Here is a 56,439-nt window from a genome sequence, read left to right on the forward strand (position 1 = left end):
ACGACCGCTGGTGGAACCCCGCCGTCGAGGAACAGGCCACCGACCGCGCCTACCGCATCGGCCAGACCCAGCCCGTCCAGGTCCACCGCATCATCACCGAAGGCACCGTCGAGGACCGGATCGCCGAACTCCTCGAACGCAAAAGGGCCCTGGCCGACGCCGTCCTTGCGGGAGGCGAGGCCGCGCTGACCGAACTGAGCGATGCGGAGCTGGCCGAACTGGTCGCGCTCCGCCCGACCGCCTCCGGGGAGTGACACGGATGAACGCGAAGGACCCGTACGCGAAGGACCGGTACGCGAAGGACCCGTACGAGAAGACCTTCCCGCCCCTGCCTCCCGCCCCGGGCCGCGCCTTCGCCGGCACCTGGTGGGGCCACGCCTGGCTGCGCGCCCTGGAGGACAGCGCACTCGACGGCCGGCAGGTCAAGCAGGGTCGGCGGTACGCGCGTTCGGGCGCCGTCGGGGCCGTGTCCGTACGGCCGGGCGGGCTGACGGCCGTGGTGCGCGATCCGGACGGGACGGCGCACCGGACGGACGTGCTGGTGCAGGAGTTCACGGAAGCGCAATGGGACCGGCTGCTCGGCATGGCGGCCGCCGAGTCCGGCCACATCGCGGCGCTGCTCGACCGGGAGGTGCCGCCGGAGCTCGTGGAGGACGCGGCGGCGGCCGGGGTGGAGCTGCTGCCCGGGATCGGCGACCTCGACCCGCGCTGCGACTGCGAGGAGTGGGACCACTGCCCGCACACGGCGGCGCTCTGCTACCAGGTGGCGCGGCTGCTGGACCAGGACCCCTTCGTGCTGTTGCTGCTGCGCGGGCGGGCGGAGGCCGGTCTGGTGGCCGAGCTGGAGGAGCGCAGCACGGCGGAGGCGGAGACGGGATCCCCGGATTCCGCGGGCGGGGCCGACGACTCGGGTGTCCCCGGAGTCCTCGCCTCCGAGGCGTACGCCGCTGCGTCCGCCCTGCCCCCGCTGCCCCCGCCCGCGGCGCTGCCGGAGGCGCCGGGCCAGCCTCCGACGCTGGACACGGAGTCGGGGACGCAGCCGCCGGGCCTGGACGTGGACGGGGTGGAGTTCCTGGCGCAGGCGGCCGCGACGGAGGCCTACCGGCTGCTCGCGGAAGCACTCGCTCCGGCCCACGCGGAGCGCGCCCCGCAGCCCGGTCCCACGCCCGGGCACGACGCCGTACGGCTCACGGCACAGGCCCACGACCTTCGGGTCCGCTCCCGCCTGTCGGCGGCTTCCGACAGGGACCGGGCCGCCATGGACCGGGCCGTACTCGCCTGGGGCTTCGGCGGGGCACAGGCCGTCGAGGTGCTGGAGGAGGACTGGACTCCGGACCGGGCGTCGCTCGCCCGGGCCCGGGCCGCCCTCGCGTGGGCCTGGCCCGACGGGGCGGACGGGGTGGACGCGGACGCCGGCGCCCCCGCCCCGGTGCTCCGCCGGATCCGGTCCCGCTGGACGGAGCCGGGCGGTGACCGCCAGCTCCGGCTGGGCCGCGAGGGCCGCTGGTGGCCGTACCGCCGGGTCGCGGACCAGTGGCTCCCGGCGGGCCCGCCGTCCACGGACCCGGCGGCGGCGCTGGCCGCGCTGGACCCGGAGGACCCGGAGGCCTAGGGGGACCAGGAGGACCCGGCGCCGGGGAGGAGGCCCGGGGCGCACCGGCGGGGACCGGCCGACCCGGTCCCCGCACTGGCCGACGTACCGCTTGCCGGGGCGTCGGGCCGGTACGACGATGGGGCGCTCCGGGTACCAAGGCACCGCGAGAGGGCGACATGGACGATCCTTCGGTGGCTCTGCCGGGCGGGGCCGACCCCGTCGAGCGGACGCGGGAACTGCGGCGGGCGCACGCCGCGTTCACCCAGGACGGGCGGCTCGAGGCCCCGGTGCGGGCGGTCATCGCGAGGTCCTGGCACCGCTGCGCCCGGGCCCGGGTCAGCCCGGAGTGCACGCCCCGGGTGGAGCTGGCCGGGGCGGAACTGCGGTCGTACCGGGAGCAGCACCCCCTGGCCAGGGTGCTCCCGCTGTTCCGGGACCTGGTGGGCGCCTTCGCCTCGGACGGGGCCCATCTGCTGGCGGTGTGCGATGCGCGGGGCAGCCTGCTCTGGGTGGAGGGCGAACCCGCCACGATGCGGCGCGCGGAGGGCCTCGGCTTCGTGCCGGGCGCCCATTGGGCGGAGACGGCGATGGGCACCAACGCCCCCGGCACGGCGGTGGCGGTCGGGGAGCCGGTCCAGGTCTTCGGCGCCGAGCACTTCAGCCGCCGGGTGCACCCGTGGACCTGTGCGGCGGCTCCGGTCCGCGATCCGCGCACCGGAAGGCTGCTCGGCGCCGTCGACGTCACCGGGGGCGACTGGCTGGCCCATCCGCACTCCCTCGCCTTCGTGCGGGCGGTGGCGTGCGCGGCGGAGGCCCGGCTCGCGCTGCTCGATCCGGCGCCGCTGCCCTCCGGCGGCTTCCTCGCCGCGCTCGGCCGCGACGAGGCGCTGCTGACCGGCCCGGGCGGCCGTGAGGTCCGGCTCGGGCGGCGGCACAGCGAGATCATGGCGCTGCTCGCGCACCACCCGGAGGGCTTGTCGGGGGAGGAACTGGCGATCGCCCTGTACGAGGACGAGTCGGTGTCACCGGTCACCCTGCGCGCCGAAATGTCGCGGCTGCGCGGTCTGTTGGGGCCCCGTACCCTGCTCTCCCGCCCCTACCGCACGGCCGCACCGCTGGAGGCCGACTTCACCGCCGTCACCCGCCACCTGGCCTCCGGCGCCGTATCGGCGGCGCTGGCCCGCTGCCCGGGGCCGCTGCTGCCCGCGTCCACGGCGCCCGGAATCGTCCGGCTCCGGCGCCGCATCGAGGAGCAGGCCCGGGCCGCCGTGATCGCGCGGGCCGACCCGGGGCTGCTGACCGACTGGGTGTCCAGCCCGTGGGGCGCGGAGGACGCCGACGTCTGGCGGGCCCTGGCCGCCGTACTCCCGGCTGCGGGCCGGACGGCCGCACTGGCCCGCGTACGGGCCATCGACGCGGAACTCGGCGTACCCCCGCAGGACGTGCCGGGCGAGCGGCGGGGCCGCGCCGCGCCGGAACGGACGGCCACCGCACCGCCGTCCGCGGCCCGTACCCCGCGCGGCCGTGCAACGTACCGGCAACCTGCCCGCCCCTAGCCTCACGGCGAGCACCGGCCGACGGCGGCCGGCGCCCGGCAAGGGGAGGTCCTTCCATGGCCCGTTACGCTGCGCCCGGTACCGAAGGCGCGCTCATGTCGTACGCGTCGCGCTACGGCCACTTCATCGGCGGCGAGTACGTCGAGCCGGCCCGCGGGCGGTACTTCGCCAACCCCTCCCCCGTGACCGGTGAGACGTTCACCGAGGTCGCGCGCGGTACGGCCGAGGACGTCGAGCGCGCCCTGGACGCGGCGCACGCCGCGGCGCCCGCGTGGGGGCGTACCTCGATCACCGAGCGGTCCACGATCCTCCTGCGCATCGCCGACCGGATGGAGCAGAACCTGGAAGCGCTCGCGGTCGCGGAGACCTGGGAGAACGGCAAGCCGATCCGCGAGACCCTGGCCGCCGACCTGCCGCTCGCCGTCGACCAGTTCCGCTACTTCGCGGGCGCGCTGCGCGCCCAGGAGGGGACCCTCAGCCAGATCGACGAGGACACGGTGGCCTATCACTTCCACGAGCCGCTGGGGGTGGTCGCCCAGATCATCCCGTGGAACTTCCCCATCCTGATGGCGGTGTGGAAGCTGGCGCCGGCCCTGGCCGCGGGCAACACGGTGGTGCTGAAACCGGCCGAGCAGACCCCGGTGTCGGTGCACTACCTGATGAGCCTGATCGCGGACCTGCTGCCGCCGGGCGTGGTGAACATCGTCAACGGCTTCGGCGAGGAGGCCGGCAAACCGCTCGCGTCCAGCCCGCGCGTCGCGAAGGTGGCCTTCACCGGGGAGACGTCCACCGGGCGGCTGATCCTGCAGTACGCGGCGGAGCACCTCAAGCCGGTCACCCTGGAGTTGGGCGGGAAGAGCCCCAACCTCTTCTTCGACGACATCTGGACCGCCGACGACGACCTGCGGGACAAGGCCCTCGAAGGGTTCACGATGTTCGCCCTCAACCAGGGCGAGGTGTGCACCAGCCCGTCGCGCGCCCTGATCGAGCGCGGCCGCTACGGGGACTTCCTCGACGCGGCCGTGGCCCGCACCGAACGGATCGTGCCGGGGCATCCGTTGGACACCGACACGATGATCGGCGCGCAGGCCTCGGCGGAGCAGCTGAAGAAGGTCCTGTCGTATGTGGAGATCGGCCAGCAGGAGGGCGCGAAGATCCTGACCGGCGGCGGGCGCATCGACCACGGCGGCGAACTGGCGGGCGGCTTCTACGTCCAGCCGACCATCTTCGAGGGCGACAACCGCATGCGGATCTTCCAGGAGGAGATCTTCGGCCCGGTCGTGTCGGTGACCTCGTTCCAGGACTTCGACGACGCGCTGCGCATCGCGAACGACACGGCGTACGGCCTGGGCGCCGGCGTCTGGACCCGCGACATCAACACGGCCTACCGCGCGGGCCGCGCGATCCAGGCGGGCCGCGTCTGGACGAACTGCTACCACGCCTACCCGGCGCACGCGGCCTTCGGCGGCTACAAGCAGTCGGGCATCGGCCGGGAGACCCACAAGATGATGCTGGAGCACTACCAGCAGACGAAGAACCTGCTGGTCAGCTACTCCCCCAAGAAGCTCGGCTTCTTCTAGACGGCTGAGCCCGGTGCCCGACCTGTACGGACGACAGGTCGGGCACCGGGCTGCGCGTGGCTGCTTCCGCTGCTGCTACGGCTGCAAGGGATCTTCCGGCGCGCTGATGGGCGCACCGTCCAGATCGGTCGCGTAGTCGCGGTGGACGGGCTTCTTGTCCTTCGGCCCGGGGAGGTCCGGGCATGCGATGCCGTCGCCGTCCCGGTCCAGTTCGTTGGGGTCGAGGGCGTCTGCGCGCAGCACCGCCTGGGCGTCGGCCTGGCTCGCGAACGCGTCGCAGTCGGCCACGTGCCCCTTCTTGACGTACGGGGCCACGTCGAACGTGTGCTGCATGGTGTCCCCGCCCGCGCACGCGGTGAGCGTGAGCGCCGCGATCACGCCGACCGCCGCGGCCGCGAGGCCGGCACGGCGACCCGGTCGCCGGCCCATGGTGTATGACTGCTCCGGCACGGCCCTATGCTCCCTGTCCGTCCCGGAACACCGAGACCTGGGCCGCCTCCGGGTTGACGGCGTACAGCTTCCCCGTGGTGTTGTTCACGGCCATCGAGCCGAACTGGCCGCTCGTGCCGAGCGGAGCCTGCTGGAGCAGTGTGGTGCCGTCGGTCACTCCGAGACCGCCCGGTGACAGGATTCGGCCCTTGTCGTCCTTGGTGAGGAGTTGCGCGACGAAGACCTTGTTGACGTTCTTCAGCACGGTGAGCTTGTGCGCCGGGTTCGTGGCGACACCCGAATTGGCGCAGGCCGGTGCCAGCCCCTTGAACGTCGCGCCTTCGATCCGGGTGATGCGGCCTCCGGAGGTTCCGCAGCCCGGTGTCTTCGGGCCGCCCGTGGAGAAGACGTAGACGGACGCGGCCGCCGGGTTGTAGACCACCGCAATGTGCCCGGGATTCGCCTCGGTCCCCGACAGCGGCATCTCGTCGAGCGCTGTGTAGCTGCCGTCGCCGGGGTTGACGACGACCGTCGAGGCGACCGTCTTCACACCGGTGTTGCTCGTGGGAGACTCGACGCACTTGCTGGCGAGCAGGTAGACGAGGCCACGGGTCGGATCGACGGCGGTCACACCGCGAACGGAGCCGAGCATGAAGTGCCCGGTGACACTGGTGCTGCCGCAGCCCATCTTCGTCGGGAGTTCCGCGGCGATGCGCGCCTGGTGGGTCTGCGTGGAGACGGCGAAGAGGCCGAGCCCGGAGCCTGAGGCGGCATTGGTGACCTGCTTCGCGAAGTACACCTCGTGGCGCGCGGCGTCGAAGGAGAAGTCCATACCGCTGACCGCGGCCGCGATCCCCGCGGCGGGCAGCGGGATCATCGTCGCAGCGGTGCCGCCGGCCGCGATGTAGCCGACCTTCGAGGCGCTCACCGAACCGCCGCCCACATAGACGTCGCCGTTGTCGGGAGAGACGCCCAGAGCGCTCACGGTCGCGGGGAAGTCGACGCGGGTCACCTGGTTGCCCTTGGTCGTGTCGATGATCGCGACGCCGTTGACGCCCCCGACGTAGACCTGTCCCGTGCCGGAGTTGACCGCGATCCGGGTCGGCGACGGTGCGGCGGCGGACACGTCGATCGGCGCGCCGATCGGCTTGTCGGTCTTGCCGTCGATCACGGTCACGACGCCCGTGGGGTCGTTGGACACGACGTACACGCGGTCGGCCTTCTCGTCGACCGCGAGGTCGACCGGGTTCCCGCCCACCTTGACCTGGTCACCCGTGCGCTCCATCGGCGAGTTCTCGTACACCACGTACGAAGACTGCGGGCCCTGACCGCACTTGTTCTCCTGGCCGACCGCCACCGTGTTGTAGACCGGTTCGCCGGTGATCAGCTTGGCGTCCTTGAGTTCGTCGATCGTCGCGTAGCGCCCGTTCTTGGCGCAGTAGGCCTCCTCCGCCGTGCGCAGGGTGGCCGCGTCCGCGGCGACCGCGCTCCCGCGACCCTTGTCCCCGATGCCCCTGACGGAGAACACCACGATGGCCGCGAGAACGCCGAGGATCACGATGACCACGAGCAACTCGATGAGCGTGAAGCCGTCCTGGCGTCTGGTGCGCAAGGGGAACAGGCGAGGGTCCGGTGTCATGGGAGTGGGGCTTTCCTTCAATCGATGGGTCTCGTCCGGCCCGGGCACGCGCGCGGGCCGCTGCCGCGTCACGGAGTTCCCCGTCGCACGGGCTTGACGTCCTTGGGTTCCGGCAGGTCCGGGCACGCGATGCCCTTCTTCCCGCCGTCGAGGCGGTTCGGGTCGGTCGGTGCGAAACGCAAGACGGCCTGCGCGTCCGCCTGGCTGGCGAAGTCCGCGCAGTCGTAGGCGTCGTTGCCGTAGCGCAGGAAGTAGCGGGCCTCGAAGGCCCGGTCCGGCTGCGGGCAGAGCGCGCTGCGGAAGTCACCCGGAGTGCACGTGAACTTCTGCGCGCTCTGGGGGACGGCTTCGGTGTCGCGCGGTTCAGACAGTCCGCGGCAGGCGACACCGCCGCCGTCGTCCAGTTGGTTCGGGTCGGTGGGATCGGCCCGCAACACGGCCTGGGCGTCGGCCTGGTTGGCGAAGTTGATGCAGTCGAAGGCGTCGCCGTGCGTGGCGAACTCCTTGGCGTCGAACGTCTTGCCGTTCGGGCAGAGGACGGTGCGCGGGGTGCCCGGTGTGCACCACTCGCGCTCGGGCCTCTGCGCCTGGGCTCCGCTCTCCGATCCGCCGCGTACGAACATCACCACGCCCAGTACCGCTGCGGCCACCGCGAGGACCAGGACGCCCCGCTTGATCGCGCGCGAGCGCGTGAGCCTGCTCAACACTGCCATTCCATGCCTCTGCCCATCGTGCCGCTCGTTTCTTTCCCGCGTCCTGCAGCAGTCCGAGGACACACGCGCCCACCAGGCCAGTTGCAGTTTTGATACGTGCATTACATCCACAGCACGCGCGGTTGTCAACGATTGACTACTGAGGCTCCGCATGAGCACCATCTAGGCGCGTGCGGCACGTTCATGCCGGAAACCTCGCAGATGCCCATGCGATTCCGGCATTTGCCTGATGCCACCCGTACGGCACCCGTCCGGCCGGCCGCCGCCCAGCAGATCAATGAGGAGTAGCACATGCAAATGCGATTCAGTCGCGCCCGAAACGGTCAGAGCGCTTCCAGAACCGGGATGCACCGGGTCCGGAGGGCGTTCGCGGTGGGTGCGCTCGCGACGGCCCTGATCACCGCCACGGCCCCGGCGGCGTCCGCGACGACCGACGCGGAGGTCGGTGTCGCAAACAACATGTACCCCGCCCTGAAGGACATGAAGGGCTACATCGCGACACTCAAGTCGTTCACCCCGTTCACGGCGAACGGCGCGTCGCAGGTCGGCGGCTTCTGGAACAAGCCCGCGATCGACACCTCCACGATGCGCGGCATCACCTCGGGAAGCCTGCGCCAGCAGCTGAAGAGCGCCGGTCCCTACACCACCTGCAACCCCGCCGCGTCGAACAACTGCGTCAACGGACCGCTGCACATCGACGCGTTCCTCTCTGCGGACGCAACCAACGTGGACGCGGTCATCCCGACGGCGGACGGCGGCACGTGCACGGCGAGCGGTAGCGTCGAGTGCAACGGCGACATCGACAGCAAGCACCTCGTCGCCGTCGGACGCCTGGCGCTCTACAGCTGCAGCGGCAGCTGGGCGGGCTCGACCAAGGGCGACGACCCGTCCAACGCCGGCAGCCCGCCGCTGGCATTCGGGTCGGATGTCAACGGCAGCGGCAACGGCAAGGCCCAGTCGCCCCGTTGTGACGCCACTCCGCTCTCCGGCGCTCCCACGACGATCCCGCAGGTGCTGACCTGGCTCAGCGCCGCGAGCACGAACCGCATCGCGGTCGCCGACCCGGCTTCCGCGCCGTTCGGCGCGGCGTCCAAGCAGGCGCTGGTGCAGGCGGGATTCACCTGGACCGACAGCGGTCCGGGCCAGAACGTGTTCCGGGGAAGCGCGTGCGACAGCGCGGGCACGGCGTGCAAGGTGCGTCTGGAATCGGGCATCAGCCAGGTGCGCGGCGCAGTGACGGCGAACGCCGGCGGAAACACCCAGCTGGGCCTCGTCGCGAAGTCGAACGTCATGAACGTGAGCTGGACGTCGAGCTCGCTGAACGGCACCACGACCAATGACCCCAACACGTGGACCGAGGTCAACCCGAGCGCGTACTCCGGCTACGGAGACATCGAGCAGTACGGCGTGGCACTGACCGGTGGAAACGCCGGCGCGGCGGCCGTCTGGACCGACCTGTTCAACAACGACTGGGACTTCGACTCCACCATCCAGGGGACCCTCGCCGCCTACGGCTACTAGCCGATCCGCAACACAGGGCAACGGACCGTCGGCCGGGCGCGAAAGGCGCCCGCCGGCGGTCCCGGCCCGGCGGCATCCGTCGGCGGCACCCCTGTCCACCGACGGCACGCATCTCCCTTCAGCAGACCCTTAGGAGGGTCCTCCCCCATGCACAGATCCACACGTCGGCGGCTTCGGGTTCCGACGCTCGTCTTCGCGATGGCGACCGCGGTGATGGCCACCGCCGCCCCGGCCTCGGCGGCCGGCGCCAACACGACCGGCTTCGGCACCGCGGCGAACCTCGACGACACCGGCCGCGGCAGCTCCGCCGTCGCGATCGGCGATCTCGACAACGACGGGAAGCCGGACCTCGTGACGGCGATCCGCTCCGAGGGCCTCGGGGTGTTCCTCGGTTCGGGCGGCGGCGCCTTCGGCGCCGTGACCAAGTACGCGGCGCCGCTGACCTCGACGAGCGTCTTCCTCGGCTCGGTGGAGATCCGCGACCTCGACGGCGACGGCCACAAGGACGTCATCAGCCAGGACGCGCGCGGCAACGTCGCCCTGGTCTGGCTCGGCGACGGCTCGGGCGCGCTCGGCGCCGGAGCGGCGGTGCAGCTCAACCCGACGCCCGGATGCGACACCACGGGCGACAACCCGTGCGTCGTGCGCTTCCCGACCGGCGTCACCGTGGGCGACTTCGACGAGGACGGCAAGCAGGACCTCGCCACGTCCAACTCGAACACGAACAACGCCGCGGTCGTGCTCGGCAACGGCGACGGTACGTTCGCCACCGCGGCGCAGTTCGGACTGAACGGCGGCACCGGCCCGCAGTCCATCGCCACCGCCGACCTGAACGGCGACGGCCACCTGGACCTCGTCACGGCGAACCTCACGACCGGCACCCTCTCCGTCCTGCTGGGCGACGGGAACGGCGGCTTCGGCACGGCGTCGAACGTCTCCGCCGGCACGACGCTGCCGTCGAAGGTCAAGCTCGCCGACGTCAACGAGGACGGCAAGCAGGACATCGTCGTCGTGGCACCCGGCACCCCGGGCCGCCTCGCCGTCCAGCTCGGCGACGGCACGGGCGGCTTCGCCGCCGCGAGCGTCCTGTCGGCTGGCGCGAACCTCAGCTCCGCTTCGGTGGCCGACCTGAACGGCGACGGACACGTCGACCTGGTCGCCTCCAGCGCCGGCTCGCACGAGGTCGTGGTGCTCGAGGGCGACGGTGCGGGTGCGTTCGGCAGCCCGCTGGCCTTCGGGCTGAACGGCGGCAGCAACCCGCAGGCCACGGCGGTCGCCGACCTCGACGGCGACGGGCGCCCTGATGTCGCCACGGCCAACAGCAACGGCTCGGCGACCTTCGTCAAGGACGCCTCCGTGCTGCTCAACGCGACGAACCGGACGCCGACGGCCGCGAACGACTCGTACAACCACGTCGGGGCCGACACCCCGCTCGTGGTCGGCGCTCCCGGCGTCCTCGGCAACGACACGGACCCCGACGGCAACACGCTGACGGCCGCTCTCGTGACCGGGCCGGCGCACGGCACCCTCACGCTCAACGCCGACGGTTCGTTCAGCTACCAGCCCGAGAGCGCCTACGTCGGAAGCGACAGCTTCACCTACAAGGCGACCGACGGCACCGTCGACTCGAACAACGCGACCGTGACCCTCAACGTAGCGGCCGGCTGCAACGGTCTCGCCGCCACGATCACCGGCAACGGGATCGTCAACGGCACGGGCGCCTCGGACGTGATCGTGACCGGCAACGGGAACGACGCGGTCACCGGCAACGGCGGCAACGACACCATCTGCACGTTCGGCGGCAACGACGCCGTGGCGGCCGGCAGCGGCAACGACTACGTCGACGCCGGTGACGGCAACGACGCCGTCAGCGGCGGCAGCGGCAACGACGTCGTCAAGGGCGGGGCCGGCGACGACGCGCTCTCCGGTGGCTCCGGCAACGACACCGTGGTCGGCGGCGCCGGCAGCGACACCCTCTCCGGCGGCAGCGACACGGACGTCTGCGCCGGTGACGCCAACGGCGGCGCGGCCCTCCCGGGCACGGACTCGATCGTGTCCGGCGGCTCCTGCGAGACGGTCGTCGAGGTGCCGTAGGCAGCTCTGACCCGAAAGACGTACAGGACGGGCCCGGTGATCGCGATGATGCGATCACCGGGCCCGTCCCGCTTGCGCGTGCGCATCGTGGGGGCCGTTGACGTCACCCGGTCGTGACCGCCGCCTGCACCGAGTCGACGTCGCCGTCGACGTCGACGGCGTCGAGAAAGCGGCGTGCGGCGCGGACGTGCTCCAGGCGCCAGGCGTAGATCGCACGGGGAAGGTAGTCACCCACGTGCTCCTTGGCGCGCAGGGACTCCTCGATCTCGTCGATGACGACCCGTTGGCGCTCGACCAGCTGAGAGGGGCTGGCGGCGCGGCGCTGGAGCAGCAGGAGCTTGCACGTGAGCTCGGCGCGGACGTCGAACAGCTGGGCCACGGGTTCACCGAGCCACCGGCTGACCGCGGCCTTCGCGGAGCGGGTGGCGGCGTAGATCATGCGCTGCGGTCCGCGGTTGCCCTCCTCGGAACCGACCGGCGTGATCAGTCCGCGCTCGACCAGCCGCGTGATCGACCGGTAGACCATGGGGCGCGAGATGTACCAGAACTCGCCGATTTCCGCGCCCTCGGCGGTGAGGGACGCGATGGCGAAGCCGTGGCTGGGGCGTTCGGCCATGATCGCGAGCACGATCCACTCGGCCAGCGGCAGATCAAGATCAGGTTCCTTCATGGTGACCAGCGTAGGGATTGCCGCTGGTATTTGCGATGCCGACCGCATGTCCCGTGAGCGGCGTACTCATCGCGTACGGGTCACTCGCGCTCTCGTACCAGTGGATGACGGGGGCGCCCACGAGGAGGGCCGCGATGGCTCCGGCGGCGAGGAACACGCCGAAGGGGAGGCGGGTGTGGCGGGTCGCGCGCCCGGCCGCCATGAGTCCGATGGCCAGCAGCAGGCCGGCGGCGCTGCCGGCCAGCAGCGCGAAGACGAAGTAGGACGGGCCGAGCCAGCCCAGCCCGGTGCCGAGCAGGCCCGCCAGGCGCACGTCGCCGAAGCCGAGCCAGGCCGGCCGTATCCAGTGCAGGGCGAAGAAGAGGGCGAACGCGCCCACTGCGCATGCCGCGGTCACGCCGAGCCTCTGCCACTGGCCGGTGGCCGCGGTGGCGGCGAGCAGACAGGCGGCGGTGAGCCCGAGCGTGGGGTAGACCAGCCGCCGCGGGAGCAGGAAGAGTTCGGCATCGCAGGCGGCCAGGGCCAGCAGTCCGGCGGTGAAGACGAGTGCGGCCGGGAGCGTTTCCGACCAGCCGAAGCGCAGGGCCTCGGCGGCGAACAGGAGCGCGGTGAGCGCTTCCATGAGCGGGTAGCGCGCGGGGATCGGAACCCGGCAGGCGCGGCAGCGCCGGCCCAGCAGGAGCCATGACACGACGGGGATGTTGTCCCGGGGCGCGATCGGCGTGGCGCACTGCGGGCAGGCGGAGCGGGGCCGTACGACCGAAAGGCCTGCCGGAACCCGCGAGACGGCGACGTTGAGGAACGAGCCGACTGCGAGGCCCAACAGGCCGATGATCACGACGAATATGGCTGACATGGCGGACATGGTGCCGTATCCGGCATATGAGCCGCTACCAGCACTTTCCACCCTCTCAAGGGGTGTTTCAGGCGGGAAGGGAGCCAACAGGAGGCACCGGGCCGGCCGGCGGTGGAGCCGCCGGCCGGCCCGGCGGGCGCCTCCGGGTCAGGCGGCGGGGCAGGTCGTGACGCCGTTCTTCGGGATGACCTTGAACGTCTTCTTGTCCGTCGGCAGTTCGACTTCGTGCCAGGCGGACACGGTCGAGAGGAAGCCGTCCTTCTTCAGGTCGTCCACGCTCGCGTAGTAGCCGCGGTTGCCGGTGAGGAAGTACGCCTCCTCCGCGGTCTCGATCGTGGCCTTGTCCGTCTTGCAGGCCGTCCCCTGACCCTTGTCGTTGATGCCGCTGACGGAGAACACGACGATGGCGGACAGGATGCCGAGGATCACGATGACCACGAGGAGCTCGATCAGTGTGAAGCCGGCCTCCGTCGTCTCGCTCTGCGCACGCATCCGGCGGCGCAACTTGCCTTGCAGGTATGTGGACATCGTTCTCCATCTACGGCGACCGGTTCAGCAGAACCGGGCACTAGTAACAGCCTGATTAATCAGCAGCAGACTACTGAGCGAGCCGGAGCCCCACAAGAGGAGCCATCCAGGTAAAACCGCTGATTGCGGTGGCAGATGACAGGCTGATGGCGTGCTGTAGCATGCATCCGAGTAATCAGCGGCTGACAGTTCTATGGAACGCGCTCCGGGCGAATGAGCGACCTCGGGGGGCGAGTGACCGGCCGCTGTCCTGGATGCACGAAAGGGGTGGGTTCCGTGGCGAACCGCCGGCTCTTCCGGGGCCGCTCGGCCCCAACAGACCCCGCGGACGAGGTCGGTACCCTGCCCGACGGAGCGGGGGACCCGGCGCCCTCGCCGGCCCCGCGGCAGCAAGGCCCCCGCATCGGGGAACTGCTCGTGCAGCGCGGCCTGCTCACCCCGGCGCAGGTGGAGGAAGCCCTCCTGCAGCAGGCGGCGTCGGGCAAGCGGCTCGGCGCCCTGCTGGTGGAACTCGGCATGGTCGACGAGCGCTCCCTGATCGAGGCGCTGGCGGTGCAACTCGGCGTCCCGGTCGCCGACCTGCGCCAGAGCGAACCGGATCCCGAGGCGGCCGCCCGGGTGCCGGAGGCGCTGGCCCGCTCACTGGGCGTCGTCGCGGTGCGGCGGACCGAGGGCACGCTGCTGGTCGCCGCGGGCGACCCCGCCGACCCGCGCGTGCTCGACGAGGTCGGGCGGGCCGTCGCGCCGGACCAGGTCCGGCTGGCGATCGCGGCTCCCGCGGACATCCGGCGCTCGATCGACAGCGCCTACCGGGCGCTGTCCGGGGTCAGCAGCCTGGTCGAGGCCTTCAAGGCGACCGAGACCGGCCGCGAAGCCACCTCCGGTTCCCGGGTGGTGAGCGAGGACGCGCCGGTCGTCCACCTGGTCAACCTCATGCTGACCCAGGGCCTGCGCGACCGGGCCTCGGACATCCACATCGAACCGCACGGCGACCGGGTCCGGGTCCGGTACCGCATCGACGGCGCGCTGCACGACGTCTTGAGCCTGCCGGAGAACATGGGCCCGTCCGTGGTCAGCCGGATCAAGATCATGGCCAACATGAACATCGTCGACCGGCGGCGCCCGCTCGACGGTCAGATCGCCACCGAGATCGACGGCAGGTCGGTCGACATCCGGGTCGCGACCACCCCCACCATCTGGGGCGAGAAGGCGGTACTGCGGCTGCTCGACAGCAACCGCACCCTGTTGCGGCTGGCCGAACTCGGCATGCCCGCGGCGACCTACGAACGGTTCTCCTCCCTGCTGCGCTCCCCGTACGGCATGGTCGCCTGCGGCGGACCGACGGGCAGCGGCAAGACGACCACCCTGTACGCCACGCTCGGTGAGCTGAACCAGAGCGAGCGCAACATCACCACCATCGAGGATCCGGTGGAGTACGTGGTCCCGTCGGTCAACCAGATCCAGATCAACGATCAGGCGGGCGTCTCCTTCGCGACCGGACTGCGCTCGATCCTCCGGCAGGACCCCGACGTGATCCTGGTCGGCGAGATCCGGGACGCCGAGACGGCACGGATCGCGGTCGAGTCCGCGCTCACCGGCCACTTCGTGCTGTCGTCCATCCACGCAGCGGACGCCTGCTCCGCCCTGCACCGGTTCGTGGACATGGGCATCGAGCCGTTCCTGCTCACCTCCACGGTCGCCGGGGTGGTGAGCCAGCGCCTGGTGCGCCGGATCTGCGACCAGTGCCGCGAGCCCTACCAGCCGGGCGTCGACGAACTGGCCTTCTTCGCCCAGGCCGGCGGATCGCCCGACACCGGGTTCTGGCAGGGCCGGGGCTGCAACTTCTGCTCCCGGACCGGCTACCAGGAGCGGATCGGCGTCTTCGAGCTCCTCGTGATGAGCGACACGATCAAGCGGCTGCTCGTCGAGAAGGCCCCGGTCAACAGCCTGCGCAAGGCCGCCCGCGAGGAGCACATGGACAGCCTCCTGGACGGCGGCGTCCGTCTGGTGGAGGAGGGCGTCACGACCATCGCCGAGATCATGTCCAGCGTGTACGTGGCCTAGGGGGGCCGGCGGCCCCGGCGCCCGGCCCGCCGGACGCCGGGCACCGACCCGAAGCGCACCCACCCGAAACGCACCGCACCGCACCGCCGCGGACGACGCGAACCCCTGAACACCGCACACCAGGAGACTCGGCATGGCCACCTTCAAGTACGCCGCGGTCGGCCCGGACGGGAAACAGGCCACCGGCGTGCTCACCGGCTCCAGTGTCGACGGCGTGACCGACAGCCTGACCCGGCAGGGCTACGAGGTGCGGTCGGTCAAGGCCGCGAGCCGCAGCCTGCTGCAGCTGGAAATCACGACGCAGAAGGTCGACCTGGTCGAACTGAGCAACTTCTCCCGCCAGATGGGCGCCTTCATCAAGGCCGGCGTGCCCATTCTGGACGCCTTGGAGATCATCCGTGCCGAGACCAAGGACAAGAAGCTCGGCAAGGTGCTCGTCGACGTCATGGACTCGCTGCGGTTCGGCGAGAGCTTCGCCGCCTCGATGGCCGTGCACACCGCGGCGCTCCCGCCGTTCTACATATCCGTCCTGCGATCGGCCGAGGCGACCGGTGAACTCGACGTGGTCATGGGCCAGTTGGCGCGCTACATCGAGCGCGACGTCGAGGCCCGGCGCAGCATCCGCTCCTCCCTGACCTATCCGAGCCTGGTGATGGTGCTGGCCCTCGCGGTCGTCCTCGTCCTCGTGATCTTCGTCCTGCCCCGTTTCAAGGTGTTCTTCGAGTCCTTCAACGCGGAACTGCCGCTGCCGACCCGGATCCTGCTGGGCTTCACCGACTTCGTCGCGGCCTGGTACCCGGTCATCGCCGGTGTGCTCGTCACGCTCGTCGCGGCCCTGATCGCCGGTCTGCGGACCGAGCGGGGAAGGGCGCTGCGCGACCGGTTCCTGCTGGCGATGCCCGTGGTCGGCGACGTGGTCCGCTTCATGGTCATCGAACGGTTCTGCCGGATCCTGACCTCGATGATCAAGGCCGGTGTGCCCATCCCGGACGCGCTCAGCCTGGCCGGGGCGGGCGCCAACAACCTCGTGTTCGAGCGGGCCATCGCGACGGCCCGGACGGAGATGCTCGAAGGCGGCGGCATCTCCCGGCCGATCGCCCGCACCAAGCTGTTCCCCGGGGCGGTCACCCAGATGATGCGCGTCGGCGAGGAGACCGGAACCCTCGACGACCAGCTCCAGAACGTGTCCGAGTTCTACGAGAAGGAACTGCAGCACAAGCTCAAGCGGATGACGAGCCTGTTCGAGCCGACCGTGGTGATCCTGGTCGGGGTCGTCGTGGGCTTCGTGGCCGTCGCCCTCCTCACGGCGATCTACGGCGTCTACAGCCAGGTCGAGGTCCAGTGACCGGCTCCGCACGGCGTGCACGAGGCGCGTGGCGCCGCCGCGGCGAAGAGGGCGAGACGCTGGTCGAGGTGCTCGTCGCCGTGGTGCTCATGGGCGTTGCCTTCGTGGCCATCCTCGGGGGCATGGGCACCGCGATCATCAGCTCGGCCACGCAGCAGCAGGTGACCGGCGCCGACGCGGTCGTCCGCAACGCCGCCGAGAAGGTCGTCAGCGACCCGTACGTGCCCTGCGCCCGTACGTACGAGACCCCGGCGCCGCCGGACGGGTACACCGTGACCCTCGAAATCGAGTACTGGGACGGGGTGGGTGCGTTCGCCCCGGCCTGCCCGACGGCCGATGCCGGAGTCCAGAAGGTGACGCTCACCGTGCGCTCGACCGGACCGCGCCCCGTCAGGGACGCGAGGCTCGAAGTCGTCAAGCGGGAGTCGATGCTGTCATGACGGAGCAACGCCCCACAGAGCGCTCGGAGTCGGGGTTCACGCTGACCGAGTTGCTGGTCACGATCGTCATCGTGGGCATCATCGGAACGCTGCTGCCCACCGCGATCATCCTCGGACTGCGCTTCACCGCGGGCACCGGGAAGCGGGTGGCCGCCACCAGCACGGTGGGCACGCTGGGCCGCTACTTCTACGGCGACGTGCAGAGCGCGGACGCCGTCACGACCGACCCCGCGTGCGGGGTCGCCGACGTGATCGTCCACCTGAGCCGGCCCGGCACCGACGTCGTCTACACCTACGACCGGCCCACCGGCGCCCTCACCCGGGTGAAGTGCGACGCCGGAGACGTCTTCACCACGGTGCTGGGCCGGTTCGACGACCCCGCAACGACCCATCCGGTAACTCTGAGCTGCGGTGCCGAGACCTCGTGCACCTCGCCCATGGAGGTAACGCTGACCGTGCAGAGCGACCCCGCCGCACCCCCGACGACCTTCACCGCCGTCCGCCGATCGAGCGCGTCATGACCGGCCGCCCGAGTCCGCGCCGCCTGACTCCGCGCCACCCGAGTCAGCGCCGCCTGCGCGGCGACGAGCAGGGGTCGACGCTGATTCTCGCCCTGGCCTTCATCGTCGTCTTCAGCCTGGCCACCGTAGCGATCCTCTCCTTCGCCGCCACGGGACTGAAGACCGCGAGCGTCTACGTCGACCAGGGCAAACGGGACTACAGCGCGGACGGCGCCACGCAGCTCGCGGTCAAGAACTTCTCGCAGGGCAACCCGTGCGCCGACTACACCGCCCCGCCGATCAACGGCCGCCAGATGATCGTCCACTGCGACCCGCAGAACACGTCTCCCGCCGCCACGCGCGCGACCCAGCCGCAGGACGCGCTCCGCAGCCTGGGCAGGGGGGCGACCGACGGCATCAACGTGACCACGCCCGGGCTGCGCGTCCAGGGCAGCGTGTTCTCGAACTCGACGGTCAGCACCGGCGCCGGCGCCTCGATGGTGGTGTCGGGCGACGTGTCCGCCGTCGGCGACTGCTCCCGTGCCGTGTCGCAGGCCCAGCTGGCACCGACCCAGGCGCCGTACGCGCGCGGCTGCGCCAACGACACCCCGTCGGCTCCCGCCGACCCGGTCGTGGGCGGCGACCCTGACTACGCCCCGCCCCTCACGGCCGTCCCGGCCCGGCGGACGGTGCCCGCGTGCCCCGGCCCCGGTTCCTGGCTGGTGCGCCTGCAGCCCGGCTCCTACGACGACGCCCGCGCCCTCACCCGCCTCACCGCCGGCGCGTGCCCGGGCGTGGTCGTGTGGCTGCAACCGGGCACCTACTACTTCGACTTCGACTTCACCGGCGGCTCAGCCGTCTGGACGGTCGCCGACCCCACGGTCAGCGTGATCGGCGGTACGCAGGCGGGCTGGGATCCCGGAGCCCCCGCCCGCCCTGCCCTCCCCAACCCGGGCGGCTGCGACAGCACCCGGCCCGAAGGCGTCACGGTCGTGATGGGCGGCGGCAGCCGGTTCCAGGTCGACCGCGGTCAGGCCGAACTGTGCGCCCCGGTGGTCCCGGGCGCACAGCAGGTGGCGGTGTACGGGGTCCAGCCGCCGAAGCCGTCCCACACGCTGAGGCCGACAGAGGTGGTCACGAACACCGGCTTCGCCCACCCCGGCCATGCCCTGACCGACGGCGAACGGCCGACGCTGCCCGGGTGCCCGCAGCCGGCGGGCACCGCGGGCTGCACGGCCGACGCCGTCCTCGACCCGGTGAAACGCCGCTCGGCCTCGTTGCAGTTCGCCGGTTTCACCCCGCGGGTGCCGGCCGGCTCGGTCGTCACCGGCGCGCAGCTGCGTATCGCGCACCAGGACGAGGGCGGCCTGACCGCCCCCGGCGCGCTGAAGATCACCACCGCCGTCGGCGCGGACACCTGCCGCACCGACGACCTGCCCCGGCACGCGGCGCTCGCCACGGATCCCCCGATCGACCTGCTGGGCGCGTGCGGGCTCACCGACCCGGCCCGGCTCGCCGGCCTGACCGTGACCTACGCCGCCACCCTGGACGCCGACGGCACCGCCGCCACGGAACGCCTGGACGGCATCTGGCTGGAGGTGGCCTACCGTACGCCGACCACGTTCAAGCCCACCGCCGTCACCGCGTCCACCGGGTTCACCGCCACCGGGACCGATCCCGGCAACGCCCTGGAGATCGGCGAACAGCCGACGCCGTCGACGGCCGGCGCCGCGCTGACTGGGGCCGCCCGGTCCGCGTCGATCACCCTGGCCGGGTTCGGCCTGCCGCCTCTGCCGCCGGGGTCGACGATCGGCTCCGCCGTGCTGCGGGTGGCCCATCAGGAGACCGGTGACGTGGCGGCGCCCAGGATCAACGTCACCCCCGCGGGCGGTGGCGGCAGTTGTACCAACCTGCCGCTCACCGCACGGGCCGGTCTGGGTGACGACCGCATCGACCTGAAGGCGTGCGGCATCGTCGACCCCGCACAGCTGACCGGCCTGACCGCGACCTTCGCCGCCGGGCTGAACGTGGGCGCCGCCGCGGGCTCCGTGTCCCTGGACGGCATGTGGCTCGAGATCGTGCACGACGCCCCGGCGCCCCGGCCGGCGACGAGCGCGGAGTCGACGACGTTCACCGCCGCGGCCGACGCCAAGGCGATCGACGGCGCCGACACGGCCCGCGCCGCGCTCTCGGGCACGACGCCGACGGCCACCATCGCCCTGGGCGGTTACGACGCCCCCGCGGTGGCGCCCGGCTCGGTCCTGGACGGGGCCCTGCTGCACGTCGCGCACCGCGACGATCCCGGGGCGGCCGGAGGACCGCCGCCGACGGCCTCGGTGACCCTGACCGGTCCCGGCATGCCCCGCTCCTGCACCACCCCGCAGAAGCTCCCCGCGCGCCCGGACGCCCTGGCCACCGACACCTTGGACCTGGTCGCCCTCTGCGGCCTGACCGACCCGGCCCAGCTGACCGGTCTGGTCGTGACCTACACCGCCAGCCTCGCCGCCGGCAGCGCCGCCGCCACCGATCGGCTCGACGGAGTCACCCTGGAACCGGCCTACCGGTCCCCTCTCCCGGTACGGCCCACCCAGGCCACCAGCACCGCCACGCCCAGCGCCGCGGCGTTCCTCGATCCGAAGAACGCGCAGGCGATCGACACCACCGCCTCGACCGCGACGCTTTCCACGGCCACCCCGTCGGCGTCGGTCCGGCTCGGCGCGTTCGCGATGCTGCCCCTGCCGGCGGGGGCGGTGATCGACAGGATCGTGCTGCGCGTTGCGCACCAGGGCGACGACACCACCCCGGCACCGGTACCTCCGACGACGCCACCCGCGCCCGAGGTGCCGCCCACGGCCGCGCTGGCCGTCTCCGGCACCGGTACCGCCTGCGACGCGCACCACTCCCTGACCTCCCGCGCGGGGACGCTCGGCGTCGACTCGGTCGACCTCGGGGCCTGCGGGGTGACGAAGGGCGACCAGTTGTCCGGGCTCGCCGTCGACTACACGGCGAAGCTGGGCACGGGCGGTACCGACGCCTCCGTCCGGCTCGACGGCGTCGAGCTCGACATCGTGTTCCGCGCCCCGTCCGTACGGGCCCTGTCCGGCTGCCTCACCACGGGCGGCGGTTGCGCGGTGCTCAAATCGACCGACGACGCCGACACGGCCACGCAGCACAGCCGCCTGGTGATCAACGGCACCGTCTACGCGCCGACCGCCGCCGTCGACCTGTCGATGAGCCAGGTCGGCTCGCAGGTCGTCACCCGCGGCATCATCGCCCGGACCATCGCTCTCGGCATCAGCCCGACCGCCCGTTACCTCCGACCGGTCATCGGAGTCCCGCCGGAGCCGGTGCTGTTCACGGCCTATCCGGCCGTGAGCGCGAAACCGGCGTCGGTCGCCGCGGTCACCGGGTTCACGCCCCCGGCCCCCGGCGCGCCCGTGGACATCACGGACGCCACCCTCCGCGGCGGAGGCCGGGCGTCCCTCACGCTCGGCGGCTACCCCCAGCCGGCACCTTCACCGGCCGGACCGCTCGACCATGCCGTCCTGCAGGTGGCGCACCACGAGGAAGGCGACGTGGAGTCGGTGAAGGTGTCGGTGGACTTCCCCGGCAGCACCTGCACCGGCGTCGGCAAGGCACTGGACGTTCCCGTCCACCTCGGCTCGGCCGGCCCGGTGACCGACCGGTTCGACCTGGCGCCGTGCGGCCTGACCACGGCCGCCCAGCTGACCGGGCTGACCGTGACCTACGTCGTGACCGCCGGTTCCGGCGGCGCGACCGGGCACCTCGGCGGCACCCGGATCGACCTGCTGTCCGGGCCGCTCGTCCGGGCCGCCGTGTCCTTCGACGGCCACGCCGGCACCGTCACCCAGTGGACGGTCCTGCCATGACCGCGTACCAGCACACCACCTTGGAGACCACCATGTCCGGGCCGAGTTCCGCGATCATCGACCACCTGCTCGGCGAGCTGTGGGCACGGGGCGGCAGCGACCTGCTGCTCACCAGCGGATCGGCGCCGTTCCTCCGCGTCGACGGCGCCCTGCGAGCGGCCGAGGGGGCCGCGCTGACCGAGCCGGAGGCCGACCGCCTGGTGACCGGGGTGCTGGGTCCGGAACTCACGGAACGGTTCCGCCGGGAGAAGCAGGTCGATTTCGCGTTCAGCTGGGGGGAGAAGGCCAGGTTGCGCGGGAACGCCTTCGTGCAGCGCGGCGCGTCGGCGCTGGCCCTGCGGATCATCCCGTACGACGTGCCGTCGGCCGGCCGACTCGGGCTCCCCCCGGTCGTCATGGGGTGGGCCGGCATGCCGCGCGGGCTCGTCCTGGTCACCGGGCCGACCGGGTCGGGGAAGTCGACGAGCCTGGCCGCGCTCCTCGACCACGTCAACACGCACCGGTCGGTGCACATCCTCACCATCGAGGACCCCATCGAGTACCTGCACCAGCACAAGCGGTCCGCGGTCAGCCAGCGCGAGGTCGGCACCGACACCGACTCGTTCCCGGCCGCGCTGCGTTCGGCCCTGCGCGAGGATCCCGACGTGCTGCTCCTCGGCGAGATGCGCGACCCGGAGAGCATCTCCGCGGCCCTGACCATCGCCGAGACCGGGCACCTGGTGTTCGCCACCCTGCACACCAACGACGCTTCGCAGACGCTGGACCGCATCGTCGACGTGTTCCCGGCCGAGCAACAGCCGCAGATCCGGCTGCAGTTGACGCACACCCTGGTCGGCATCCTGAACCAGACGCTCATCCCCCGGACCGGCGGGGGCCGGGTGGCCGCCTTCGAGGTGCTGGTCGGCACGTCGGCGATCCGCAATCTGATCCGCGAGGGCAAGACCCGCCAGCTCCGCAACATGGTCGCGACCGGCCACCGTGACGGCATGCAGACCCTCGAAGCCGGCATCAACGCCCTCCTCGCGGCGGGCACCATCACCTACGAGGAGGCCGTACTGCACACGGCCCACCCGGAGGAGATCCGGCGGCCCTAGGGCTCATCGCCGGTCTGCGCCGCGTCAGGGCGAGCAGCTCGGTGAACGCCGCCGTGGAGCCGCGCCGGTCGGTGTCACACCAGGTCGAGGAGCTGCTTGAACGCGCCCCCGAAGCCGCTGAACTCGTCGATCAGGCGTATCTCCAGGATCCAGTGAGCCCGCCACCCTCCCGCGGCGGTGCGGCGGAGCGGCTCGTCGTTGTCCGGACCGATGAAGGAGGAGGGCTCCGGATCGGATCCGCCCCCGGCGGGGGCCTGCCCGCACAGCCGGCCCACCTCCCACGCGCCCAGGCTCCAGCCGGCCTTGCCGGCAAGGGCCCGCACCTCGGCGTGCAACTGGCTTCCGGTGATGCCGTCCTGGCCGAGGAACGTCTCGCGAGCTGCCGCCCCGACCTTGGCCATGTCCTCGACGAGCCGGCGCCGGCCCGGGTCGTCGCCGACGACGACCGTGCGGGCGAAGTCCGTCTCGTGACCGGCGAAGAGCGGGCCGAGGTCGATCACGACGATGTCGTCCCTGCCGATGACACGGTCCGGCGGGCACTGTCCGTACGGAAGCACCGTGTGCGGCCCCGAGCGGACGAGCCGGGCGGGCCACCCCACGGCCGTGCCGAACACCTCGCCCGCCGCGTCCCAGATCCGTTCGTCCACCTCGGACTCCGTGCTGCCGGGTGAGATCAGACCGCCTCCGATCACCTCGGCGAACACGGCCTGAGCCATCCTCTGCTCCTCCACCAGCCGCAAGGCCCGCAGGCGCTCGTCCATCCGGTCGGGTACAGCCATCGTGCCGCTCCTCTTCCTGCCGCCCTTCGGATGAAGGCGCACGACCCCGTGTTCTCACAGCAGTCAACACGCCGGGCGGCGGACGGCACATTGGTTGCGCCACCAGTTCCCGGGCCTGCCGGAGGGCTCCGTCTTGGTGATACATCCGAACCCACCGGTCGTGCGGCGTCGGGTTCGGGGGCAGCATGGAAGCGGAGCCCTCAACCGGTTCGTACCCCGGACGGGCTGCGCCGAGGAGGGAGCCGTCGAGGATGGGTGCACACGAGCCGCTCCCCGATGAGGCGCGGGACCGGGCGGAGGGGCCGTCCCCGCCGGGAGGCCTTCTCGATCTGCTCAGCGTGGCCGCCGTCGTGCTGGACACGCGCGGACGGATCGTGTTCTGGAGCCCGCAGGCCGATCAGGTGTTCGGCTACACCGCCGAGGAGGCCCTGGGCCGGCCCGCGGCGCACCTCCTGGTCCGCGAGGAGCACGAGGACCTGGTGACGAAGCTGTTCGCCGAGGTGATGGGCACGGGGGCGAGCTGGGCAGGCGCGTTCCCCATCCGCCACAAGGACGGCAGCACGCGGCTGGTGGAGTTCCGCAACATGCGGCTGCTGGACGACCTCGGTGACGTCTACGCCCTGGGCATCGCCGCCGACCAGCGCATGCTGCACCGGGTGGAGACCGACCTCGCCCTGTCCCAGCGGCTCGTGGCGCAGGCCCCCATCGGGCTCGCCCTGCTGGATGCGGACCTGCGCTACATGCTGGTCAACCCTGCTCTGGAGCGGATCAACGGCGTCCCGGCCGCCGACCACATCGGCCGCCGGATCCACGAGATCCTCCCGTTCCTCGACGTGGACACCCTCGAGTCGGCGCTGCGGCAGGTGCTGGTGACGGGTACGCCCCTGCTCGACCACTACTCCGTCGGCCGGACCCCGGCCGACCCGGACCGCGATCACGCCTGGTCGGTGTCGTTCTACCGGCTGGAAGGCCCCAGCGGCCGGGTGATCGGCGTGGCCAGCTCCGTCGTGGACGTCAGCGAACGTCACCGGGCGGCGACCGAGGCGGACCGTGCCCGGCGCCGCCTGGCCCTGATCGCGGATGCTTCCGCCCGCGTCGGCACCACGCTGGACGTGGAGCAGACCGCCCACGAACTGGCCCGGGTCGCCGTCCCCGGCCTGGCCGACCTGGCGGCCGTGGACGTCCTGGACGCCGTGCTGTCCTTCCGCCGGAGCTCGGGTGCCCGCGACGGGCCGGAGGTATTCCGCGCGCTCGCCGTGGCCTCCGCCTACCCGACCGAGGCCGCCGCCGCAGCGGACGCGGTCGGCGACCTGGCGTCGTACGGGGCGGACCGGCTGATCACCCAGTGTGTCCACACCGGACAGCCGGTGCTCGTGGCCCGCGTCGGCTCCGAAGACCTCCTGCGCATAGCCCGTGACTCCGATGCGGCCGCGACCCTCTCCCGGGAGGGCGTGCACTCCTATCTCGCGGTGCCGCTGATCGCCCACAACGAGGTCCTCGGCGCCTTCGACCTGCTGCGCGCCCGCAACCCGCTCCCGTTCGACGAGGACGATGTGATCCTCGCCGGGGAGCTGGCCGCCCGCGCCGCCGTCGCCATCGACAACGCCCGCTGGCACCAGAGCGTCCGCAACGCGGCCGAAACCCTCCAGCGCAGCCTCCTGCCCGGCCACCCGCCCGAAGCCCACGGTCTGGAGGTCGCCTCCCTCTACCAGCCCGCCCAGGCGTCCCACGAGGTCGGAGGGGACTGGTACGACGTCATCCCGCTGGCCGGTGACAAGACGGCCCTCGTCGTCGGCGACGTCATGGGCAACGGCATCGACGCCGCCGCGACCATGGGCCGGCTGCGCACCGCCACCGTCGCCTTCGCCGACCTCGACCTGGCCCCCGACCAGGTCCTGCGGCATCTCGACAAGATCACCCGGGGGCTCGAGCACTACATCGCCACCTGCGTCTACGCCGTCTACGACCCCCACGACCACCGCTGCCACATCGCCAATGCGGGGCACCTCCCGCCGGTCCTCGCCGCAGCGGGCCGGCGCCCCCGGCTCCTCGACCTGCCCACCGGCGCACCCCTCGGCGTCGGCGGCGTCGCCTTCCACACCACCGTGTTCGACCTGAACCCCGGCGACCGGCTGCTCCTTTACACCGACGGCCTCGTCGAAACCCGCCAACACCCCATCGACGAGCGCCTGAACACCCTGCTGCACACCCTGGACGGACCCCGCCGACCGCTGGACGGGACCTGCCAGTGGCTCCTGAACTCCCTGCGCCACCCCGACGACCACGACGACGTCGCCCTCCTCATCGCGCAGGCCACGACGGCGAGCGGTGAGGTTTGATGTACCTCCGACCAGAGTGATGAGGCTGCGATGAGTGAACCGACCAAGCCCGAGATCGAGCTCCCGGCGGGAGAGGCCCCCGAGGAGCTGACCCTGCGGGACCTCGTCGTCGGGGACGGGCCCGAAGCGAAGCCGGGCCGGGTCGTCCGGGTTCACTACGTCGGGGTCACCTTCGCGTCCGGGAGGGAGTTCGACGCCTCCTGGGACCGGGGCGAACCGTTCAAGTTCGCCGTGGGCGGCGGCAGGGTCATCAAGGGCTGGGACCGGGGGATCCGGGGGATGAAGGTAGGCGGCCGGCGCGAGATCATCGTCCCCCCGCGCCTCGGCTACGGGAAGCAGTCGCCCTCGCCGCTGATCCCGGCGGGCTCCACGCTCGTCTTCGTCGTGGACCTGCTCTCCGTGGTCTGAGGAAAGGCCCGTTGAACGGGCGACGCCCCGTCAGGCCGGGGTGCACGCGCGGCGTACGCTGAGGCCCCGCCCCACGGCGCGTATAGCGGCTCGAGGAAAGGCTGATCGTGCGCACTCCCCTCTCTTGGCTTGCCGACAGGTACTCGCTCGGAGCGAGAAGCGTCAGAGTGGCCGCACTGGGTTCGGTCGTGGCGAGCATCGCGATCATCGTGACCGGCGGAATCGTCCGCGTCACCGGATCCGGCCTCGGCTGTACCGACTGGCCCATGTGTACGGGAGAAACCCTGGCCCCCACCGCGGAGATGGGGGTGCACGGCGCCATCGAATTCGGAAACCGGCTCCTGACCGGGGCGCTGTGCGCCGTGGTGGGCTGGGTCATCATCACCGCGCGCCTCCAGGAGAAGCCCCTGCCCGCGGTGCTGCGGGGCGGCTGGGCGCAGTTCTGGATCGTCGTGCTCAACGCGGTCGTCGGCGGAGTGACCGTCTGGATGCGGCTGAGCCCGTACATCGTCGCCGCGCACTTCCTCGCCGCCACGCTGCTGCTCACCGCCGCGGTGTACACCTGGCACGCGGCGTACGCCGATGCCGGTGCGGACCCCGGTGCGCGTGCCGGTGTGGACGCCGAGGGCACCCCGCCCGTCGCGCGGGTCCGGTCCCTGTCGGCGGCCCTGGTCGCGGTGACGGCCCTGCTGGTCTTCGTGGGCACGCTGGCCACCGGCTCGGGCCCGCACGCGGGCGACTCCTCGGACGTGCCGCGGATGCCCCTCGACTGGACGGCGGTGACGGTCGTCCACGGACTGCTGGCCGCGACGGTCCTGGTGCTGACCGGAGTGCTGCTTTCCGCCCTGCCCAAGGACGGCTTCGGCGCGGCGCGCCGCAAGGCGGTCGTCTTCCTGGCCGTGCTGCTGGGCCAGGGCCTCGTAGGGCTGGTGCAGTCGGTGACGGCCCTGCCCTCGCTCCTGGTGATGCTCCACCTGCTGGGTTCGGCGCTCGTGTGGACCGGAGTGCTCCAGGTGCACTTCACCGTCAAGAGGGCCTGCTCCGGCCCGTTGGCTCCGCCGAGCGGAGCACCGCTGCCGCGCGCACGGGCTGCCGCGACGCACGCCTGACCGGCCGCGCGACCTGCGCGTACGCCGACCCGCGCGTACGCCCGACCGGACGGGCGTTGCTCAGGATGCGGAGAGGCGTACGGCCAGGGCTGCGATGTCGTCGTCGAGGCGTCCCCTGCTGTAGCGGAGCAGATCGCGGTGCAGGGCCGTGAGCAGGTCGCGGGGCGGCGCCGGGGGCTGGCGGCGCATCCAGTCCGTCAGCGGGAAGAACTCGCCGTCGCGGGCGCGCGCCTCGGCGATCCCGTCGGTGTACAGGAGCAGCACGTCGTCGGGGGCGAAGCCGAAGGTGTCGACGGTGTAGTGGTCTCCGATCAGCTCGGCGAGGCTGAGCAGCGGGGAGGGGGCGGCCGAGTCGAGGACGCGGATCTTCCCGCGGTTCAGGATCAGTGGCGGGGGGTGTCCGCAGTTGAGGACGTCGATGTGCCCGGCCCCGTGCGGGATCTCGACGAGGAGGGCCGTGGCGAAGCGCTCCATCGGCCCCTCGGGGGGAAAGGCCGAGTTGTAGCGGGTACTGCTGGCGTCCAGTCTGCGGGCGATGTCGACCAGGTGGGGCTCGCCGTAGGCTGCCTCCCGGAAGGCGTTGACGATCGCCGCGGCCGCCCCCACGGCCGGGAGTCCCTTGCCCCGCACGTCACCGATGAGCAGCCTGATCCCGAACGGGGTGTCGACGACCTCGTAGAAGTCCCCGCCGATGCGGGCTTCCGCCGCGGCCGCGAGGTACAGCGACTCGATCTCGATGCCGCCGATGCGGTGGGGCATGGGGCTCAGCACCACCTGCTGCGCCGCGTCGGCCACGAGCCGCACCTGGAAGAGGGTGCGCTCCCGCTGGAGCCGGACGTGGCTTCCGTACGCCGCGGCCACGGTCACCGCGATGATCCCCGAGGCCGTCCACCACGTCCCCAGGTCGGGGAAGACGAGGCTGAGGCCGATCATCAGGAGGAGGCAGACCGTACCGAGCAGGACCGTGGGGAGCACCGGCCACATGGCGGCGGCGAGGGCCGGAGCGGCGGGCAGGAGGCGGCTGAAGGCCATCTCCGGCGGGGTGGTGTACGCGAGGCTGGCGATGACGACGGTCAGGAAGACCGGCGACAGCCGCACAAGTCTTCCCTGGCCGCGGCGCGTGCGGAGCCGCGACCGTGCAGACTCGATCACACGTACCAGGGTATCCGCGCACGGGGGATACAGCGCCCCGACGGAGGGGCGCCGGGCCCGGGGGGCCGCCGGGCCCGGCGGCGGTTCAGCCCTCGCTCGGGACACCGCGATCGGGAGCGCCCATGTCTCCCGTCGCGGGAATGCCGTCGGTGAGCCCGTACCGCAGGTGCACGGTGCCCTTCGGACCGGCGGCCGGGGGTGCGAGCAGGGCGAGGTTCGTGGGCACCGCGCCGCCGTCGAACACCTTCTTGCCGACACCGAGCACGATCGGGTGCACCCAGAGGTCGAGACGGTCGAAGAGCTTCTCGCGCAGGAGGGTCTGTACGAGGTTCAGGCTCCCCACGACCTTCACGTGCTCGTGCCGCTCGCGGATCTCGCGCACCGCTGCGGCCAGGTCCGGGCCGAGGTGCGTGGACCCGGCCCAGGAGAGGTCGGGCCTGCCGCGGGAGGCCACGTACTTCGGGACCCGGTTGAAGAGGGTGGCGATGTCCTCGTCCTCGCCGCCCTTCTGGTGGGGCCAGTAGGAGGCGAAGATGTCGTAGGTCCGCCGCCCGAGCAGGAGGGCGTCCGTGCCCTCGTACGCGGCTCCGACCTGCTCCCCCGTGACCTCGTCCAGCAGGGGCGCCTGCCAGCCGCCGTACGGGAACCCCACCGGGTCCTCGTCGGGTCCCCCGGGCGCCTGCCCGACGAGGTCGAGGGTCGCGAAGAGTTCGATGTGGATGAGGCCCATGGCGTGCTCCAGGTGAGTCGGTCGTCTCCGTCAAGGGGTAGACCCGCGGGCCGCCGCAAACTCATCGCCGCGCCGGAACCGGCTGCGCCCGGTTCGCCCACGGGGGTGGATCGCCGCTCCCGGAGTGCTCGCCCCGGCCCCGCCTCGGCCGCCCGGCGCAGGTCCGGCACGAAGCTGCTGCCTGCTCGTCCCCCGGCGCGGTTCGGAGGTCCGTACGCCCATGATCCACTCACATCCCGGCCCACCCGGAGAGCGCCGCCGCCCCGGCCGGACGGGTGGACGGGCGGCCACGGTGCCGGCAACCGCGACGGCCGTCGCGACGGCGCCGGTTTGCCGTGTGGCGATGAGTTCGGGCGCCGGCGCCGGTCCACCCTTCAGACCCCTGCCTCGAAGGAGCCTCACATGACCGATACGACACCGCTCGACCTCGGACCGCAGGCCCGGATCGTGGCCCGCCTCGTGGCGGGCGTTCCCGACGCCCGGCTCGCCGGCCCGACACCCTGCCCCGCTTACACGGTCGGCAACCTGCTGGGCCACCTCTCCGGCCTGGCCGTCGCGTTCCGCGACGCCGGCCGCAAGGACCTGGGCCCCACCACGGACACGGATCCCGGCACGGCCCTGCCCGCCCTCCCCGCCGGCTGGCGCGAGGAACTCCCCCGCGTCCTCGGTGAACTGGCCGAGGCCTGGACGGATCCGGCCGCCTGGACCGGCATGACCCGGGCCGGCGGGGTGGACCTGCCGGGCGAGATCGCGGGTCTGGTGGCCGTCAACGAACTGGTCATCCACGGCTGGGACCTGGCCCGGGCCACCGGCCAGGCGTACGCACCCGATCGGGCCGCGCTGGAGACCTCGTACGGCTTCCTCGTGGCCGCGGCCGAGGAGGAGGGCACGCTCGGGGAGATCTTCGGCCCCGTCGTCCCGGTCCCGGAGGACGCCCCGCTGCTGGACCGGGCGGTCGGGCTGAGCGGGCGCGATCCGGGCGGCGCCGACTTCAGCTGAGCGGGCGCGATCCGGGCGCCGCCGACCTCAGGTGAGCGGCCCCGGTACCGGGACGGGCCCGGGCAGGGGACCCGGCTGCGGATGCGGTTCGGGCCCCGGGGGCGGCGGCGGTACGGGGTCGGGTCCGGGCTGCGGCGGAGCCGGCGGTACGGGGTCGGGCCCGCCGGGACCCGGGACGGGACCGGGCACCGGTCCGGGCTGCGGACCGGGACCGGGTCCCGGCGCCGGGGTGGGGTTGGGCGGAACGGGGTCACGGGGCGGAGTGCCCATGGGCTGCTTCCCTTCGGGCGGTTCTGGTGGCTTGTCTCGTCCCGCGCCTGCCCGCGCCCGTCCGGGTCAATCGCTCGCCCCGGCTCCGTGCCTCATCTGTCGGGCTCGGCCGCGGAGATGGCCGCGAGGGTCGACCCCGGGTCGTGTTCCACCGCGAGGTCCCCCAGCGTGACGACGCCGACGAGGTCGCCGCCCTCGGTCTGCACCGGCAGCCGCCGCAGCGCGTGCCGCCGCATGAGATCGGCGGCCTGGTCCACGTCGGCGCCGGGCTTGACGGTCACCGGGTCGGAGCTGCAGACCGCCCCCACCGTCGTCTGGGAAGGGTCCCGGCTCTCGGCCATGGCCCGGACGACGAGGTCCCGGTCGGTCACGATGCCGTGGAGCCGGTCCCCGTCGACGACCAGGACGTCACCGATGCCGGCATCGCGCATCACCCTCGCGGCTTCCGCCAGGGACGTCAGCTTCTCGACGGTCACCGGATTGCCGGTCATCACCTCGTGGACTCGCCGGGTCATGGTTCCTCCCGTGGGTGCCCGCAGCACCGGTCGGCGCTGTCTGGCCGGGAGGCGGGTGCAGCACCGCTCAGGACCTTCCGCCTCCCGTACCCGGCGTCTTTCCGCCCTGCCCGGCGGCAAACCCCGCCCGCGGGAGGTGTGCCGGTCGCGGGGTTAGGCTCGGAACAGGCCGCGAAGGGGATGGTGCGGATGTGCCGGTGGCTCGCCTACTCGGGTTCCTCCATGCTGCTCGACGCCGTGCTCTACCGTCCGGAGCACTCGCTGATCAACCAGAGCCTCCACGCCCGGATGGGCGTCGAGACGACCAACGGCGACGGTTTCGGCCTCGGCTGGTACAGCGGCAACGGGGACGGCACCCCGGCCGTCTTCCGGGACATCGCCCCGGCCTGGAACAACCGCAACCTGCGCGAGCTCGCCGCGCACGTCCGCTCACCGCTGTTCTTCGCGCACATCCGCGCCTCGACGGGCTCGGCCATCCAGCAGACCAACTGCCACCCCTTCCGTCACGGCCGGTGGCTGTGGATGCACAACGGGTCCATCGGGGACTTCCCCCGGCTGCAGCGGGACCTGTGCCTGGCCGTCGACCCGGCCCTCTTCCCGTCCATCGAGGGGTCCACCGACTCCGAGGTGATGTTCTACCTGGCGGTCACCTTCGGGCTCGACCAGGACGTCCCGGGGGCCGTGGCCAGGATGGCCGGGCTCGTGGAACGTCTCGGCAAGGAGCACGGCGTCGCCGAACCGCTCCAGATGACGCTGGCGATCAGCGACGGCGACCGCCTCTGGGCGTTCCGCTACGCCAGCCGGGGCGCGGCCCGCTCCCTCTTCTACAGCAGCCGCGCCGAGACCGTCCGCCACCTCCATCCCGAGGTGGAGTTCCTCCGCGAGATCTCCGACGCCTCGCGCATCGTGGTCTCCGAACCGCTGGGGGACCTCCCCGGCGTGTGGAACGAGCTCCCCGAGGCCAGCTACACGGTGATCCCCTCCGCTCCGGACCGGGACTGGCTCCCCTTCGTACCGGAATTCGTCTGACGGCCGGAGACCTGCGTGGGCGGCGCGCCGGCGGGTAGGCGCGGCTCCAGGAGGTTCCTGTGAGCTACGTGAAGCCCGACCGTGCGTACGCGCGCGACAGCCGCTACCTCACCACCCGGATCACCGCCGACGGGCGCGACGGGTTCCCCGTCGAGCCGGGCCGTTACCGGCTGGTGGTGAGCCGTGCCTGCCCGTGGGCCGGGCGGGCGGTCATCGTACGGCGCCTCCTGGGCCTTGAGGAGGCCCTCCCCATGGCCGTGGCGGGCCCGGTGCACGACGAGCGCAGCTGGACGTTCGACCTGGACCCGGACGGCCGGGACCCGGTTTTGGGCATCGAGCGGCTCCAGGAGGCCTATCTCGCCCGCGACCCCGGCTACGACCGGGGTGTCACGGTGCCCGCGATCGTCGATGTGCGCACCGGCAAGGTCGTGACGAACGATTTCGCACAGATCACGATCGACATGTCGCTGGAATGGTCCGCACACCACCGTGAAGGCGCACCCGAGCTGTATCCGAAGGCGCTCCGCCCGGAGATCGACGCGGTGAACGAGGCGGTCTACCGGGACGTGAACAACGGCGTCTACCGCGCCGGCTTCGCGGGGTCACAGGAGGCCTACGCCTCGGCGTACGATTCCCTGTTCACCCGGCTGGACCGGCTCGGCGAACGCCTCGGGGCCTCCCGCTACCTGGTCGGCGACACCATCACCGAGGCGGACGTCCGGCTGTTCACGACGCTCGTGCGCTTCGACGCCGTGTACCACGGCCACTTCAAGTGCAACCGGCAGAAGCTGTCGGAGATGCCGGTCCTCTGGTCCTACGCCCGCGACCTGTTCCAGACGCCCGGCTTCGGTGACACCGTCGACTTCGACCACATCAAGCGCCACTACTACCTCGTCCACCAGGACATCAATCCGACCGGCGTGGTACCGGCCGGCCCCGACCTGTCGGGGTGGAACGAGGCCCACGACCGGGAGGCGCTGGGCGGGCGCCCCTTCGGCGACGGCACACCGCCCGGCCCGGTCGCTCCCGGAGAGGCCGTACCCGCGTCCGCGGCGGCGGGTGCGTAGCGACCTCGTTCACCCGGCCCAGCGGTCACCCGGTCCAGTGGAACCTCCCGCCTCCGACCCAGCGGACCTCCTCCGGGTCGTCGAGGTCGTGGATCGTGATGCCGGCCGTCGCCGCGGTCCGGACCACGTCCGTCATCGACCTGGCCGTGCCGGCCACCTGGCCGTCGATCTCCACGATGCGGAACGGCGGGTCGGCGTGGCACACCCCGAGCACCGTGACCCGAGCCGGGGAAAGGTAGGGAATCGCGCCTTCGGTCATGCGGCATCGCCTCCCGGGTCTCGTAAGGCCCCTGCCCGGACGCCCGGCCGGAAAACCTCCCGGGTGCCGGCCGGACGGAGCCGGGGGGCGTGCCCGCGCGCTTTCTGGGGAGACGCCCTGTGGGACGGCCACGACCGTCGCCGCACACGGATTCGCCTCGCACGGAAGGGCACGCGCCATGAGCACGGAAGAGATCTGGGGCTACCACCGGGACGCCGGGTACCAGCAGGGGATCGACCTGGTCGGATACAAGGTCGAGGCCACCGACGGCAGCATCGGGAAGATCGACGAGCACTCCGAGGACGTCGGAGCATCCCACGTCGTCGTCGACACCGGTGTCTGGATCTTCGGCAAGCACGTACTGCTCCCGGCCGGCACCATCAAGCGCATCGACACCGTCGAGGAGAAGGTCTACGTGGACCGGAGCAAGGAGCAGATCAAGCACGCTCCCGAGTTCGACCGGGCCAAATACGGCGGCGGGCCCACGTACCTGGACCAGTTCGCCCGGTACTACGACCAGCCCCACATGTGACGGCGGGGTGGGACCGCGGGAAAGGGGTGCACGATGGCCACGACGGACGACGACCGCTTCGCGGTCGAGGTACGGCCCGTCGAGGGAGCCACCGTCCTCGCGCTGGCGGGCGAGCTCGACCACGGCACCGCCGAACCCTTGCGGGTGGCCATCGAGGCCGCCCGGGCGGGCGGCGGGCAGCGGCTGCTCCTCGATTTCAGCAGGCTGGACTTCTGCGACTCGACGGGACTGAACGTGTTGTTGCACGGCCGGCTCGCGGCCCGGGAATCGGGTGGCAGTCTCGAACTGGTCGGCCTCCACCAGCCGATCGAACGCATGCTGAGCGTCACGGGCGCGGCCGGACTGTTCCCGCTGCACCCCGACGTGGAGGCGGCGCTGGGACGTCACCGGCGCGCGTAGCGAAGGAGCACGACGCACGATGAGCGAGCACCGGTCGCCGGAACGGACCCGGCGTCCGGACCCGGCGCGGCCCGGAGGCCACGGGCTGGTCATCGTGGAACGGCTGGCCCGGAGGTGGGGCTGGGAGCCGGTGGGCGGCGGGAAGTGCGTACGGGTGGAGCTCGACGCACCGCAGTACGTCCGGGCCGTACCTCCCCACACCGGCCACACCGGCCTCGCCGGGCCGGTGGACCGTGGGAGGCTGGGGCCATGAGGCTGAGATCATGAGCGCGCCGTCCGCCGCCCGCCTGGTGCTGCTGCGCCACGCCAAGTCCGCCTGGCCCGACGTCGAGGACCACGACCGGCCGCTCGGCCCGCGCGGTCTGCGGGACGCGCCCGCGGCGGGCCGCTGGCTGCGCGACGCCGGCTGCGTACCGGAACTGGTCATCTGCTCCACGGCCCGGCGGACCCGGGAGACCTGGGCGCTGGCGGCCGCACAGCTCGGCGTCGAGGTCCCGGTGCGCTTCGACGAGCGGGTGTACGCCGCCGAGCCGGAGGAGCTGCTGGAGGTGGTGTCCGAAGTGCCGCAGGAGGTGGGGACGCTGCTGCTCGTCGGCCACAACCCGGGCCTGGAGGAGCTGGCCGTCGGCCTCGCGCGGGATGCCGGGGAAGCCTCCGAGGCCGAGGCGCTCGCGCGCCTGTCGGAGAAGTTCCCGACGTCCGCGATCGCGGTGCTCGCCTGCCCCGGTTCCTGGCGGGAGCTCGCGCCCGGCTCGGCCCGGCTGACCGGCTTCGCCGTCCCGCGGGGCGCCGCCCGCTGACGCACCACGGCGGGAAGGGCCGCTGCGGATCGCTCCGCAACGGCCCCGCGTCCCGCCCGGGCCATCTCAGACGCCGGACCGGCGCCTGCCCCTCTGGCGGCGCGGGTACGGCAGGAGCCGCGGTGAGCGCTTGGCGGCCACGTCCTCGATCCAGCCGAAGGTCAGGACCAGCAGGCCGATCAACGGGATCGCCACCAGCAGGGTGAACCACTGGCTGGTCAGCAGCCACTGGAAGTTCTCGTAGAAGAAGGGGACGCTCCAGAGGGGGTCGATCAGCGGGATCGCGGCCACCAGGGCCACTTGGTGCCACAGGTAGACGCTGACCGCGCGCGAGTTGAGCAGGCTGACCAGGCCGTTCCAGCGTTCCAGCAGTCTGGGCCACCGATCCCAGGACGGGCTGACGTGCAGCAGGATGGCGACGAAGCCCAGGGACCACAGGGCCTGGGCGATCGGCCAGGCCTCGATGTCGGTGTGCACGGTCGGATCGACCGGGCGGGTCTGCAGGTACCAGAGCCCGGCCACCATGACGAGCGGCGCGATGGACGGCAGGACGTACTGCGGGATCTTCTTGAGCAGCCCCTCCTGGTGGGCCATGCCGAGGATCCAGCAGGAGCCGAACATGGCGAAGTCGTTGGCGTTCTCCCAGACCCGGCCGTAGAGGAAGTCCTGGTCGGCGAGGAAGGTGTGCATGACGACCAGCACCGCCAGGGGGCTGAACAGCGTCACCCACGGAAGCCGTCGCAGCGCCCAGAGCATCAGCGGGGAGAGCAGCACGTACCAGAGGTAGGCGCGGAGGTACCAGAGCGGGACGGTGATCTGCAGGGCCCAGCCGCCCCCCGTCAGACCGAATCCGTGGAGGTCCTCCGCGTACGGCGGAGTGCTCAGCGGCAGGATCCAGAACGCCATCTTGGCCCACCACCAGGTGGGGTGGCCCTCGGCGTCGGGACCCCAGCCGTCGATCAGCTGGAGGGTGATCAGGATCGCGCCGAACAGCCACATCGGCGGCAGCAGTCGGCGCAGTCGGCCGCGGATCACGCCGAGGGCGGGACGGCTGAGCGAGCGGGCCATCAGCGAACCGGCCAGCGCGAACATCACGCCCATCGACGGGAAGACGAGGGGCAGCCAGGCCCAGCCGAAGTTGTGGTAGAAGATCACGCGCACCAGGGCCAGCGCGCGCAGCAGGTCGAGGTAGCGGTCGCGGCCGCCCTTGCGCGGGGACGGTGCCTTCTGCCGGGCCTCCGGCTGCGGGTCGGGCCGGGGCTCGGGCTCGGGCTCCGCCTCCCACCGCTGTCGCAGGAGGTCGGGGACCCTCAGCTGGACGGTGTCCTGATGGCGCCCGGGGTGGGTGTATCCGGTCACGGTCAGGCCTCCACGGGTGCGGCGACCTCGCCGGTGCGCCGGAGCTTCTGCCAGCGCAGTCGGCCACCGGTCATCGCCGTGATCGCGGACTGCAGCAGAACGATGTACATGAGCTGCCGGTAGACCATCTGCTGGATCGGCAGGCTGATCAGGTACCAGGGCTTCTCGTGGTCGAGGTGGAACGCGTACCAGGACAGCACGGCCTGGAGCAGGATGAAGCCGCCCCAGCTCATGAGCGTGATCTCGGCGTCCCCGAAGAACACGCCGTACAGCAGGAACATGTCGACCAGCGGCGCCAGCAGCGGGGCGATCACGCCGAACAGCACGACGAGCGGCAGCCCGATCCGGCCGAAGCGCCCGGCCGGGCCGCGGGAGGTCACCGAGGCCCGGTGCTTCCACATCGCCTGCATGCTGCCGTAGCTCCAGCGGTACCGCTGGGACCAGAGCTGCTGGAGGCTGGCGGGGGCCTCGGTCCAGGCGCGGGCGTGCTCGGCGTAGACGATCCGCCAGCCGTCGCAGAGCACCGCGATGGTGATGTCGGTGTCCTCGGCGAGGGTGTCGTCGCTCATCCCGCCGGCCCGTCGCAGGGCCTCCTTGCGGAAGGCGCCGACCGCACCGGGGATGGTCTGGATGACGTTCAGCATGTCGTACATCCGGCGGTCCAGGTTGTGGCCGAGGACGTACTCGATGTGCTGCCAGGCGCCGATCAGGCTGTCGCGGTTGCCGACCTTCGCGTTGCCCGCGACCGCGCCGATCCCGGCGTCCCCGAAGGGCTGGACCAGCTCGCGCACGGTGGACGGTTCGAAGACGGTGTCGCCGTCCATCATCACGATGATGTCGTGCGAGGCGGCCGCGATACCGGTGTTGAGGGCGCTGGACTTGCCGCCGTTGGCCTTGCGGATCAGCCGGACGAACGGCAGGTTCATCGCCTCGACTATGTCCGCGGTGCCGTCCGAGGATCCGTCGTCGATGACGATGACCTCGATCGGATAGTCGCTGAGGGCCAGGGAGTTGAGCGTGTTGGCTATGCACTCGCGCTCGTTGTACGCCGGGACCAGGACCGTCACCGTTTCGGTGACGGGAGGCCCCCAGGCGTCCCGCCGCTTGGCACGGCGGGCGTGCATCGGTGCGAGGACCAGCATCAGCCCGAACCGGCCGAAGTTGAGGAAGCCGACGAGGGCCAGCATCCCGACCAGCACCGGCAGGGTCTGCACGGCGATCTGGGTGGCCCAGATGTACCCCTTGCCCGCCCACAGCTGGAATCCGGTCACCGGCACGGTGGCGCTGGTGGCGCCGAGCGCTTCGGAGATGGTGGTGAAGCGGTAGCCCTGGGCCTGCAGCGTGTCGATGATCTGCTCGAGCGCCGCGATGGTCTGGGTACGGTCACCACCCGCGTCGTGCAGCAGGATCATGGCGCCCGCACCGGGCTTGGCGGGCATCGCCGCCTTGACGATCGCCTCGACGCCGGGACGCTTCCAGTCGTCGGTGTCCCGGTCGATGAAGGCGGTCAGGTAGCCGCGCGCACCCACGTACTTGACGACCGGATAGTTCCAGTCGTCCATCGCCGAGGCGTCGGAGGAGTACGGCGGGCGGAACAGCGCGCTGTGGACGCCCGCGACTCCGGCCAGCGCCAGCTGGGTCTGCGCCAGCTCCCAGCCGACCCGGCCGTGGGACTGCAACGCCATGTCGGCGTGCGTGAAGGTGTGCACACCCAGTTCGTGGCCGCCCGCGACGATCTGCCGGATCAGCTCCGGGTTGCGCGTGGTCATCGCGCCGGTCACGAAGAAGTCCGCACGGACCTTGCGGGCCTCGAGCAGCTCCAGGATCTTCGGGGTCCACTCCGGGGAGGGGCCGTCGTCGAAGGTCAGGACCGCGGTGCGGTCGGGGATGTGGTAGCTCACGGGCTTCGCGTTCTTGCTGCCGCGCGCGTCGATGACCGGGCCGCCCTTGAGCAGGTCCTGCGGCACGGTCGTCTTGTCGACCGAGATGGCGATCCGGTCGTCGTGGAAGGCCTCGTTGGTGGCGAGGCCGCGGAGCACGAGCAGCGCGAGCAGGCACGCCAGCAGCGACAGCGGCATGAAGAAGCGCAGCGGCGGCGCGGCCAGTCGGCGCGGCCTCAGCAGGGACTGCCGGCGGCGCTGATGGCGGGACAATGACGCTCCTGGAGATGGGTGGTGCGGACGATCAGGGGTTCTTGGCCGACTGGCCCGAGGGGCCCGCGCCGGGCGGCGCGGCGGCCGGGGGGTCCACTGCGCCGGCCATCGGCTTCGGCGCGCTCGCCCGGGGCTGCGGTGTGACGGCCGGCGGTTTCGGCTTGGCGGCCGAGGACTTCGACGGAGCGGCCGACGGCTTCGGCGTGCCGGCCGAGGGTTTCGAGGCAGCGGACGAAGGCTTCGCCTGGGGTGTCGCGGACGGGGTGGCCGTCCGGGCCGAGGGCGACCCCGAGGGCCCGACCGACCCCGCGGGCCCGGCCGGCGCCGCCGACGGGGCGGATGCGGGCACGGGTGCGGGCGGTGCGCCGGGCGACCGCGAGGGCTGTACGGGGATGCCCATCGCCGGGGCGTCGGCCTGCAGGCCGATCAGGCTGCTGCCCATGGCGACCGCCAGGACCGCGCCGATCACGGAGACCGGCCAGGCGAGGCCCCGCAGCAGGCGCCCCCGCAGGCCTGACTGGTCGACGAAGACCGGGTCCGGAGCGGGCTCTTCGAAGTCCGACACGGACATTTCAGACAGTTCCTGGTACGCGGATCCGCGCTCGTGGGAACTGATGACTGGGCGCACCTTGCGGGGCCTTTCAGGGCAGGGTACGTAGACCGTGGGATGGCAGGGCGAACGCTAGTGCACCCGCCCGAATCGACTTGGACCCGATGTGCACCTTTGGAGCGATCTGCCCCCTCGCCGTAATCGGATTGGAATATCAATTGGCAGTACCAGCCGGTAAGCCTGTACGCACAGTTGCGGATGATGATCGGCCCGCATTCGGCGCGGACCGTTTCACCGGAACGGCGATGACGCGACTGCGGAGGCCGTGGTCGCGCGAGCTTCCCGGAACCTTAGGATGACCACTTCGTGCGATCAGCAACTGATCTTCATGTAAGGGCGTTTCCAACCGCCCCTACACCCCAAGGAGCCCGTGTGAGTCACCCCCGCCGCACCTCTCGCCGCCGCGCGTGGACCGCGCTCACGCTGCCCGCCCTCCTGTGCGTACTCGCCGCGTGCACCAGCGGCTCCGGCGGCGCCGGCCGCGATGACGCCACGCCCGCCAAGAGCGTTTCGCCGAGCCCCTCCGGACCGCCGGGAACCCTGTTCGACACCTTCCAGTACAGCGGCCCCGAGGACCCCGCGCTCAAGACCAACGGCTGGGAGGTCCGCACCGGCGGGGGCGGCCCGGGAATCAAGGACACCTGGACTTCGGCCGGCGCCAGCTTCCCTTCCGACGCGACCGCCCAGGGCGGCAGGGCCCTTCAGCTGCAGTCTTCCACCGACGGCACCAAGCAGGGCACCAAGCAGGTCGAGATCCAGACGACCGGAACTCCCCTTTTCACGGGAACCTACGCCGCCCGCGTCTACCTGAGCGACAAGCCCGTCAGCGGCCGCAACGGGGACCACGTCGTCGAGACCTTCTTCCCGATCTCCGCCTCGGACTCCTCGCCGAACTACAGCGAACTCGACTACGAGTACCTGCCCAACGGCGGCTGGGGTTCGGTGGGTCCGCAGCTCGACACCACGAGCTGGTTCAAGGCCGATCCGCCGGACCGGGTCACCCACGCGCTCAAGAAGCAGCGCCTCGAGGGCTGGCACATCATGATGATCACCTTCATGGACGGAAAGGCCACCTATTCGCTGGACGGAAAGGACCTGTTCACCAGTTCCGGCAAATACGTCCCGCGCGAGAAGGTGGACATGCATTTCAGCAACTGGTTCATCGACCTTCCCTTCACCGGTGGTTCACGCACGTGGAACATGAAAGTCAACTGGTTCTACTACAAGGCCGGTGAGGCGGTTTCCCAGGCCGACGTCCAGAAAACGGTGGACGGTTTCTACAACGCCGGAACCCACCACATCAACACCGTTCCCAAGTCCTGACCCCGGGTCCGCGCCCCCGCCGCCCACCCGGACGGGGTTGGCCACCCGTCAGGCCGGGGGCGCGACCAGGCCGAACTCGTAGGCGAGGATCACGAGTTGGACCCGGTCACGCGCGTCGAGCTTGGTGAAGAGCCGTGCGAGGTGGGCCTTGGCGGTGGCCACGCTGATGGTGAGCTCCCCGGCGATCTCCGCGTTGGACAGGCCCCGGCCGACGAGGGTCAGGACCTCGCGCTCCCGTTCCGTGATGCCGCTCGCGGCCGCCCGACGGGCTCCCGGGGGGCCGGCCGTCCGGGCACCGGGGGAAGGGTCGGGCCGTGCCGCGAACTCCTCGATGAGTCGGCGCGTGACGCTCGGTGCGATGAGGGCGTCCCCGGCGGCGACGACGCGGACCCCGTCGAGGATGGACTCCAGGGGCATGTCCTTGACGAGGAAGCCGCTCGCGCCGGCGCGGAGCGCACCGTAGACGTACTCGTCGTCGTCGAAGGTGGTGAGGATGAGCACGCGGGTCGCCACCCCGGTCGACGAGGGATCCGCACCGATCAGGCGGGTGGCCTCGATCCCGTCCGTGCCCGGCATCCGGATGTCCATGATGGCGACGTCCGGCCGCAGCCGGGCGACCAGTTCCGCGGCATCGGCGCCGTTGCCCGCCTCCCCGACCACCTCCAGGTCCGGGGTGTCGGCGATGAGGACGCGCAGGCCCGTACGGATCAGCGGCTGGTCGTCGACCAGCACCACGCGGATCATCGGGCCGCCTCCACCGGTATCGGCAGCACGGCCGCCACGCGGAAGCCGCCGTCCGGGAGCGGACCGGCGCTGAACTCGCCGTGCAGCAGGCCGACTCGCTCCCGCATGCCGGCGATGCCGTAGCCGGAGCCCCCGGCGCTGCCCCCGCGGCCGCGGTCGAGCACGTCGACGGCCAGTTCGCCGCTGCGGTAGTCGACGGTCACGGTGCAGTCCCGGGTACCGGAGTGCCGCACCACGTTGGTGACCGACTCCTGGACGATGCGGAAGGCCGCCAGGTCCACGTCCGGGGGGAGTTCGCGCCGCTCCCCCAGCCTGCGGACGTCGACCCGGACACCGGCGGCCGCGCTGCGCCCGACCAGGAGGTCGAGGGCGGCGAGGCCGGGGACCGGATCCAGCGGCGCCGAATCCTCCTCGCCCTTGCGCAGGGCGCCCAGCATCCGCCGCAGGCCCGCGAGGGTCTCCCTGCCGGTGGCCTCGATGGCATCGAGCGCCTTGCGCGTCTCGGCGGGCTGGGTGTCCATGACCCGGCTGCCCACGCCGGCCTGGATGGTGATGATGCCGATGGCGTGGGCGACCATGTCGTGCAGTTCGCGGGCGATCCGCAGCCGCTCGGCGGTGACCGCCTGCCGCGTGGCCTGGGCGCGCACCGTGTCGGCGTACGCCCGGTTCTGACGGATCGTGTTGCCGGTCAGCCAGGCGATGGCGACGGTCGACGCGAGCCCGGCGGGCGCCGTGGGGTTGAAGAGGATTCCGCGGGTCAGCTGCCAGGCCGCGTAGCCCGCCAGCGTGGCCACGCAGAGCAGGGCGGCGGACACCGAGACCCGCCGCGGGCGGGTCGCAGCGGTGTAGCCGACGGCCGCGTCGGCCAGCAGGAACAGCACGAAGGTCGTCTCGCGCACCGCCATCCCGAGCGCGAACACGGAGCCGGCGAGCGCGATGGCCACGGCCGCCAGGGGCGCCCGGAACAGGAGCAGCGCACCGAGGGTCGTGACGACGGCGGTCACCAGGAGCGGGGCGTCCTCGATGTTGCCGTGGTACTGGACCAGGTGGCGGAGCTCGTCCGGCCGTTGCACCGTGCGCACGAGGATGAGAACCACCCAGAAGGCACCCACCCACGCACCCGGTGGCACGCGTCTGAGCAGGGATGGAGGAGGGGTGGCGGTCATCGGCCGATCGTATCCGCGCCCGCCCGCCGGGACATTGGCCCACGGGCCTAATCCCCCGGGCCACCGGAGGGTTCCGCAGTGTGGACCGCCGGCCGACGCGCGGCCCGTCCCCGTACCGGCAGCGTGGAATCCGTGATCGAATCGACTGGGCTGACCAAGCGGTACGGCGACACCGTCGCCGTCGACGACCTGACCTTCACCGTGGCACCGGGCCGGGTGACGGGCTTCCTCGGCCCCAACGGGGCCGGCAAGTCCACCACCCTGCGGATGATCCTGGGCCTGAACACACCGACCGCCGGGACCGTCACCGTGGACGGCGTTCCCTTCGCCCGGCGCCCGCGCGGACTGCGCCACGTCGGCGCACTGCTGGACGCCCACGACGTGCACGGCGGGCGGAGCGCGCGGGCCCACCTGTCCGCCCTGGCCCGCGGCAACCGCATCCCCGCGTCCCGGGTGGGCACGGTCCTGCGGGACGTCGGGCTGACGAAGGCGGCGGACCGCCGGATCGGCGGGTTCTCCCTCGGGATGAAGCAGCGCCTCGGCATCGCGGGCGCCCTGCTCGGTGATCCGCCGGTACTGCTGTTCGACGAGCCCCTGAACGGCCTCGATCCCGAGGGCGTGCTGTGGGTGCGCGAACTGCTGCGCCAACTGGCCGTCGAGGGCCGTACCATTCTGGTCTCCAGCCACATGATGGCAGAGATGGAGCACACCGCCGACCGGATCCTGGTCATCGGCCGGGGCCGTCTGATCGCCGACGCGAGCCTGGCGGAGTTCTCGGCACGGCACGCCTCCCGGGGCGTGACGGTCCACACCCCCGACCCGGCGGCCCTGGAGGGCGTACTGGTCGCCGAGGGTGCGTCGGTGCAACGGGAAGGCGGGCCGGCCGTCAGCGTCACCGGCCTGACGGCCGCCCGGATCGGCGACCTCGCCCACCGGCACGGCATCGTACTGCACGAACTGGCCACCCTCGCCCCGTCCTTGGAATCGGCGTTCATGTCCCTCACCGCCGACAGCGTCGAATACCTCGCAGGAGAACCCCGATGAGCCCGCTCGCCCCCTCCGCCGCCCGGCAGTTCACCCGGGCGGCCGAACCCGGGGCGGCCCGGTTCACCGACCTGCTCGCCGCCGAGTGGATCAAGATGCGTTCGCTCAGGTCGACGTACTGGGTGCTCGTCCTCAGCGCCGTCGTCGCGATCGCGATCAACGTGAACGCCGTCCACTCCGACCTGGCGTACATCGACCGTCCCCATCCCCCGATCCCCGGCGAACCCCCTTACGCGTACGACCCGTTGTTCCACGGCCTGAACAGCATCGCCGCCGGCCTGACGACCCTGGCCGCGGCCTCCTTCGGGGCCATCACCGTCTTCGGCGAGTACGCGACCGGAATGATCCGCACCACGTTCGCCGCCGTCCCCGACCGGCGTGCGGTGATCGCGGCCAAGGTGGTCCTGGTCACGGCGGTCACGCTGCCGCTCGGCGCCATCGTCTCCGTGACCTCGTTCTTCACCGTCAACGCGATGCTGGCCTCGCGCCACGTCGGGCTCTCGATCCACGACCCCGGCTGCCTGCGGGCCGTCACGGCCTACGCGCTGGTCGTCCCGGTGTGCGCCCTGATCGGCATGGCGTTCGGGGCCGTCCTGCGCCACGCCACGGCCTCGATCGTCGCGGTCGTGGGCATGCTCTTCATCCTGCCCCTGCTCTTCGGCGGCGACCGGTACCGGGCCCTGAAGGAGATCGGCAACCATCTGCCGCTCGCCGCCCAGGGACGACTGGCCCTCAACCCGGACGGATACACCAGCCTGGGCGCCCACCCGGGCACCGTCACCGGCTCCTGGGTCGCGCTCGGAGCCTGGGCGCTCGCCTCGGCGGCCGTCGCCGTGACGGCCGTACGGCGCCGGGACGTCTGAGAGCGGCGGCCCCGGCTCGGGCCGGCGCCCGGAGGCGGCTGCTAGCGGGTGGCGAGGCGTTCCAGGAGGGTGGCGCTCCGGGCCAGTACCGTCCGCTCCTCGTCGGTGAGTTCGGCCTCGATCGCCTGCGCGAGCCAGCCGGCCCTGCGGCCGCGCTCCGCCTCGAGTGCGGCCCGGCCCGCGTCCGACAGTTCGACCAGCGACTTGCGGCCGTCCGTGGGGTGCGCGCGGCGCGTGATCAGGTGCTGCTCCATGAGGAGTCCCACCGCCCGGGCCATCGACTGAGGGCGCACGCGCTGATCGGCGGCGAGGTCGCTGGTGGTCATCGCGCCCTCGCGGTCCAGCACGCCGAGCACGGCGACCTGACCCAGCGGGATGCGGTCCTCGTGTTTGACGCGCCGGGTGAGCTTGCCCATGGCGGTACGCAGTTCTGCGGCGATGGCGGCGGCTTCCGAGGTGGACATGAGGCACCCTACCGCGCTGGTCAGCGTCGGTGCGCGAGTGACCAGTACAGCAATGCTGTTCAGCCAAACTGAACAGCATTGCTGTAGGGTTTGGTTCGCCGGGCTCAGCGCCAGCGCTGTCGCAGCCGGGGCCACGGCACGTGAAAACGGGGAGGAACCACCCATGTCCGCACAGGTAGTTGAAACCACCGAAAGCACCGGAACCACCGATACCACCATCCAGACCGTCACGGCCCGCCGGATCATCGACAGCCGGGGCAACCCCACGGTCGAGGTCGACGTCGTCCTGGCGGACGGATCCCTGGGGCGCGCGGCCGTCCCCTCGGGCGCCTCGACCGGTGCCCGGGAGGCCGTGGAACTGCGCGACGGGGACGCGACGCGCTGGCACGGCAAGGGCGTCGACCAGGCCGTGGCCCACGCCAACGGGGAGATCGCCGCGTCCGTGCGCGGCCGGGACGCGGCCGACCAGGCCGGCCTCGACGCCGCCCTGATCGCCCTCGACGGGACCGCCACGAAGTCGCGGCTCGGCGCCAACGCGATCCTCGGCGTCTCCCTCGCCGCCGCCAAGGCCGCAGCGGCGGCCCACCGCCTGCCCCTGTACCGCTACCTCGGGGGCGCCGACGCCCACCTCCTGCCGCTGCCGATGATGAACATCGTCAACGGCGGTGCCCACGCCGACAATCCGCTGGACTTCCAGGAGTTCATGATCGCGCCCGTGGGCGCCGACACCTTCGCCGAAGCCGTCCGCATGGGCAGCGAGGTCTTCCACACCCTGCGCCGCGACCTCCTGGCCGCCGGCCACTCCACCGGCGTCGGCGACGAGGGCGGCTTCGCACCCGCGCTGCGCACCGCCGAGGAGGCCCTCGACTTCGTGATGGCCGCCATCGAGCGCACCGGCTACCGTCCCGGCACCGACATCGGCCTGATCATGGACCCGGCGTCCTCCGAGTTCTTCCGCGACGGGGTCTACGACTACGCGGGCGAGGGAGTGCGCCGCACCCCGTCGGAGAACGTCGACTACCTGGTCAAGCTCATCGACTCCTACCCGATCCTCTCCATCGAGGACCCGATGGCGGAGAACGACTGGGGCGGCTGGCGCGAGCTGACCGCCCGCGTCGGCGACCGCTGCCAGCTCACCGGTGACGACCTCTTCTGCACCAGCGAGTCCCTGCTGCGCGAGGGCATCCGCACCGGCGCGGGCAACTCGATCCTGATCAAGGTCAACCAGATCGGCACCCTGACCGAGGCGATGGCCGCAGTCGCCACCGCCCACGAGGCGGGCTGGACGGCCGTCATGTCGCACCGCTCGGGCGAGACGGAGGACACCACCATCGCGGACCTGGCGGTGGCTTCCGGCTGCGGTCAGATCAAGACCGGCTCGCTCTCCCGTTCCGACCGGACGGCCAAGTACAACCAGCTGATCCGGATCGAGGAGGAGCTGGGCTCCGCAGCCCGCTTCGCCGGCCGCTCCGCGCTGCGCGGAGCGTGACCGCCAGGGCCCCGCACCGATGGGTGTGGGGTCCACGGCGGCTCAGCGGACGAGCTGCTCGGTGACCGAGCGGGTGCTGAGCCCGGGCCATCCGCTGAGTGCAGTGGTGAAGGCGAACCTTGAGCATGCCCGATCTGTGTAGGGCGTGTGGGGAGGCTGCCGTCGGTGCGGACGGTGCTCGAACGGTTTGGGTGGCCAGGTCCCGCAGCCGGGTGTGGGTACGGTCGTTGCCGTAGGAGCGCGTAGCTCTCCATGAGAGTCTCGGACCACTTCCATGCCCACTCACCTGGAGTCGTCGATGGCCGTACGCCGTGTGGTGCCCAACATCCAGTCGGAGGCTACGCAGGAGAGCCGGGAGTTCTACGGCCTGTTGGGCTTCGAGGAGGTCATGAACCACGGCTGGATCATGACGCTCGCCTCCCCGTCCAGTCCGGCGGCACAGGTCAGCTTCATGAGCAGTGACAAGACCGCTCCGGTCGCCCCTGACATGAGCGTCGAAGTGGACGACGTGGACGCGGCCTACGTGGTCATGCGGGACAGCGGTGCGGAGATCATCCACCCCTTGCAGGACGAGGAATGGGGAGTGCGGCGGTTCTTCGTCCGCGACCCCAGCGGCCGAGTGGTCAACGTGCTCGGCCACCGCTGACATCCCTCCCGACTCCACCGGCTCCTCTGAGGACGACCCCGCCCCGGTGGCCGGGTCCGGTGCCCGTCCGGTATCGACAGGCCGCTGGACCGGCCACAGGGGCCGCCCTGAGCAGCGGCAGTCAGAGGGCGGGTGTGCGCCAGCCGGTGAGGCCGCGTTCGTCGGCGTTCTTGAAGCCGACTGCGGCCGGGGTGTCGCCTTCGGCAGCCAGGTGGACGGTGCATTGCGTCACGGGGTGCGGCGCCGCGGCTCGTCGTCGAGCTTGATGTCGGCGCTCGCGCCGGCGAGGTCGGCGGGTCGGCCCTTGCGTACGGCCTTCAGCGTCGCGGGCAGTCGGAGGACCCCGCCCTTGTCCTTGCCGGAACCCCACCGCACGGCGACCGTGTCGCCCACGTCCGCCATGTTCTTCGACCCCGCGGCGAGACCGCCGTCGACCGGCCAGGAGACGACCCGCCTGGCCGGGTGATGAACCCGCCCCCGACCGTGTGGACCACGGCCATCGCCTCGGCGTCCTTGGCCACCATGAACATCCCCCACGAGGTGTACGAGGCGCCGGGCGCACGCGGGCCGACTTCCCGAAAGAACACATACCCGGCATTTCATCGCCCTCTCGCACGGCTCCCGTGGTTGCATCCTCATTTGAGGGGTGGGTTCACGGGGACCTGGAGGTGGCTGGATGTCCGGCTCGGCTGACGACACCGGGCGTCTGCGGGACCGCGCCGGGCGACGCGGGCGGAGGTCGGCATTCCACCGCCCCCGGCGGGCGATGCGCAGGGATCTGGCCCAGCTCGTCTGCGCGGGCGGCGGGCTGGCGCTGGGGGTGCTGGTCCCCAGGCTCTCCGTGGGTCCTCAGGTGGACGCGGGCCCCGTGGTGACGCTGCTGTTCACCCTCGGATTCGGTGTCATCAGCCTGGTGAGCATCATCTACTCGATGCTGTTCCTCGTCATCCAGTTCTCCGCCACCACCTTCACTCCGCGCCTCGGTCTCTTCCGGGACGACCCGATCGTGTGGCGTGCGTTCGCCTTCACCGTCGGCGTGTTCGTCTTCAGCATCACCGCCGGGCTGGCCGTCGGTGCCCGCAGGGCGACCGTCTCGACCCTCGTCCCGGGCACGGCCATGGTGCTCACCCTGGTCGCGCTCGCGCTCATGCGGTCCCTGCAGACGGGAGCGTTCCAGTCGATCCAGCTCGGCCACTCCCTGACCGCGATCGCCACGCGGGCGCACCGGCTCTTCGACGACCTGTACCTACGGCCGTACGTCCCGGCCGCCGCGACGGGCGGCCCGGACACGGCCCCGCCGCCCCCGGCGGCCGGGACCACCACCGTCCTGTGGTCCGGACCGGCGGCGGTGATCCAGCAGATCGACGTACGCTCCCTGGTCGGCGCGGCCAGGGAGCGCGACTGCTCCATCGCCTTCCTCGTCCCCCCGGGAACGACCGTGTCGCGGGGCATGGCGCTGGCCGAGGTGACCGGCGGCGGCGTACCCGAGGCGGTTCTGCGCGGCGCTCTGGAGACCGGGGTCGAGCGCACCTTCGCCCAGGATCCCGACCTGCCCTTCCGGCTCCTCGCCGACATCGCGCTGCGCGCCCTCTCCCCGGCCGTGAACGACCCGGCCACGGCGGTGGAGAGCCTGGACCGCATCGAGGACCTGCTGAGCCGCCTCGCCGGACGCGAGCTGAACATCGGTCACTTCACCGACGGGAGCGGCCGGTTGAGGGTGACGGTCCCCGTGCCCGACTGGGAGCGGTACCTGCGGACGGCCCTCGACGAGGTCCTCCATGCCGCCACGGGCTCCCCGATGGCGCTGCGCAGGATGCACGACCTGCTGGCCGGGCTTGCGGAGCGGGCGCCGGAGAGCCGGCGGGGTCCCGTACGGGACCGGCTCCGGTGGGTCGACCGGGCCGGGCGCGAGCGGTACCCGCTCACCTGGCCGGCCTGACGAAGGACGGCCGGCGCACGGGCGTCCCGTACACCGGCCGGACTTCGGGGATCAGGCGTTCGGCCGGAGCTCCGCACGCACGCGGCGGGCGGCCTCGACGAGGTGCTCCAGCGACTCCCTCGTCTCGGACCAGCCGCGGGTCTTCAGCCCGCAGTCGGGATTGACCCAGAGGCGTTCGACGGGGATCGCCCCGAGTCCCCTGCGCAGCAGGGCCGCCGCTTCACCGGCCGAGGGGACGCGCGGGGAATGGATGTCCCAGACTCCGGGGCCGACCTCGCGCGGGTAGCCCACGCCGGCGAGCTCGTCGGCGACCTGCATGTGGGAGCGGGCCGCCTCCAGGCTGATGACATCGGCGTCGAGGTGCTCGATGGCCTCGACGATGTCCCCGAACTCCGCGTAGCACATGTGGGTGTGGATCTGGGTGTCCGGCCGGACGCCGCTGGTGGTGAGGCGGAAGGATTCCGTGGCCCACGCCAGGTAGTCGGCGTGGTCGGCGGCCCGCAGCGGCAGCGTTTCGCGCAGGGCGGGCTCGTCGACCTGGATGACCGCCGTACCGGCCGCTTCCAGGTCGCCGACCTCGTCGCGCAGGGCGAGTCCGACCTGGCGCGCGGTCTCGCCGAGGGGCTGGTCGTCGCGTACGAAGGACCAGGCGAGCATGGTGACCGGGCCGGTGAGCATGCCCTTGACCGGCTTGGCCGTCTGCGCCTGGGCGTACGTGGTCCAGCGGACGGTCATCGGGTCGGGGCGGGAGACGTCCCCGGCGAGGACCGGCGGGCGGACGTAGCGGGTGCCGTAGGACTGGACCCAGCCGTGCTGGGTGGCGAGGTATCCGGTGAGCTGTTCCGCGAAGTACTGCACCATGTCGTTGCGTTCGGGCTCGCCGTGCACGAGCACGTCGAGGCCCGCCTTCTCCTGGAAGGAGACGACCTCGCGGATCTCGGCCCGGATGCGCTCCTCGTAGGCCGCCGTGTCGATGCGTCCGGCGCGCAGGTCGGCGCGGGCGGTGCGCAGTTCCGTGGTCTGCGGGAAGGAGCCGATGGTGGTGGTGGGGAGCAGCGGCAGGCCGAGGTGGGCGCGCTGGGCGGCGGCGCGTTCGGCGTAGGGCTGGGCGCGGCGGCCGTCGGCCTCGGTGATCGCCGCGGTGCGGGCACGTACGGCGGGGTCGTGGGTGATCCGGGAGGCAGTACGGGAGGCCAGGTCGGCCCGGTTCGCGGCGAGTTCGGCGGCGATCGCGTCGGTGCCCCCGGCCAGTCCGCGGGCCAGCGTGCTGATCTCGGTGGCCTTCTGGCGGGCGAAGGCGAGCCAGCGCCGGATCTGCGGGTCGGTGTCCCGCTCGGCGTCGGCGTCGATCGGGACGTGCAGCAGGGAGCAGGAGGCGGCCACGTCGACCCGGTCGGCGAGGCCGAGCAGGGTGCCGAGGGTGGTCAGCGACTTCTGGTGGTCGTTGATCCAGATGTTGCGGCCGTTGACCACGCCCGCGACCAGGCGCTTGCCGGGGATTCCGCCGACGGCGGCCAGGTCGTCGAGGTTGGCTGCGGCCCGGTCGGTGAAGTCGAGGGCGAGTCCGTCCACGGGCGCCTTGGCCAGGACGGGCAGGGCGTCGCCGAGCCGGTCGAAGTAGGAGGCGACGAGCAGCTTGGGGCGTTCGGTGAGGCGGCCGAGCTCGCGGTAGGCGCGGGCCGCCGCGTTCAGTTCGGCCGGTGTGCGGTCCTGGACCAGGGCCGGTTCGTCGAGCTGGACCCATGCGGCGCCCGCCGCGCGCAGCTCCGCGAGGACCTGGGCGTAGACGGGGAGCAGCCGGTCGAGCAGGGTGAGCGGCTCGAAGCCGGCGGAGACTCCGGGTGCGGGCTTGGCGAGGAGGAGGTAGGTCACCGGTCCGACGAGGACCGGGCGGGCCGTGTGGCCGAGGGCCAGGGCTTCCTTCAACTCGGCTACCTGCCGGGCGGGTTCGGCGGTGAAGACGGTGTCGGGCCCGAGTTCGGGGACCAGGTAGTGGTAGTTGGTGTCGAACCACTTGGTCATCTCCAGCGGGGCCACGTCCTGGGTGCCGCGGGCCATCGCGAAGTATCCGTCCAGGGCGTCCGCCGCGACGGCGGACCGGTGGCGGTCGGGGATGGCGCCGACCATGACCGTGGTGTCCAGGACGTGGTCGTAGTACGAGAAGTCGCCGGTCGGAACCTCGGTGATGCCGGCCCCGGCGAGCTGGGCCCAGTTGGTGCGGCGCAGGTCGCGGGCCGTGGCGCGGAGGGCTTCGGCGGTGACGCGGCCCTTCCAGTAGCCCTCGACGGCCTTCTTCAGTTCCCGGTTCTGTCCCTGGCGGGGGTAGCCGTAGACGGTGGCCCGTACGGGCGCGGCTGCGGACTCGGTGGTCACGGAACTCTCCTTCGCGAGCGTGTCTCCATGAACCCGGTGACGGGTCGCGGAGGCGAAGGGTGCCGCAGCGGGCGGACCGCCGGGGTCGCGTACGGCCGGGTACGCGACGGGAGGATCCGCCTGAGGTGCACGCCGACCCGCCCACGAGGTCACCGGGAAGCCGTGCGCGGTCGATCGCGCACGGGCAACGGGCAGGTCTTCGGACTCGCGGGCTCGCCTGCCGGTCTCCCGGCGGGCTCCTACTGGCCGTCGCTTCCCAGGACCGGTTCCGGTCCCAGTGCGTATGACGGCGGTCGTTCCCGCTCACCGCTGCGGGGCAGTCCCGGATTCCCACCGGGTTCCCTCTTACGACGCGTCCCGCCTGGCGGACGGGGGCGAACCAGCTGCGAGGTCCACAGTAGGGCGGGCGGCCGCCCGGTGGGCACGGCTTTCCACATGCCGGACGGTGACATGAGACACGACGGGCCTCGGGCGGTCGGGTACCGCCGAACGGGCGAATGACGCTGACGGCCCGACAGATGACCAAAGGTCACGAAAGAACTAATTGTGGTCAATTGTCCGATTGTGGGTTGTACTGGATGCCGGCAACACCGCCCATGAACTGGAGTGTTACGTGGCATCCACCACCCTCACCGTCTGGAAGTTCCCCACGCCCGAGGGCGCGCAGCAGGCGGAGTCCGCCCTGCTCGCCCTGCAGAAGGAACAGCTGATACAGGTGCACGACGCCGCGGTCGTCACCTGGCGCACAGATGCCAAGAAGCCCAAGACCCAGCAGCTGAACAGCCTCACGGGAGCCGGCGCGCTCTCCGGCACCTTCTGGGGGATGCTCTTCGGGCTCCTCTTCTTCGTTCCGCTGCTCGGCGCCGCCGTGGGTGCGGCGGCCGGGGCCATCGGCGGATCGCTGTCCGACGTCGGCATCGACGACCAGTTCATCGAAGAGGTGAAGTCCGAGGTGAAGCCCGGGACTTCCGCGCTGTTCCTGCTCTCCTCCGACGCCGTGGTCGAGCGCGTGCGCGGCGCCTTCCCCGGCGGTCAGGCACAGCTGGTCCGCTCCAACCTCTCCGGCGCGCAGGAGCAGCAGCTCCGCGAGGTCTTCGCGGCCTGAGGGTCCGTCGCCCGAACCGACACCGTGGCCCGCGACCGGGGCCCCTCCCCCGGCCCCGGGCCACAGAATTCCGAACTGGTAAGGATTTCCATGAAGCGTCTCCCGATCACCGCAGCCCTGGGCGCCACCGCGGTCCTGTTCCTCACCTCGTGCTCCTCGGACGACCCCAGCCCCAAGGCGCAGGCGACCCATGCCGCCTCGGAGCTCTGCACCGGCCTCTCCACCCTCAAGGGGGATCAGGCCAAGCTGGCGGCGCTGGACCCGGCTTCCGCGACGAAGGACCAGATCAAGGACGCCGTCGACGCCGTCCAGACGGACTGGGACAAGGTCTCCTCCTCCCTCGAGGACCTGGATGCCGCGAAGAAGTCGGCCGTGGGATCCGCCGTCGGCGATCTCAAGTCCGGCTTCGGGAACCTCCCCGGCGACACCACCGGATCGCAGGCCCTGACCCAGCTGAAGCCCCAGATCCAGAAGATCGACGAGACCCTCGTCGCAGCCTCGGCCGGCGTCACGTGCCCGTGACCCCCACCGGGCCGGCCTAGACAGCCCCGGCAGGCGCGGGCAGCGGGGGAAGGGCCGGGGTGGAGAGCCAGGATGCGAGCAGGTCCTCCAGCGGGGCGGTCGCGAAACGCGCCACGTGTGCGGTGAACCCGGCCGTGGTGACCACGCCGTGGCGGTTCACGGTGGCCCACTCCCGCAGCATGCGGAAGAACGGGCCGTCGCCGAGCGCGCAGCGGATCGCGTGCACGGCCAGGCCGCCGCGCTGGTAGAGGCGGTCGTCGAACATCAGCTTACGTCCCGGGTCGGCCAGCAGCAGGTCCTGCGGCTGCCCGGACAGCAAGCGGTGTGCGGCGGCCGCCAGTTCGTGCGCGGAGCGGCCGCCGGAGCGCTCCGACCAGAGCCATTCCGCGTACTTCGCGAAGCCCTCGTTGAGCCAGATGTGCCGCCAGTCGGCGATGGTCACGCTGTTGCCGAACCACTGGTGCGCGAGCTCGTGGGCGATGAGCCGCTCGGAGCCCCGTACGCCGTCCACGTGGTTGGCGCCGAACAGGGAGAGCCCCTGCGCCTCCACCGGCACGTCCAGCTCCTCGTCGGCGACGACCACGGCGTACTCCCCGAAGGGGTAGGGGCCGAACAGCTCCTCGAACAGCTGCATCATGGCGGGCTGCCGCGCGAAGTCGCGGGAGAACCGGGGCAGCAGGTGCGCCGGTACGTGGGCGCTCTGCGGGACCCCGCCGAGCCCGGGGTCGCCGAGCAGCACCGTCTGGTACATGCCGATCGACAGGCCGACCAGGTACGTGGACGTCGGCGCCGGCTGCTCGTACACCCACGTGGTCGTGGAGGCGCGGGTCGTCCGCGTGAGCAGCCGTCCGCCGGCGACGACGGTGTAGGCGGAGGGCGTGTTGACCGAGATCTGGTACGAGGCCTTGTCCGCGGGCCGGTCGTTGCAGGGGTACCAGGACGGCGCGCCGACCGGCTGGCTGGCCACCAGCGCGCCGTCGGTCAGCTCCTCCCAGCCGAGCCCGCCCCAGGGGCTGCGCACCGGGGTGGGATTGCCCGACCAGTGCACGTCCACCGTGAAGGCGGCGCCGGCGGGCAGCGGCTTGGGCGGACGGACGCGGAGCTTGCCGCCGCGGTGGCTGTAGTGCGGCGCGCGGCCGTTCACCAGGACTCGGCCTATTTTGAAATCGGCCAGGTTGAGGTGGAACTCGGTGAGCGGCGCCCGCCCGGCGATCGCGCTGAGCCGGGCCGTCCCGGCGAGCCGGTTGGGGCCGGGACGGTACTCCAGAGCGAGTTCGTACCGGTGCACGCGGTAACGGGGGTCGCCGTTGGCCGGAAAGTACGGGTCCGACGCCGCTGTCTTCTGGCCGTTCACTGCCGCTTCCGCTCCCTGCGTTGTGCTCGTACGACGTGCTGGTGGTGCCGGGCCCGTCCTGTCGGACCCGCCCGTCAGGGCCGCCACGCCTCGATCGGGTTGCCCAGCCAGCGGGTGTCGGCGGGAACGGATTCCCCGGCCATCACGAGGGAGGCGGGACCCAGTGTGCTGCGGGCCCCGACCGTGCTCCCGGGCAGGACGATTCCGCCCGGGCCCAGGGTGGCGCCCTCACGCAGGACCACAGTATCCGTCCTCAAGATCCGGTCGTGGAAGAGGTGCGTCTGCAACACGCAGCCGCGGTTCACGCTGACCGCGTCGCCGAGGACGACCAGGTCGGTCTCGGGCAGCCAGTAGCTCTCGCACCACACGCCCCGGCCGATCCGGGCGCCGAGTCCGCGCAGCCACAGGGACAGCAGCGGCGTCCCGGGCACCGAACCGACCAGCCACGGCACGGCCAGGACCTCGACGAAGGTGTCGGCCAGCTCGTTGCGCCACACGAAGCCGCTCCACAGCGGGTGCTCCCCCACCCGGTGGCGGCCCACCAGCAGCCACTTCGCGGCCGCGGCGACCACGCACGCGGCCACCCCGGCGGCGAGCAGGAGCGCCCCGGACAGCAGCGCGGTCCCCCACGGGCCGGGTCCGTCCGCACCGGCCAGCGCGCAGAACGCCGCCACGGTCAGGACGCCGAGCGCGGCCGAGGAGAACACCGGGACGAGCCGGCACAGCTCCACCAGCCCGCGCGCCCACAGCAGCCGTGCGGGCGGGTCGTAGGTCCGGCTCTGGTCGGCGTCGGCGGCGGAGCGCGGCAGCCGTACCGGCGGCAGGCCGAGGTAGGAGCTGCCCTTCTTGGCCTTCTTCGGCGTGGCGGACAGGACGCCGACCAGCCCGTCGTCCGGCACGGAACGGCCCGGCGCGGTCATGCCGGAGTTGCCGAGGAAGGCCCGGCGGCCGATCTCGGAGTGGCCGATGCGCAGCCAGCCGCCGCCCAGCTCGTAGGGGGCGGTCAGGGTGTCGTCGGCGAGGAACGCGCCCTCGCCGACGGTGGTGAGGCTCGGCAGGGCGAGCACCGTGGACACCTCGGCGCCCCGGCCGATCTTCATGCCGAGCAGCCTCAGCCACACCGGTGTGATCAGCCCGGCGTACAGGGGGAAGAGGGTTTCCCGGGAGAGGTCCATCAGCTGGGTGACCGTCCAGGCCTGCCAGCCGATCCTGCTGTGCGTCGGATGGGTTCCCGTGCGCAGCCCGAGGCTGAGGAGGCGTACGGAGACCAGCAGCAGAGCGGCGTACGCGAATCCGAAGGCGAGCGCCCCCGGCACCACGGCGAGCAGCGCTCCGGCCAGGGCCCGGCCGAGTCCGGCGTCGGCGGGCACGAACCGGCCGGCCACGAGGAGGGCGGGCAGGGCGGCGACCACGGGCAGGGCGGTGAGGCAGAAGCCGGCCGTCCCGTAGGCGGCGCGCCAGAACAGACCGCGCGGCGGGCGCTCCTTGGGCCAGTTCCGCTTGGCCTTGCCGAGCTTGCCGGCGGGGGCTCCGGCCCAGCGCTGGCCGGTCGGGATCTGCCCGACGACGGCGGAGCCGGGGGCCACCTCGGCCCGCTTTCCGACCTTGGCGCCGGGGAAGAGGATGCTGCGGGTGCCGACGACGGCGCCCGCGCCGACCTTGACGGCGCCGATCTCCAGCCGGTCCCCGTCCAGCCAGTGGCCGGAGAGGTCCACCTCGGACTCCACGGCGCAGCCGCGGCCTAGTTTGAGCATGCCCGTGACGGGCGGCAGCGAGTGCAGGTCCACCTCGGGGCCGATCTTGGCGCCCAGGGCCCGTGCGTAGCGCTCCAGCCAGGAGCCGGTGAGCGAGGTCGCGCCGGAGTACTCGGCGAGCCGCTCGGCCGTCCACAGCCGCAGATGAACGTTTCCGCCGCGCGGATGGCGCCCCGCCGTCACCCCGCGCAGCAGCAGCCGGGCGCCGCCGGCCGCGATCGCGAGGCGGCCGGGCGGGCTGAAGAGCAGGGCGGCGCCGGCGGCGACGAGCCACCAGGAGGCGGCCGGCGCCCACGGGTAGGCCCCGAACCAGTGCAGTACGTTGCCCAGGGCGAGCAGCGCCACCGTCCAGCGCAGGCCGATCAGGGTGAACAGCGGGATCAGCAGCAGGGACTGGACGACCTTGGTCCGCAGCGGCACGGGTGCGATGGTCCGCACCGCCCCGTCGTCCTGGGCGGACTTCTCCAGGTGCCGGGCCAGCTTGCGCAGGGTCGGCTGCTGGTAGATGTCGAGGACGGCCGCGCTCGGGTAGCGGGTGCGCAGCCGGGTGGTGAGCTGGGCGGCGGCGAGGCTGTTGCCGCCGATCGCGAAGAAGTCGTCGGCGGCGCCGGTGACGGCCACGCCCAGGGTC

Annotated in this window: 50 protein-coding genes, 1 pseudogene and 1 riboswitch (1 of these 52 only partly in view); of the genes and pseudogenes, 30 read left to right on the forward strand and 21 right to left on the reverse strand. The window is 72.0% G+C overall.

Annotated features, from left to right (window positions below):
- The 4 genes and pseudogenes from ACZ60J_RS34500 to exaC all read left to right on the forward strand — a co-directional run.
- Nucleotides 1–254 (forward strand): annotated as a pseudogene (locus tag ACZ60J_RS34500) (DEAD/DEAH box helicase); the annotation flags it as partial.
- A 5-nt stretch (nucleotides 255–259) separates the two neighbouring features.
- On the forward strand, nucleotides 260–1,612 hold the full coding sequence (locus tag ACZ60J_RS34505; protein ID WP_469688090.1) for an SWIM zinc finger family protein: 1,353 nt from the start codon (nucleotides 260–262) through the stop codon (nucleotides 1,610–1,612).
- 158 nt (nucleotides 1,613–1,770) lie between these two features.
- Nucleotides 1,771–3,150 (forward strand): helix-turn-helix domain-containing protein, encoded by a 1,380-nt coding sequence (locus ACZ60J_RS34510; protein WP_469688092.1) that lies wholly within the window; start codon nucleotides 1,771–1,773, stop codon nucleotides 3,148–3,150.
- A 56-nt stretch (nucleotides 3,151–3,206) separates the two neighbouring features.
- Nucleotides 3,207–4,730, forward strand: a complete 1,524-nt coding sequence (gene exaC / locus ACZ60J_RS34515) for an acetaldehyde dehydrogenase ExaC (protein WP_469688094.1) — start codon at nucleotides 3,207–3,209, stop codon at nucleotides 4,728–4,730.
- Nucleotides 4,731–4,805: 75 nt separating this feature from the next.
- On the opposite strand, the gene ACZ60J_RS34520 is transcribed toward exaC, so the two are convergent.
- From ACZ60J_RS34520 to ACZ60J_RS34530, 3 genes are all read right to left on the reverse strand, one after another.
- Nucleotides 4,806–5,180 (reverse strand): excalibur calcium-binding domain-containing protein, encoded by a 375-nt coding sequence (locus ACZ60J_RS34520; RefSeq protein ID WP_469688096.1) that lies wholly within the window; start codon nucleotides 5,178–5,180, stop codon nucleotides 4,806–4,808.
- 4 nt (nucleotides 5,181–5,184) lie between these two features.
- On the reverse strand, nucleotides 5,185–6,771 hold the full coding sequence (locus ACZ60J_RS34525) for a prepilin-type N-terminal cleavage/methylation domain-containing protein (protein WP_469688098.1): 1,587 nt from the start codon (nucleotides 6,769–6,771) through the stop codon (nucleotides 5,185–5,187).
- A 95-nt stretch (nucleotides 6,772–6,866) separates the two neighbouring features.
- Complete coding sequence (locus tag ACZ60J_RS34530) at nucleotides 6,867–7,502, reverse strand: hypothetical protein (protein ID WP_469688099.1); 636 nt, start codon at nucleotides 7,500–7,502, stop codon at nucleotides 6,867–6,869.
- Nucleotides 7,503–7,883: 381 nt separating this feature from the next.
- Between ACZ60J_RS34530 and ACZ60J_RS34535 the strand changes: the two genes are divergently transcribed.
- Nucleotides 7,884–9,032, forward strand: coding sequence for a type 2 periplasmic-binding domain-containing protein (locus ACZ60J_RS34535; RefSeq protein ID WP_469688101.1), 1,149 nt, complete (start codon nucleotides 7,884–7,886; stop codon nucleotides 9,030–9,032).
- A gap of 147 nt (nucleotides 9,033–9,179) precedes the next feature.
- On the forward strand, nucleotides 9,180–11,126 hold the full coding sequence (locus tag ACZ60J_RS34540) for an FG-GAP-like repeat-containing protein (RefSeq protein ID WP_469688102.1): 1,947 nt from the start codon (nucleotides 9,180–9,182) through the stop codon (nucleotides 11,124–11,126).
- A gap of 103 nt (nucleotides 11,127–11,229) precedes the next feature.
- On the opposite strand, the gene ACZ60J_RS34545 is transcribed toward ACZ60J_RS34540, so the two are convergent.
- The 3 genes from ACZ60J_RS34545 to ACZ60J_RS34555 form a co-directional block, all read right to left on the reverse strand.
- Nucleotides 11,230–11,796 (reverse strand): PadR family transcriptional regulator, encoded by a 567-nt coding sequence (locus tag ACZ60J_RS34545; protein ID WP_469688104.1) that lies wholly within the window; start codon nucleotides 11,794–11,796, stop codon nucleotides 11,230–11,232.
- Entirely contained in the window at nucleotides 11,783–12,652 is an 870-nt protein-coding gene (locus ACZ60J_RS34550) for a prepilin peptidase (RefSeq protein ID WP_469688106.1), read from the reverse strand. Before ACZ60J_RS34550 ends, ACZ60J_RS34545 begins: the two co-directional genes overlap by 14 nt.
- Nucleotides 12,653–12,799: 147 nt before the next feature.
- Nucleotides 12,800–13,180, reverse strand: coding sequence for a type II secretion system protein (locus ACZ60J_RS34555; RefSeq protein ID WP_469688107.1), 381 nt, complete (start codon nucleotides 13,178–13,180; stop codon nucleotides 12,800–12,802).
- Nucleotides 13,181–13,456: 276 nt separating this feature from the next.
- Here ACZ60J_RS34555 and ACZ60J_RS34560 point away from each other — a divergent pair, with 276 nt between their 5' ends.
- From ACZ60J_RS34560 to ACZ60J_RS34585, 6 genes are all read left to right on the forward strand, one after another.
- Nucleotides 13,457–15,244, forward strand: a complete 1,788-nt coding sequence (locus ACZ60J_RS34560) for a GspE/PulE family protein (RefSeq protein WP_469688109.1) — start codon at nucleotides 13,457–13,459, stop codon at nucleotides 15,242–15,244.
- A 133-nt stretch (nucleotides 15,245–15,377) separates the two neighbouring features.
- Nucleotides 15,378–16,589, forward strand: coding sequence for a type II secretion system F family protein (locus tag ACZ60J_RS34565; RefSeq protein ID WP_469688110.1), 1,212 nt, complete (start codon nucleotides 15,378–15,380; stop codon nucleotides 16,587–16,589).
- Nucleotides 16,586–17,029 carry a prepilin-type N-terminal cleavage/methylation domain-containing protein gene (locus ACZ60J_RS34570; RefSeq protein ID WP_469688112.1) on the forward strand — a complete coding sequence of 148 codons (444 nt, stop codon included), beginning with the start codon at nucleotides 16,586–16,588 and terminating at the stop codon, nucleotides 17,027–17,029. Before ACZ60J_RS34565 ends, ACZ60J_RS34570 begins: the two co-directional genes overlap by 4 nt.
- Nucleotides 17,026–17,550: a prepilin-type N-terminal cleavage/methylation domain-containing protein gene (locus tag ACZ60J_RS34575; protein WP_469688113.1), complete on the forward strand. Its 525-nt coding sequence runs from the start codon at nucleotides 17,026–17,028 to the stop codon at nucleotides 17,548–17,550. Before ACZ60J_RS34570 ends, ACZ60J_RS34575 begins: the two co-directional genes overlap by 4 nt.
- The gene (locus tag ACZ60J_RS34580) at nucleotides 17,547–21,419 is read left to right on the forward strand and encodes a hypothetical protein (protein WP_469688114.1); all 3,873 of its coding nucleotides are present in this window, start codon (nucleotides 17,547–17,549) and stop codon (nucleotides 21,417–21,419) included. Before ACZ60J_RS34575 ends, ACZ60J_RS34580 begins: the two co-directional genes overlap by 4 nt.
- Nucleotides 21,416–22,513, forward strand: coding sequence for a type IV pilus twitching motility protein PilT (locus tag ACZ60J_RS34585; protein ID WP_469688116.1), 1,098 nt, complete (start codon nucleotides 21,416–21,418; stop codon nucleotides 22,511–22,513). Before ACZ60J_RS34580 ends, ACZ60J_RS34585 begins: the two co-directional genes overlap by 4 nt.
- 74 nt (nucleotides 22,514–22,587) lie before the next feature.
- Here the strand turns inward: ACZ60J_RS34585 and ACZ60J_RS34590 are convergent, their stop codons facing one another.
- Complete coding sequence (locus ACZ60J_RS34590; protein ID WP_469688117.1) at nucleotides 22,588–23,292, reverse strand: M24 family metallopeptidase; 705 nt, start codon at nucleotides 23,290–23,292, stop codon at nucleotides 22,588–22,590.
- A 251-nt stretch (nucleotides 23,293–23,543) separates the two neighbouring features.
- On the opposite strand from ACZ60J_RS34590, the gene ACZ60J_RS34595 reads away from it, so the two are divergent.
- The 3 genes from ACZ60J_RS34595 to ACZ60J_RS34605 all read left to right on the forward strand — a co-directional run bounded on the left by ACZ60J_RS34595 (nucleotide 23,544) and on the right by ACZ60J_RS34605 (nucleotide 27,148).
- Nucleotides 23,544–25,631, forward strand: coding sequence for a SpoIIE family protein phosphatase (locus tag ACZ60J_RS34595; RefSeq protein WP_469688119.1), 2,088 nt, complete (start codon nucleotides 23,544–23,546; stop codon nucleotides 25,629–25,631).
- Nucleotides 25,632–25,661: 30 nt separating this feature from the next.
- A complete protein-coding gene (locus ACZ60J_RS34600; RefSeq protein ID WP_469688120.1) occupies nucleotides 25,662–26,039 on the forward strand; it encodes an FKBP-type peptidyl-prolyl cis-trans isomerase in 378 nt (125 codons plus the stop codon).
- 167 nt (nucleotides 26,040–26,206) lie between these two features.
- Nucleotides 26,207–27,148: a COX15/CtaA family protein gene (locus ACZ60J_RS34605; protein WP_469688121.1), complete on the forward strand. Its 942-nt coding sequence runs from the start codon at nucleotides 26,207–26,209 to the stop codon at nucleotides 27,146–27,148.
- A gap of 60 nt (nucleotides 27,149–27,208) precedes the next feature.
- On the opposite strand, the gene ACZ60J_RS34610 is transcribed toward ACZ60J_RS34605, so the two are convergent.
- Nucleotides 27,209–28,300, reverse strand: coding sequence for a PP2C family protein-serine/threonine phosphatase (locus ACZ60J_RS34610; protein WP_469688123.1), 1,092 nt, complete (start codon nucleotides 28,298–28,300; stop codon nucleotides 27,209–27,211).
- An 85-nt stretch (nucleotides 28,301–28,385) separates the two neighbouring features.
- A complete protein-coding gene (locus ACZ60J_RS34615) occupies nucleotides 28,386–29,030 on the reverse strand; it encodes a dihydrofolate reductase family protein (RefSeq protein WP_469688125.1) in 645 nt (214 codons plus the stop codon).
- Nucleotides 29,031–29,432: 402 nt separating this feature from the next.
- Between ACZ60J_RS34615 and ACZ60J_RS34620 the strand changes: the two genes are divergently transcribed.
- A complete protein-coding gene (locus ACZ60J_RS34620; RefSeq protein WP_469688127.1) occupies nucleotides 29,433–30,029 on the forward strand; it encodes a TIGR03086 family metal-binding protein in 597 nt (198 codons plus the stop codon).
- Between the two features lie 362 nt (nucleotides 30,030–30,391).
- Here the strand turns inward: ACZ60J_RS34620 and ACZ60J_RS34625 are convergent, their stop codons facing one another.
- The gene (locus ACZ60J_RS34625; RefSeq protein WP_469688128.1) at nucleotides 30,392–30,814 is read right to left on the reverse strand and encodes a CBS domain-containing protein; all 423 of its coding nucleotides are present in this window, start codon (nucleotides 30,812–30,814) and stop codon (nucleotides 30,392–30,394) included.
- 189 nt (nucleotides 30,815–31,003) lie between these two features.
- Between ACZ60J_RS34625 and ACZ60J_RS34630 the strand changes: the two genes are divergently transcribed.
- Nucleotides 31,004–31,843: a class II glutamine amidotransferase gene (locus tag ACZ60J_RS34630; RefSeq protein WP_469688130.1), complete on the forward strand. Its 840-nt coding sequence runs from the start codon at nucleotides 31,004–31,006 to the stop codon at nucleotides 31,841–31,843.
- A 59-nt stretch (nucleotides 31,844–31,902) separates the two neighbouring features.
- A complete protein-coding gene (locus tag ACZ60J_RS34635; RefSeq protein WP_469688131.1) occupies nucleotides 31,903–32,910 on the forward strand; it encodes a glutathione S-transferase family protein in 1,008 nt (335 codons plus the stop codon).
- A gap of 25 nt (nucleotides 32,911–32,935) precedes the next feature.
- On the opposite strand, the gene ACZ60J_RS34640 is transcribed toward ACZ60J_RS34635, so the two are convergent.
- On the reverse strand, nucleotides 32,936–33,169 hold the full coding sequence (locus ACZ60J_RS34640) for a hypothetical protein (RefSeq protein ID WP_469688132.1): 234 nt from the start codon (nucleotides 33,167–33,169) through the stop codon (nucleotides 32,936–32,938).
- 178 nt (nucleotides 33,170–33,347) lie between these two features.
- On the opposite strand from ACZ60J_RS34640, the gene ACZ60J_RS34645 reads away from it, so the two are divergent.
- From ACZ60J_RS34645 to ACZ60J_RS34660, 4 genes are read left to right on the forward strand one after another with little or no spacing between them, the layout of a single operon-like run.
- A complete protein-coding gene (locus ACZ60J_RS34645) occupies nucleotides 33,348–33,701 on the forward strand; it encodes a PRC-barrel domain-containing protein (RefSeq protein WP_469688134.1) in 354 nt (117 codons plus the stop codon).
- 33 nt (nucleotides 33,702–33,734) lie between these two features.
- The gene (locus tag ACZ60J_RS34650; RefSeq protein ID WP_469688136.1) at nucleotides 33,735–34,100 is read left to right on the forward strand and encodes an STAS domain-containing protein; all 366 of its coding nucleotides are present in this window, start codon (nucleotides 33,735–33,737) and stop codon (nucleotides 34,098–34,100) included.
- Nucleotides 34,101–34,119: 19 nt separating this feature from the next.
- On the forward strand, nucleotides 34,120–34,353 hold the full coding sequence (locus tag ACZ60J_RS34655; RefSeq protein ID WP_469688138.1) for an ATP-binding protein: 234 nt from the start codon (nucleotides 34,120–34,122) through the stop codon (nucleotides 34,351–34,353).
- A gap of 10 nt (nucleotides 34,354–34,363) precedes the next feature.
- On the forward strand, nucleotides 34,364–34,900 hold the full coding sequence (locus ACZ60J_RS34660) for a SixA phosphatase family protein (protein WP_469688140.1): 537 nt from the start codon (nucleotides 34,364–34,366) through the stop codon (nucleotides 34,898–34,900).
- 66 nt (nucleotides 34,901–34,966) lie between these two features.
- Here the strand turns inward: ACZ60J_RS34660 and ACZ60J_RS34665 are convergent, their stop codons facing one another.
- The 3 genes from ACZ60J_RS34665 to ACZ60J_RS34675 all read right to left on the reverse strand — a co-directional run bounded on the left by ACZ60J_RS34665 (nucleotide 34,967) and on the right by ACZ60J_RS34675 (nucleotide 38,983).
- A complete protein-coding gene (locus ACZ60J_RS34665) occupies nucleotides 34,967–36,259 on the reverse strand; it encodes an acyltransferase family protein (RefSeq protein ID WP_469688142.1) in 1,293 nt (430 codons plus the stop codon).
- A 2-nt stretch (nucleotides 36,260–36,261) separates the two neighbouring features.
- Nucleotides 36,262–38,349, reverse strand: a complete 2,088-nt coding sequence (locus ACZ60J_RS34670; protein ID WP_469688316.1) for a bifunctional polysaccharide deacetylase/glycosyltransferase family 2 protein — start codon at nucleotides 38,347–38,349, stop codon at nucleotides 36,262–36,264.
- Nucleotides 38,350–38,443: 94 nt separating this feature from the next.
- Entirely contained in the window at nucleotides 38,444–38,983 is a 540-nt protein-coding gene (locus ACZ60J_RS34675; RefSeq protein WP_469688144.1) for a hypothetical protein, read from the reverse strand.
- A gap of 411 nt (nucleotides 38,984–39,394) precedes the next feature.
- On the opposite strand from ACZ60J_RS34675, the gene ACZ60J_RS34680 reads away from it, so the two are divergent.
- Complete coding sequence (locus tag ACZ60J_RS34680; RefSeq protein WP_469688146.1) at nucleotides 39,395–40,345, forward strand: glycoside hydrolase family 16 protein; 951 nt, start codon at nucleotides 39,395–39,397, stop codon at nucleotides 40,343–40,345.
- A gap of 48 nt (nucleotides 40,346–40,393) precedes the next feature.
- Here the strand turns inward: ACZ60J_RS34680 and ACZ60J_RS34685 are convergent, their stop codons facing one another.
- Both ACZ60J_RS34685 and ACZ60J_RS34690 read right to left on the reverse strand, forming a co-directional pair.
- Nucleotides 40,394–41,089 (reverse strand): response regulator, encoded by a 696-nt coding sequence (locus tag ACZ60J_RS34685; RefSeq protein ID WP_469688148.1) that lies wholly within the window; start codon nucleotides 41,087–41,089, stop codon nucleotides 40,394–40,396.
- On the reverse strand, nucleotides 41,086–42,255 hold the full coding sequence (locus ACZ60J_RS34690) for a sensor histidine kinase (protein ID WP_469688150.1): 1,170 nt from the start codon (nucleotides 42,253–42,255) through the stop codon (nucleotides 41,086–41,088). The genes ACZ60J_RS34685 and ACZ60J_RS34690 overlap by 4 nt, the downstream gene beginning before the upstream one ends.
- Nucleotides 42,256–42,387: 132 nt before the next feature.
- On the opposite strand from ACZ60J_RS34690, the gene ACZ60J_RS34695 reads away from it, so the two are divergent.
- Both ACZ60J_RS34695 and ACZ60J_RS34700 read left to right on the forward strand, forming a co-directional pair.
- Entirely contained in the window at nucleotides 42,388–43,299 is a 912-nt protein-coding gene (locus ACZ60J_RS34695) for an ABC transporter ATP-binding protein (protein WP_469688152.1), read from the forward strand.
- Nucleotides 43,296–44,162, forward strand: a complete 867-nt coding sequence (locus tag ACZ60J_RS34700; protein WP_469688154.1) for an ABC transporter permease — start codon at nucleotides 43,296–43,298, stop codon at nucleotides 44,160–44,162. The genes ACZ60J_RS34695 and ACZ60J_RS34700 overlap by 4 nt, the downstream gene beginning before the upstream one ends.
- Nucleotides 44,163–44,203: 41 nt before the next feature.
- Here the strand turns inward: ACZ60J_RS34700 and ACZ60J_RS34705 are convergent, their stop codons facing one another.
- Nucleotides 44,204–44,626 (reverse strand): MarR family winged helix-turn-helix transcriptional regulator, encoded by a 423-nt coding sequence (locus ACZ60J_RS34705; RefSeq protein ID WP_469688156.1) that lies wholly within the window; start codon nucleotides 44,624–44,626, stop codon nucleotides 44,204–44,206.
- Nucleotides 44,627–44,789: 163 nt separating this feature from the next.
- Here ACZ60J_RS34705 and eno point away from each other — a divergent pair, with 163 nt between their 5' ends.
- Together eno and ACZ60J_RS34715 are read left to right on the forward strand one after the other, a co-directional pair.
- On the forward strand, nucleotides 44,790–46,115 hold the full coding sequence (gene eno, locus ACZ60J_RS34710; protein WP_469688158.1) for a phosphopyruvate hydratase: 1,326 nt from the start codon (nucleotides 44,790–44,792) through the stop codon (nucleotides 46,113–46,115).
- A gap of 298 nt (nucleotides 46,116–46,413) precedes the next feature.
- Nucleotides 46,414–46,761: a VOC family protein gene (locus ACZ60J_RS34715; RefSeq protein WP_469688317.1), complete on the forward strand. Its 348-nt coding sequence runs from the start codon at nucleotides 46,414–46,416 to the stop codon at nucleotides 46,759–46,761.
- A 228-nt stretch (nucleotides 46,762–46,989) separates the two neighbouring features.
- Here the strand turns inward: ACZ60J_RS34715 and ACZ60J_RS34720 are convergent, their stop codons facing one another.
- The gene (locus ACZ60J_RS34720) at nucleotides 46,990–47,154 is read right to left on the reverse strand and encodes a hypothetical protein (protein ID WP_469688160.1); all 165 of its coding nucleotides are present in this window, start codon (nucleotides 47,152–47,154) and stop codon (nucleotides 46,990–46,992) included.
- A 373-nt stretch (nucleotides 47,155–47,527) separates the two neighbouring features.
- Here ACZ60J_RS34720 and ACZ60J_RS34725 point away from each other — a divergent pair, with 373 nt between their 5' ends.
- On the forward strand, nucleotides 47,528–48,700 hold the full coding sequence (locus tag ACZ60J_RS34725; protein ID WP_469688162.1) for a DUF2254 family protein: 1,173 nt from the start codon (nucleotides 47,528–47,530) through the stop codon (nucleotides 48,698–48,700).
- A gap of 51 nt (nucleotides 48,701–48,751) precedes the next feature.
- Here ACZ60J_RS34725 and metE read toward each other — a convergent pair whose 3' ends face one another.
- Nucleotides 48,752–51,073, reverse strand: a complete 2,322-nt coding sequence (gene metE, locus ACZ60J_RS34730; protein ID WP_469688163.1) for a 5-methyltetrahydropteroyltriglutamate--homocysteine S-methyltransferase — start codon at nucleotides 51,071–51,073, stop codon at nucleotides 48,752–48,754.
- 173 nt (nucleotides 51,074–51,246) lie between these two features.
- Nucleotides 51,247–51,472: riboswitch (cobalamin riboswitch) on the reverse strand.
- A gap of 214 nt (nucleotides 51,473–51,686) precedes the next feature.
- On the opposite strand from metE, the gene ACZ60J_RS34735 reads away from it, so the two are divergent.
- A complete protein-coding gene (locus ACZ60J_RS34735; protein WP_469688164.1) occupies nucleotides 51,687–52,178 on the forward strand; it encodes a DUF1269 domain-containing protein in 492 nt (163 codons plus the stop codon).
- A 90-nt stretch (nucleotides 52,179–52,268) separates the two neighbouring features.
- Complete coding sequence (locus ACZ60J_RS34740; RefSeq protein ID WP_469688165.1) at nucleotides 52,269–52,700, forward strand: hypothetical protein; 432 nt, start codon at nucleotides 52,269–52,271, stop codon at nucleotides 52,698–52,700.
- 16 nt (nucleotides 52,701–52,716) lie between these two features.
- Here the strand turns inward: ACZ60J_RS34740 and ACZ60J_RS34745 are convergent, their stop codons facing one another.
- Together ACZ60J_RS34745 and ACZ60J_RS34750 are read right to left on the reverse strand one after the other, a co-directional pair.
- Nucleotides 52,717–54,054: a M1 family metallopeptidase gene (locus ACZ60J_RS34745; protein ID WP_469688166.1), complete on the reverse strand. Its 1,338-nt coding sequence runs from the start codon at nucleotides 54,052–54,054 to the stop codon at nucleotides 52,717–52,719.
- Between the two features lie 74 nt (nucleotides 54,055–54,128).
- Nucleotides 54,129–56,439, reverse strand: partial view of a Pls/PosA family non-ribosomal peptide synthetase gene (locus ACZ60J_RS34750; protein ID WP_469688167.1) — the 3' portion only. It continues 1,661 nt past the right edge of the window; only the last 2,311 of its 3,972 coding nucleotides appear in the window; its start codon lies off the right edge, out of view — the gene reads right to left on this strand; it ends in the stop codon at nucleotides 54,129–54,131.

It is taken from the genome of Streptomyces sp. NPDC104226 (genome assembly GCF_055584085.1).

Coding starts and splice junctions, on each gene's coding strand:
- ACZ60J_RS34705 (WP_469688156.1), bottom strand. CDS start 44,626: ATGTCCACCTCGGAAGCCGCCGCCATCGCCGCAGAACTGCGTACCGCC.
- ACZ60J_RS34630 (WP_469688130.1), top strand. CDS start 31,004: ATGTGCCGGTGGCTCGCCTACTCGGGTTCCTCCATGCTGCTCGACGCC.
- ACZ60J_RS34590 (WP_469688117.1), bottom strand. CDS start 23,292: ATGGCTGTACCCGACCGGATGGACGAGCGCCTGCGGGCCTTGCGGCTG.
- ACZ60J_RS34595 (WP_469688119.1), top strand. CDS start 23,544: ATGGGTGCACACGAGCCGCTCCCCGATGAGGCGCGGGACCGGGCGGAG.
- ACZ60J_RS34565 (WP_469688110.1), top strand. CDS start 15,378: ATGGCCACCTTCAAGTACGCCGCGGTCGGCCCGGACGGGAAACAGGCC.
- ACZ60J_RS34600 (WP_469688120.1), top strand. CDS start 25,662: ATGAGTGAACCGACCAAGCCCGAGATCGAGCTCCCGGCGGGAGAGGCC.
- ACZ60J_RS34700 (WP_469688154.1), top strand. CDS start 43,296: ATGAGCCCGCTCGCCCCCTCCGCCGCCCGGCAGTTCACCCGGGCGGCC.
- ACZ60J_RS34715 (WP_469688317.1), top strand. CDS start 46,414: ATGGCCGTACGCCGTGTGGTGCCCAACATCCAGTCGGAGGCTACGCAG.
- ACZ60J_RS34650 (WP_469688136.1), top strand. CDS start 33,735: ATGGCCACGACGGACGACGACCGCTTCGCGGTCGAGGTACGGCCCGTC.
- eno (WP_469688158.1), top strand. CDS start 44,790: ATGTCCGCACAGGTAGTTGAAACCACCGAAAGCACCGGAACCACCGAT.
- ACZ60J_RS34675 (WP_469688144.1), bottom strand. CDS start 38,983: ATGTCCGTGTCGGACTTCGAAGAGCCCGCTCCGGACCCGGTCTTCGTC.
- exaC (WP_469688094.1), top strand. CDS start 3,207: ATGGCCCGTTACGCTGCGCCCGGTACCGAAGGCGCGCTCATGTCGTAC.
- ACZ60J_RS34625 (WP_469688128.1), bottom strand. CDS start 30,814: ATGACCCGGCGAGTCCACGAGGTGATGACCGGCAATCCGGTGACCGTC.
- ACZ60J_RS34690 (WP_469688150.1), bottom strand. CDS start 42,255: ATGACCGCCACCCCTCCTCCATCCCTGCTCAGACGCGTGCCACCGGGT.
- ACZ60J_RS34580 (WP_469688114.1), top strand. CDS start 17,547: ATGACCGGCCGCCCGAGTCCGCGCCGCCTGACTCCGCGCCACCCGAGT.
- ACZ60J_RS34575 (WP_469688113.1), top strand. CDS start 17,026: ATGACGGAGCAACGCCCCACAGAGCGCTCGGAGTCGGGGTTCACGCTG.
- ACZ60J_RS34725 (WP_469688162.1), top strand. CDS start 47,528: ATGCGCAGGGATCTGGCCCAGCTCGTCTGCGCGGGCGGCGGGCTGGCG.
- ACZ60J_RS34510 (WP_469688092.1), top strand. CDS start 1,771: ATGGACGATCCTTCGGTGGCTCTGCCGGGCGGGGCCGACCCCGTCGAG.
- ACZ60J_RS34540 (WP_469688102.1), top strand. CDS start 9,180: ATGCACAGATCCACACGTCGGCGGCTTCGGGTTCCGACGCTCGTCTTC.
- ACZ60J_RS34740 (WP_469688165.1), top strand. CDS start 52,269: ATGAAGCGTCTCCCGATCACCGCAGCCCTGGGCGCCACCGCGGTCCTG.
- ACZ60J_RS34655 (WP_469688138.1), top strand. CDS start 34,120: ATGAGCGAGCACCGGTCGCCGGAACGGACCCGGCGTCCGGACCCGGCG.
- ACZ60J_RS34505 (WP_469688090.1), top strand. CDS start 260: ATGAACGCGAAGGACCCGTACGCGAAGGACCGGTACGCGAAGGACCCG.
- ACZ60J_RS34640 (WP_469688132.1), bottom strand. CDS start 33,169: ATGACCGAAGGCGCGATTCCCTACCTTTCCCCGGCTCGGGTCACGGTG.
- ACZ60J_RS34550 (WP_469688106.1), bottom strand. CDS start 12,652: ATGTCAGCCATATTCGTCGTGATCATCGGCCTGTTGGGCCTCGCAGTC.
- ACZ60J_RS34685 (WP_469688148.1), bottom strand. CDS start 41,089: ATGATCCGCGTGGTGCTGGTCGACGACCAGCCGCTGATCCGTACGGGC.
- ACZ60J_RS34660 (WP_469688140.1), top strand. CDS start 34,364: ATGAGCGCGCCGTCCGCCGCCCGCCTGGTGCTGCTGCGCCACGCCAAG.
- ACZ60J_RS34620 (WP_469688127.1), top strand. CDS start 29,433: ATGACCGATACGACACCGCTCGACCTCGGACCGCAGGCCCGGATCGTG.
- ACZ60J_RS34545 (WP_469688104.1), bottom strand. CDS start 11,796: ATGAAGGAACCTGATCTTGATCTGCCGCTGGCCGAGTGGATCGTGCTC.
- ACZ60J_RS34645 (WP_469688134.1), top strand. CDS start 33,348: ATGAGCACGGAAGAGATCTGGGGCTACCACCGGGACGCCGGGTACCAG.
- ACZ60J_RS34585 (WP_469688116.1), top strand. CDS start 21,416: ATGACCGCGTACCAGCACACCACCTTGGAGACCACCATGTCCGGGCCG.
- ACZ60J_RS34615 (WP_469688125.1), bottom strand. CDS start 29,030: ATGGGCCTCATCCACATCGAACTCTTCGCGACCCTCGACCTCGTCGGG.
- ACZ60J_RS34555 (WP_469688107.1), bottom strand. CDS start 13,180: ATGTCCACATACCTGCAAGGCAAGTTGCGCCGCCGGATGCGTGCGCAG.